Here is a 57,671-nt window from a genome sequence, read left to right on the forward strand (position 1 = left end):
CCATCTAAGTATTGCTTAGCAATGATACATTTTAGCTCTCGGCTATATTTGGACATAAAAAGACCCCCAATAATTGGTGTCCAACTATTGGGGGTCAGTTCATTGCTGCCTGAGCGTCGGGGCTTTTTATTGGATAACGTAATTGCGCTATTTATGAATTTACGTTCTTCAGAAGTAAGTTCTCGCCTGACTTGGTTGGTCTTCTACGAATCAACATAATAAACAGCACACCACTGACGAAGCCCATTAATACCATACCGATCATGTAGCGATCACTTTTGCGGTAGTGGTGATCCGATATCGCTGTCATTTTACCTGTCTCAAAGGTGACGCGGATAAAACCGATGATGGTGTTTTCTTTCGAGTAAATGGGTTCAACGAGTTGTTGCCTACCGATACTCGCGGTTGAAAGTGGCGTATCTAAGCCGAGTACCTCACGTACTGACAGCGCCTTTTCGCTCGAAGCCAGTCGAATGCCTTCTGCATCATAGATGGTGGTATCGAACACCAGTCGATCTTGAGATAGCTGATTGGTCAGATCAAGCAGTCGCTCTTGGTCTTGTTGTGCGATCATTTTGCTGGCTGAAAGGGAAGCTTGAGAGATAAGCAGCTTGGTAAGTGTCTCGAGCTGTTTCGCTTGGATCTTCTCGTTACCCTTACTGATCACGACCGTATTTTTAATCGTAACGACGAACATAGTAGCCAACAAAATGAGGGCTAACATTCGCAAAGCGTTACGTATTGAGAACAATGATTCATTCATGTTTCACGGGGCCTGAAATAAACAAATGTTATGATTAAGACATATTGAGACTTGCGTTTTCAAATTGCAATAGGTTAACGTTTAGCATAGTTAATTAGGAATCATACACATGGACGCTCAGAAATATCTGCCGATAAAAAGGCATACTACATTATTAACTCGACTCCCCGAGACTCGTTTCGCTTCTCAACTCGCTAAAGCCAAAGCTAACTGGATTGTATTTGGCGAGTACCTATCACCGCAATCTTTCGATGACATCGACTTTTTCACTGGCATTTACAACACCGTTTTAGATACGTGGAAAGTTGGCCATTACGAAGTGGCATTGATGTCTGGCAACCTAACGCCTGCACATGAAGAAATCCTCCAGGCTTTGAAGCTTGATTATGCTTGCCTTAGCGAAGTTCCAGACTTATCTAAGCCGGGTTTGATCGTAATGGATATGGATTCCACAGCGATTCAAATCGAGTGTATCGATGAAATAGCCAAGCTCGCTGGAGTAGGAGAGTTAGTCTCTGAAATTACAGAGCGTGCTATGCAAGGAGAGTTAGATTTCGAACAGAGCCTGCGTCAACGAGTCGGAGCACTGAAAGGTGCGGATGAGTCGATTCTAGAGCAAGTGCGCCAATCACTGCCTTTCATGCCAGACTTAGTTGGACTGGTGAATACGCTTAACAAACTGGGTTGGAAAACCGCTATCGCATCGGGTGGCTTTACTTACTTCTCTGATTACTTAAAAGACACGCTAGACTTAGATCATGCCCAGTCGAATACTTTAGAAATCGTTAAGGGTAAATTGACAGGGGAAGTGTTGGGTGATGTAGTTTCGGCGCAAACCAAAGCCGATATCTTAGTCGAACTGGCTGAAGAGTATGAGTTGGAGCTACATAACACGGTTGCTGTTGGTGATGGCGCGAATGACTTGGTGATGATGGGCGCTGCTGGTTTAGGTATTGCCTTCCATGCAAAACCAAAAGTCGAGCAACAAGCTCAAACTGCTGTGCGTTATGCTGGCTTAGGTGGGGTATTGTGTATCCTGTCTGGCGCGTTGGCTAAGCAACAAAAAATCAGCTGGCAGGCGAAACCGTAAAGGTTCACAACAGCATGATTATTTAATCGTGTGATATTACAAAGACACAAAAGCAGGCACTGAGCCTGCTTTTCTTTTTTATTGTACCTAGAGATGATGGAGTATTATGACTAACGCGTTAGCTCCAATCGGATCAACACTTCATCGGTAATATCTTCTATCTCACCATAACCGATAAACGCGGTGATCTCGTTTTCTAGCTTCTTCGCTTGGTGCATGCTGATACGAGCAAGCTCTTCTAAATCCGATTGGAATAAGGTGGTCAATGGATTGAAGATTGGCGCGGTCGTAACGCGAAGTACATACACATCACCTAAGTGCTGCGCTTTCTTAATGAATAAGATTCTTTCTTTTGCCGAGGTAAAGTCTTTCACCAACTTTGTATGTACTGATTGGATCTTGTCGCCGAACTTCACCGCAGCGATATAGACGTCGTGGTGTTTAGGCTCTGCACCCTCGATTCTCTTGAGGGGCTCAGCCAGCAGCGAATTGGTGTGGCCTTTAAATATAGGCTCCAGTGAGAACTTTTGGTTGTGTCCAAGTTTCGCCAGTAAAGTCAGGTGTTTATTGAGTGGGAAATTCACACCAATGATCTTACAACGCAGTGTTGAACTTGGTTTATCAATAAAGATAGGGCTACTGACCATCTTGCTTAACAAAATATTGTGCAGCGACTCAAGTAAGGAGTTCGTTGGCAGTATCTCTCTCTTCTTAATTAGCTTGCTTTGGTTTTGATCGATAAGCCCATTCAGGAACGCGATAGTACGCATTGTCTTAGCGTTTTCAGCTATCACTAATTGGACATTTCGGCCATTGGGACTCACACGAATCACGTGATAAGGCACTGTGCTTAATGGCAGATTCTTATCGTAAAGCTGTAGCTCATTAAAGTTCACGATCACCGGATCATTGATCTTGAGGACCATTGGCTGTTCAAGAGTAATGCTCAACCCACGTTTCGAGATATCTAAGGTGTGGCCGTTTGCCGCTGCGCCATCTTGTGAGGTAAGTCGCAACGGTGACTTAAATTGGTATCTCGGTTCTTTACGACGGGTCTGAGAGTCAAAATAGATACTTTGAATGTTACCAACCACAGTGCGTGGGTGACGGAAGCGGTTCAGTTCACTGCTTGGAATGCGTGGCTTTTCACTCAATAAGTAATCCGCAGCACTCTCGTGATCGCCAATCTCTTGCAATATACCGCAATGCGTCAGTTGTGCTGAGCTTTGCGCTAGCGTGTCTGAATGTTTGGCTAAAGCTTGTCGCTCCGTTTCTGATAATTCGAATACAGAGAATTTGAACGCCTTCCAGCTTTTACGCTTACCACCAATGTGCCAGAACAGTTGTCTTTGTTCACGAGTCGCTTCAGGTAACATCATCGAATAGAACAGCGTCTTATTTTGATGTTCATGAGTAAACGAATAGATGACGTTGCTGGTGCCTTTCACACCGGGCTTCGCCAGTAAGTTCATGCGCTGTTCGTTGAACAGAGTTCCTAGTGCCTGTTGGTTTCGCTCGTCGTGCCAGTATTGCCATAGCGGATGGTTGTTATCTGTAAGCAGTGCAAGCTTGAGTTCACTGCCACTAAAGAACAGAGGAAGGTTACAAGTGTGTTTTAGATAGGTGTGCTCGATACCTCGAGTGCGGGTTCGAATAACTCTATCTTGATTTTCGTGGCTGGTTTTCTTGCTTGTGCTATTTAAAGACTCATCAAGTAAACGCGCCACAATATTGTTGTCGCTTACCTTGATGGTTCTTAGGAATTTAACCGCGTCATTTTCATAGGATTCATCAATCCCGAGCACACGAAATTCTACTGCTTGGTTTACATCGGTTTCGAGTGACTTCTCAACCAGCTCGGTAAACTTAACGCTGATGATTTCACCTAGGTTATAGCGAAAGACGCTTGGTACTTTGAATTTTGCGCCTGAAGGAGAGATATCGACCGTGACACCGTGTAGGCTTTGTCCTTTTGAAGTGGTGACCTCAACTTGTGAGCTTATCTTGAGTCGGTTCTCTTGACGCTTTAAGTCATAACCTAGGTTAATGGCTTCAGCTTCATAAGGGCTGTTGGCACTGGTGATGTCTTGGGTGTTTTGAGAAGCACTATTAACAACACTACGCAGAGGTTGAGTTCTTGGAGTCATCACTAACTCCCAAGCGCCTTCGGTGTAGCCTTTGAATTTTTTTGTGCCGCGCTGATAGGCATTTAACGCGATGTCGTCGAGCCAGTGTTTACGGCCATCGAGTGTGAACTGACGACACTCATTATCGATACGTCCGCGTAAATCAATGCTCTTTGTACATGGAGCCATGATACGATTCAGTTCCATTTTAACGAGCAGCTTCAGAGACGGTGATTCGCCTTCTGTCATTTGAGAAAGAAGGAATTCGAAATCTTCGGCATGATAAGCCGGGATAAGACGCTCTGCTATAGATAGAATTTCAGATTGCTGCATACTTTTCTTGTTAGAATGGAAGGTACATTTATGTTATCGACTAGTTTAAATCGATCTTTAAATATAAGTGGTATGACTGCAACGTTTATTTGCACCCGTACGGTCAAATAAGTCACAAATTGACAACATCATTGTGTAACTGGGTAAATTATTGAGGTTTTATGGCTAAGGCAAAGCGAGCTTATGTGTGTAATGACTGTGGGGCTGACTTCCCACGTTGGCAAGGACAGTGCAATGCGTGTGGTGCTTGGAACACAATTACAGAAGTTAGGTTAGCCGCTTCACCTCAGGTAGCGCGCAATGAACGATTGAGTGGCTATGCTGGTAGCGCAACAGAGTCTTCGGTTCAAACACTGTCAGAAATCGACCTGCAGGAAGTGCCTCGTTTTAGTAGTGGCTTTAAAGAGCTCGACCGCGTGCTTGGTGGCGGTGTTGTACCGGGTGCTGCGATCCTTATTGGTGGTAACCCAGGGGCGGGTAAATCGACACTATTGTTACAAACCATGTGTCTGCTCTCTTCGCAACTTCCGACCCTTTATGTCACGGGCGAAGAATCTTTGCAGCAGGTCGCGATGCGTGCATCACGTCTTGGTTTGCCTAAAGAACACCTTAAGATGCTCTCAGAAACGAACGTGGACAAGATTTGTCAGGTTGCTGAAAAAGAACAACCTAAGATCATGGTTATCGACTCGATCCAAGTAATGCATGTCGCTGATGTTCAATCTTCACCAGGCAGTGTGGCTCAGGTTCGTGAGTCAGCCACTGCACTGACTCGTTTTGCTAAGCAGAATAATGTAGCAATCTTTCTCGTTGGACACGTAACTAAAGATGGCACGCTGGCGGGCCCTAAAGTGCTTGAGCATATTATTGACTGTTCAGTGTTGTTAGATGGCGGAACAGATAGCCGTTTCAGAACGCTGCGCAGCCACAAAAACCGTTTTGGTGCGGTGAATGAGCTGGGTGTGTTTGCTATGACTGGTCAAGGCCTAAAAGAAGTCAGCAACCCATCGGCTATATTCTTGTCTCGTGGTGAAGAAGAAACGTCAGGCAGTTCAGTGATGGTGGTATGGGAAGGTACCCGACCACTGCTTGTTGAGATCCAAGCGTTGGTGGATTACTCCCAGTTGGCAAACCCTCGGCGAGTCGCGGTTGGTCTTGAGCAGAACCGTCTTTCCTTGTTACTTGCGGTGCTGCATAAACACGGCGGCTTACAAATGGCTGACCAAGATGTGTTTGTGAATGTCGTCGGTGGTGTTAAAGTAACCGAAACTAGTGCTGATCTTGCATTAGTCATGGCATTACTTTCTAGTTTCAGAGACCGTGCATTACCTAAAGATGTGGTGGTTTTTGGTGAAGTAGGCCTAGCGGGTGAGATTCGTCCTGTACCTAGTGGGCAAGAACGCTTGAATGAAGCATTTAAACACGGCTTTAAGAAAGCAATTGTTCCTGCAGCTAATATGCCGAAAGGTGGTATTCCAGGAATGCAAATCCACGGAGTGAAAAAACTATCAGAGGCAATTAATGCTTTTGATGAGTTGTAATTGAACTCACTTCAGCTAATCTATACAGCAGCAATTCAGTCTAACTTTAACCCCGATTGGGCTTTGGGTTAGCACTATAATTAACAATCATTTAGATTGTTTCTACAGCGTGCCTTTTTCTAAATGTTAGGAAAAGGCAAAGTTTTTTAGTCCCAAATGCATGCAAAGCTATCAGTCTTCACAGATTGTGATATACTCTGCGCGCATTTTATATCCTATTAACAGAGTAAGACAATGGCAGATTTATCGAAATACAGAAACATTGGTATTTTCGCGCACGTTGATGCGGGTAAAACAACTACCACTGAGCGTATCCTTAAGCTAACTGGTCAAATCCACAAGACTGGTGAAGTACATGACGGCGAATCAACGACTGACTTCATGGAACAGGAAGCTGAGCGCGGTATTACTATCCAATCAGCAGCTGTAAGCTGTTTCTGGAATGATCACCGTCTAAACGTTATCGATACTCCTGGACACGTTGACTTCACAGTTGAAGTATACCGTTCTCTTAAAGTACTTGATGGCGGTATCGGTGTATTCTGTGGTTCTGGTGGTGTTGAACCTCAATCAGAAACTAACTGGCGCTACGCTAACGAATCAGAAGTATCTCGTCTGATCTTCGTTAACAAACTAGACCGTATGGGTGCTGACTTCTACCGCGTTGTTGACCAAGTTAAGAACGTTCTAGGCGCTACTCCGCTAGTAATGGTTCTACCAATCGGCCGCGAAGATGAATTCGTTGGTGTTGTAGACCTACTAAGCCGTAAAGCATACGTTTGGGATGACACTGGTCTTCCTGAAAACTACGAAATCAAAGATGTTCCTGCGGACATGGTTGATGACGTTGAGCAATACCGTGAAGAGCTAATCGAAACTGCTGTAGAGCAAGACGATGACCTAATGGAAGCTTACATGGAAGGTGAAGAGCCTTCTATCGAAGACATCAAGCGTTGTATCCGTAAAGGTACTCGTGATATCGCATTCTTCCCTACGTTCTGTGGTTCTGCATTCAAGAACAAAGGTATGCAACTTATCCTTGACGCTGTAGTAGATTACCTACCAGCTCCAACTGAAGTTGATCCTCAGCCTCTAACTGATAAAGAGACTGGCGAACCAACTGGTGAAGTTGCAACAGTATCTGTAGATGAGCCTCTACGTGCTCTAGCATTTAAGATCATGGACGACCGTTTCGGTGCTCTAACGTTCATCCGTATCTACTCTGGTGTAATGAAGAAGGGTGATACAATTCTTAACTCAGCAACAGGTAAAACTGAGCGTATCGGCCGTATGGTTGAGATGCAAGCTGATGAGCGTAACGAACTTACATCTGCACAAGCTGGTGACATCATCGCTGTTGTAGGTATGAAGAACGTTCAAACTGGTCACACTCTATGTGATCAGAAGCACGAATGTACTCTTGAGCCAATGATCTTCCCAACTCCAGTAATCTCTATCGCTGTATCTCCAAAAGATAAAGGCGGTTCTGAGAAAATGGGTATCGCGATCGGTAAAATGGTTGCAGAAGATCCATCTTTCCAAGTTGAGACTGACGAAGAAACTGGCGAAACTATCCTGAAAGGTATGGGTGAACTTCACCTAGACATCAAGGTAGATATCCTTAAGCGTACATACGGCGTTGACCTTGTAGTAGGTGCTCCTCAAGTAGCTTACCGTGAAACAATCACGAAAGCTGTTGAAGATAGCTACACGCACAAGAAGCAATCTGGTGGTTCTGGTCAATTCGGTAAGATCGATTACCGTATCAAACCAGGCGAAGCAGGTTCTGGCTTTACGTTCTCTTCTTCAGTTGTTGGCGGTAACGTTCCTAAGGAATTCTGGCCTGCAGTTGAGAAAGGTTTCGCATCTATGATGGAAAACGGTGTTCTTGCTGGCTTCCCAACTCTAGATGTTGAAGTAGAACTATTCGACGGTGGCTTCCACGCAGTTGACTCATCTGCAATCGCATTTGAAATCGCAGCGAAAGGCGCATTCCGTCAATCTATGCCTAAAGCGGGTGCACAACTTCTTGAGCCAATCATGAACGTTGACGTATTCACTCCAGAAGATCACGTCGGTGATGTAATCGGTGACCTTAACCGTCGTCGTGGCATGATCAAAGATCAACAAGCTGGCGCTACTGGCGTACGTATCAAAGCTGACGTACCACTATCAGAAATGTTTGGTTACATCGGTCACCTACGTACTATTACTTCAGGCCGTGGTCAATTCTCTATGGAATTCCTACAGTACTCTCCATGTCCAACAAACGTGGCAGACGAAGTAATCGCTAAAGTTAAAGCAGACAAAGAAGCTGGTAAGTAATTAGCTCTTTTCTAAATTAACTAGAAAGCCCCGCAAGTGAAAGCTTGCGGGGCTTTTGTTTTATGGGAATCATAATACGAGATACGAGATACGAGATACGAGATACGAGATACGAGATACGAGATACGAGATACGAGATACGATGTGGCCCCTAAAAAGTAGACACAGGGGGAATCCCGTATTCAGCAATACGGGACTGATACAGCGGGGGGAGGCTAACGCTTTAAATCAATGTAGATTTGCTCTACTTTACTTCGTGCCCATTCTGTTTTGCGCAGAAACTTTAAGCTCGATTTGATGCTTGGGTCCTTTTTGAAGCAGTTGATATTTACCATGTAGCTCAACTCTTCCCAACCGTAATGTTCAACCAATTCTGTTAGCAGTTTTTGCAGTGTGATGCCGTGAAGTGGGTTATTTGCTTGTGTCATGAGATTTACTCGTCATTTATTTGCTCTCAGTATATCAGTTTAGCCATCGGAGTTTCCCGACCATTTCAATGAGAAGTCGGTATCGACGATGTTGAGCATTTCCCTTCCTTTGTTACCAAACTCACTGACCTGCGTTTCTATCCATTTGGAGAAGCGTTGAATCTTGTCGCGATGAAAGTATCCAGGCGGCGCACATAAGAAATAGTTGTATTTTGGTCTTAGCGCTGTATTACCAATTCTAACTAGCTTCCCTTCTTGCAGGTATCGATACACTAAGCTGTGTTTGACTAAGGCGACTCCTTGAACAGAGAGTGCACCTTCTAGTACAAAGTGAGAGCCATCAAACTGCAACGTGGTGTGACCGCCTTCAACGCCTACTTCATTAAGCCATATTGACCAATCCATATCGGGCCATCGGTCTTCAATTAGCTCGGCTTTGTGCAGGTCCTCGACACTGTATATTCCATACTTCTCCTGATAGAGCGGATGACAAACAGGATATAACACCTCATCCATTAGCCAGCGCGACTCTAAGTTTGGGTAGTTACCGTGCCCGTAGCGTATACAGATATCAATACTTGAATCCTCAAAGGTGATCAGCTTGTTGGTCGGCTCAATCAACATAGAAAGGTCTGGATGTCGCTCTCTGAAATCCCCAATCCTTGGCACTAACCAATGCTGGGCAAAAGATGGGACGGTCGAAATTGATAACTGATTAGGGTTAGGGTCTTGGTTGATTCTTCTTACGCCATCTTGAAGGTGAGCAAAGCCTTTTTTCGCTTGTAGGTACAGTACTTCGCCTTCATGAGTTAAGACTATTTTTCGGTGTTGGCGAATAAACAGATCTGCGCCTAACCACTCTTCAAGTTGGCGAATTTGTTGGCTGACTGCTGCGGCTGTAACAAACAGGGTTTCTGCAGCGAGCTTAAAGCTACCTTTGTCGGCTGCGATATAGAAGTAGTAGATCCCTTGGAATGGTGGGGTACGCTCTCTCACATTAGTTTTCCTTAACTGAGTGCCAGTATCTATCGTTTGTCGACGTTGCTCTGTTGGTTGATTATTAACTATAACAAAGCAAAAGATCAACAGGAGAAAGGCTATGAATACGATCACAGCAACAGCAAATACCAACCATTCATTTTTGTCATCATTATCAATTAAGAAATTCTATTCTAAATTAAGCCTGTACTTTCAAAATCGTAGAACCAGAAAGCAACTGTCTGAGCTACCCGATTATTTACTGAGAGATATCGGTATTACGTCGGAACAAGTCGAGAAAGAACTGAAGAAGTCATTTTGGGAGTGATTCAAGGCAACGTAGCTTTTAACTCGATGTTGCTTTAACTCAACATAGTTTTGTCGGTGTCGAGAGGTTTACGTTACCGTTCTATGTTGAGTTAGGTTTATGGTTTATTTAAGCCTATTCCTTGTTTAAGTAATTAGTAGGTGAGATCTAATTTTCCAATAGCTCGTTTACTTCTTCATGCAACCAATTGGTGAACGCAGTAATACGCTCTTCTCTCGGGGAGTTAGGATCAAAGCACAGGTTTACTTGAACACCAGGTGTCATGCCAATATCAAAAGGTTTCACTAGCAAGCCGCGTTCGATGAAGTCACCAGCTAAGCTGTCTGTTGCCAAGCAAACCCCATGCCCCGCCATGACCGTGGTTAACCCCATATCAAAGGTACCGACCTCCATCCACTGAATGGCGCTGCTTTGAGTCGATATGTTTGCTTGCCTAAACCATTCCTCCCACGGGAAACAACCGCTATCAAACTGAATCAGCCAACATTTGAGGAGTTGTTCCGGTGATGTGAAGTTCAAAGAGTTTGCGAGTTCAGGAGAACAAAAAGGGTAAACCGGTTCGTTGATTAGCATCTCTAGAGTCAAGCCTTCTTCAACGCATAGATCTTCGCCCTGCAGAATAGCCACATCAATCTCACCATGCTTTAAATTTGGGGTATCAGACCCTGTTAGCACCTTAATTGGGATTTCTGGGTGCTTTACCGAGAACTTCCACAGCCTAGGCAGTAACCAACGAGAAGCAAAAGAAGGGGGAGTTCTAACAACAAGCAGCCCTTGAATAGGTTCTGATTGGATCTTGTTTAACCCCAGCAGAACCTCTTGAAATCCATCAGAGACATGTCTAAAAAGTGTGTGCCCTTCATGCGTCAAAGTCATTGCACGCCCCTTACGAATAAAGAGCTTACATCCAATCTGTTCTTCTAACTGTCGAATCTTCTGGCTGACGGCTGCTTGAGTGACGAACAGCTCTTCAGCAGCTTTGCTGTAATTGCTCAAGCGAGCCGCAACTTCAAAGTAACGGAGACCTGAAAGGTGACGCAGTCTATTGTCCATAATCTCAGCTTATAGTTCTTGTTAATAATGGTTGTTCGATTATCGAACAGGTTGTTTTCATAATAGCGATAAATAAACAGGGAATACAAGAGAGAGAACATGAAAGCAATAACCTGCTGGGTCGGTATATTTGTTACTCAGGTACTTAAAATCAATGATAATACTAAGGTGAGGAAGCCGAATAAATCTAGACAAGTTGTTTGCTTGGAATCGTTAAGTCATCGAATGAGAAAGGATGTCGGCTTAGATTACGAGAGTAGTGATGCTGCGGATTATACTAAGTACTTATAATGTGAGCTTACAAAAAAGGAGCCATAATGGCTCCCTTTCGATTTTAATTATTCTTCCCAAACCACCAATTTATCTTTCGGCCAGTTATGACCGGCTTCATGGTACTTCTGCTCTAGTACATGGCGTTTGATCTTGAGTGTTGGTGTTAACACACCATTTTCAATACTCCATGGTTCTTTAATCATCAGTACGCCCTTGATCTTCTCATGAGACGCGAGCTTCTCATTCATTCTCTCGATCACTCGTTTAGTGGTTCTCTCGTAGCGAGCGCGATCAAAGTTAGGGAAGTCATGTGGGACAACAAGCAGAATTGGACCAGGTAAGCCAAGGCCAATCAGACACATCATCTCTACGCGGCTGTACTCAAAGAGTTTGTTCTCGATTGGCACTGGCGCGACAAACTTACCTTTCGCAGTTTTAAAGGTGTCTTTTTTACGCCCTCGAATGGTGAGGTAGCCTTCGCTATCAATATCACCAATATCACCGGTGTGCAGCCAGCCTTCAGAATTAAATGACTCTTGCGTTGCAATGTCATTTTTGTAGTAACCAGAGAATAGGCCTTTACCACGAACTAAAATCTCTTCATCTTCGGCAATCTTAAGTTCAATGCCAGGACCAGCATTACCAACGGTACCAATCTTATCTGCTCTGAACGGATAATTTAATGTGCTGTAAGCAAAAGACTCAGTCATCCCCCACGCTTCGGTAATGTGTAAACCAACGCTTTCATACCATGCAAGTAGCGCTGGTGATACTGGTGCGGAGCCACAGCCTAGAACGCGAGCTTGATCTAGGCCTAAGCCATCAGCAAGCTTCTTCTTAATGATGTTATTAATGAACGGGATCTTCAGCAGAATGTTCAGTTTTTTCTGCGGCAGCTTATCTTGGATGCGCTGTTGGAACAGGGTCCATAAACGAGGGACAGAAATAAACAGAGTAGGACGCTGCATCTTCACATCATCAATGAAGGTGTCTAAAGATTCTGGGAACGCCGTTACCACCCCGCCCATGACTGAAGAACCAAAGATGTAGACTCGCTCTGTAATATGAGCCAGTGGTAGGTAAGAGAACAGACGGTCATCTTTTTGGATACCGATATGATCGATCAGTCTCTGAACTGACCACGTAAAGGCACCGTATGTGAGCATTGCGCCTTTTGGTAGGCCAGAAGTCCCCGATGTGTAAACAAGAGACATAAGCTTATCATCGTAATGCTGAGGACGTTTGGTGGTTGGTTCATGTGCTTCGATGAGCTGTTCAAATGTATGTTGGCACTTTGGCGCGGTATCGTAGGGTAGCGAGATACTAATCAAACTTGTGTTGTCATCTAGTACTTGTTGTGTTGCCTTAGGGTCATCCAGTTTACCTGCAATCACAATTTTACTTTCACTGTGCTCGATACAGTATTGGATGGTATCTGCACCTGCGGTAGGAAAAATTGGGACGCTGACAAAATCTCCTAACATCATGGCAAGATCACAGATAAACCATTCCGCACAGTTTTTAGAAATAAGCGCGACTCGATCGCCGGGCTCGGCACCGAGTGCCTCTAGTGCAGACGCCAGTTTTAGTGCTTTATCAGCCACTTCTTTGTACGTGAACTCGACAAACTGGCGGTTAATAATTTGTTTTAAATAGACCTCATTTGGACGTTCTTCTGCCCATTTAAGAATCATATCATTAGGTGTAGGGAGAGCTGTTGCTTGTTCTTGGCTAAACTCGTTAGGCTGAATCATTGTCTAACTCCATGTTTTTCGCTAAGTTATTTTTGTTAAAATCATGTTAAATGTACCATGATTTTTTCTTTTAGGGAGTAAAATTAGCGTTTTCTGTTATCCATGCAGGCTCGTCTGTAACTTGCAGGCGTTACGCCAGTTCTTTTCTTGAAGATTCTTGAGAAATATGACACATCCTTGTATCCACATTGATAAGAGATAACCGCTATTTTTGATTCGGTATCGGCCTCGATTAGCTTCTTGGCTAATAAGATTCGTTTATCACACACGAAGTCACGAAAGCTTACCCCAAAGTGTAGATGAAACTTCTTAGAAAAGTAGGTGGTGGAACAGTGACATTTCTCTGCAATCTCCGTTTCTCTTATCTCCTTGTTAATATTATCCATTACAAAGTTTACGACTTCAGACGTGAACAGCTTTGCTGACAGCTGGTTGTTGTTATTCGTTTTTCGGTCAAGATCGAAGTGAGGGTCAAAGATATGCTGTGTTTTACTCTTTAGTTCTTCGAAGGCACTGGTCAGATGATTGTTACTCGTTTCTATAATGAAAAATATATTCTTATGATTTCGAATGATATTAGGTATCTCAAATGGTGAAATTAAAACTATCCGCTTGTTTAGGTTTTCACAAATAGATAATGCCATGGTAAGTAATTGAATTTCACTTTCTCTATTTAAAATGAAAAATACAATTCTTACATCTAAGTTACTGATAACTGATATATCTTGTTGAAAATTTTCCACAGGGAAGTAACGACTAACTTTATTTATAATAATTGAATTAAACTCGCTATCTATATCTGATAGCAGTGGTGTTATTAATTTCATTTCTACTAAACCTGTATCATATATAAATGGCCAGATGTGAAAATTCAGAAATAAGGAAATTATTACAGAGATTAGAAGTACAACAAAAAAGTGCAAGTAAATGGCAAAAAAATCCTAACCGAATGTGTGACTCACCTCTAGATTTACTTTACAGGTAAACGAAGCCTGTTATGAAAATCAAGGAGAGGTTGTCATGGGTAAGTTTTTGAATAATTGCAAAGAATTCATGAAAGATGAAGAAGGGTTGACTGTAATCGAGTATGTAATCGGTGCAGCATTATTGGTTTTAGGCTTAACAACTGTATTTTCTGGCCTAGGTAATACTCTGGCAAATAAATTAAACGCTATTGTTGCCAATGTAGGTTAGTGGTTGAAGCTATGAACAATAATAAACTGAGACGGCAATCGGGGTTAACTACGGTCGAATACGTGATTGGTGCGGCCTCGCTTGTCCTTGCTGTTGGGTTAGTTTTCTCTGGGATGGCAACAGCCTTACTTAGTAAGTTTCAGAGCATTATATCGAGTGTATAAATAGAACATATGATTAATGAGCCTTCTGCTTTTTGGGCACTGCTAATTGCAGTTTCGGTATACGATGTTGAAAAGCATCGTATACCTAATAAAATATTGATACTTCTTTTGTTTGTTTATTTTTTGTCAATGTTTGATAGCAATTATACGTTGGGCTTTTTCTTGTCTTCATTAGCAGGGTTTGCAGTACTTTTTGGGTTTGGTTTGCTTTTGTATTTTATGAGAGCAATGTCTGCAGGTGATGTGAAGTTATTGGGCGTTGTTGGAATGTATCTTGGGTGGGGACAAATACTTGATGCATCGTACTTTATCTTACTTGCTTCTGGGATGATCGGATCCTTTTATTTACTTTATAACTACGCTAACTCAAGTAGTGTCAGCATTAAAGGTTATTTCCAAAATAAACTTATTTTATTGAGTGGTGTTTCACCAGTCAAAGATGAGCGTACTAATTTTCATAATCGATACTTAAATAAAGTGACAATGCCTTTTGCCCCCTCTGTTGTCATAGGATTAGCGATGTATAGCTATTTTAATTAAAGCTGTTGTTGGTAAGCTTTGTGGAGAGGAATAATATAATGGATATTATAGGGCATACGGCTTCAACAACATTAAAACCGCAAATATCAGCTCCTGTTGTCCCAACATCACTTGATACGTTGGGAATTCCTGAAGTCGTGATTGAAAATCTCGTACTTAAGCATTTGTCTGCATACCCTAAATCGGACGTTTTAGAACTTTCCAACCATATATGTGTTGTGACTCATATTGTGGAAAGTGCTTTGGCGGTATTGAGGAAAAAATCTCTAATTGAGGTTTTTCAACCTACCTCAGATCTTTCTCTCTCATCTGCATCACATAGTCACGTTCGTTACTCTCTCTCAGAGAAAGGGCTAGAAGAAGCCGATTTAGCTTTCAAGCGTGATGCTTATTTAGGTCCAGCCCCAGTTTCTCTTGAGCAATATAGTGAGGTGGTCAAGCAGCAAGACCTTAGGGCTGAGCTCGTGACTCGTCCACATGTCGAGGCGGCGTTAAGTGATGTCTATGGCATCGATAAAATGATTTCCGTCCTAGGGCCGGCAATAAACTCAGGGCGAGCCCTTTTGTTATATGGGCATGCTGGTACTGGTAAAACCTTTGTTGCTAGCCGTATTGTCAACGCTTTGCACACTTCGGTGTTTATTCCTTATGCCGTCTATGCGCTTGGCAATATTATCAAGGTTTTCTCTGCACAACACCATAAACCTTTAGATAGAAACGGCAGTACCAAAGCTATCTCGCTAAAAGATCAATACGATAAGCGCTGGCTTAACTGTGAGAGACCGAATATCCAGGTCGGTGGTGAGCTCACCATGGATATGCTTGAGGTGAATCACTCAGAAAACAGTCGAGTCTGGTTAGCCCCGGTACAGATGATGGCAAACAATGGAATTTTCGTGATAGACGATCTTGGCCGTCAACCTATGCCTGTAGACACATTGTTGAATCGATGGATAGTGCCGATGGAGTATGCTTTTGATTATCTATCGCTGCCCAACGGTCAGCAAATTACGATGCCGTTTGTTTTAACTCTTGCCTTCTCTACCAACTTAAATCCAAAGAAAATCAGTGATCCCGCATTTTTGCGTCGTTTAGGTTACAAAATTGAATTTAAGCCTCTTATGCAGCGTGATTACGAAGCGTTGTGGATGAATGTTGCCGCAGAGAAAGAGGTTGAACTTCAAGACGGTTTCTTTGAGCGTTTATCCCAAATGCACACTTTATACAAAGTGCCATTTTTCCCCTGCTTGCCGAAAGATCTGGTAGGTATAAGTAAAGATATTCTTTCGTTCGAGCAACTCCCGCCTGTTATCACATTCGATATTCTTTCCATGGCTTGGGAAGTTTATTTTACCTCTGATGGACATGAGGAATAACACATGAATAAGAGTCAAGTTTTCCTACTATTTTTACTGTCCGTAGTATTTGGTTTAGCTGCTGTTTTTTTCGCTAAACAATGGATGGAAAATCAAGTACAGCCAACAGTCGAAGTTGAAACTGTGGAGCGTCATCCAGTAGTTGTGGCCTCACAAGAGATTGAAGCTGGAACGATAATTGAAGAGCAGTTCCTAACCACGAAGTTAATGGAAGTCGATTGGATTAACGAGAATAACTACTCCGATGTTTCAGAACTCGTTGGCAAGGTGGTTGCAAATACCATTTATGCCGGAGAGGTTCTCCACAAAATGCGTTTTACTGTTCCTGGTGAAGGTTCAACATTAGCGGCATTGATCCCTGAGAATAAGAGAGCGGTAACGATCCGAGTTGATGACGTCATAGGTGTCGCTGGGTTCCTATTACCTGGGAATAAGGTCGATATTCTTAACACCGTTTCTTATAGCCAAAATTCAGCGTCGACTCGAACAGTATTGAAAGACATTAAGGTCTTGGCTGTAGACCAAACAGCTAAAACGAAAGAAAACAGTCCGATTATCGTGAGAGCTGTGACGTTAGAGGTTTCCCCTCAAGATGCTGAAAAATTACTGACGGCAAAGAGTAAGGGGAGTATTCAACTAACTTTGAGAAACCCACACGAAGTCGAGAAAAAAGTGGCTCGTCGATATGTACCTAGACCAAGTGTAACCATCATCAAAGGTACTCAAGCATCTAGTGTTCGCGTCAAGGATTGAGGTGAGATATGAAAATAATATTAACGTGTGTTTTGAGCCTAGTTTGTTTTTCTACATTGAGCTTTGCCGCTCTTCAAACTGGGAAAACCGTCACGGTTCCTCATCACAAATCAACGCATGTCGTTTTATCGGGTAAGGCTAGCAAGGTGTCACTTGGTGACCCTGATGTCCTTGATATTGTGATGCTTAAATCTAACGAGTTATTTTTGATAGGTAATAAATTAGGTGCTACCAACCTAATGGCTTGGGACGCTCGAGGGCAGTTGATTGAGTCTATCAATATTGAGGTTACTCATGATCTTAATAGTTTAAAGGCTAAGTTATATGAGTTCCTTCCTGATGAAACGATTGAGGTACATAGTGCGCAAAACCGTTTGCTGCTGAGCGGTCAGGTGAGCAACCAACAGCAGATGAATGTCGCGATGAGAATTGCAGAAACTTACTCCTCCGGGCAAACCGCAGATGAGTCAAAAGAGAGTGGTAGTGAGCAAGCTGCGGCGACTGGGGTCATCAACTTAATGTCGATTGGTGGTGCTCAGCAAGTCATGCTAGAGGTCACTGTCGCTGAAGTGCAAAGAAGCTTAGTTCGAAAATTCGATGCTAACTTCCATTTCTTCCAAACCAGTGGTTCTGATTTTTCATGGGGAGCGTCTTCTGTGCCTGCTGGTGTATTGGGTGCAACGCCGATTTTTGATATTCCCACCTCAACAGATTATGGGATTTTAGGTTCTTTTATCGATAGCAATACATTGTTTACCTTTGCTCTGGATGTTGCAAAGCAGAATGGTGTAGCCAAAGTTTTGGCTGAGCCGAATCTAACCGCGTTAAGTGGTTCAAAAGCTGAATTTTTAGCGGGCGGTGAGTTCCCAATCCCTGTGCCTGATGAAGACGGCATCACCATTGAATACAAAGAATATGGTGTAGGGCTGAAATTCATCCCAACGGTTCTTAGTGATAAAAAAATCAACCTGAACTTGGCTGTTGATGTGAGTGAAATTGCGAATAGTAGCTCGCTAACGATTGATCCTGGTACTACCAACGCGACTTACTTCATTCCACCTATTACGCGTCGTAGTGCATCTTCAACACTTGAGTTAGCAGATGGCCAGACTATCGGTATTGCAGGTTTACTGAGTGAGAATGTGAGAGATATCAGCAACAAGATGCCAGGCTTTGGTGATGTGCCGATTTTAGGGCAGCTTTTCAACAGCCAAGAGTATGTATCTGGCGAAACCGAACTGGTTATTCTTGTGACTCCAAGGCTTGCCAAGCCAATCGACCGCACGAAAGTGACATTACCAACAGATGCTTTCGTCGACCCTAATGACTTGGAATATTATTTGTTAGGCCGAAGCGCTTACATTGCTGAACCGTCTGAATCCACTTCAGAGCAATCTCAATCAGCACAGGCCGTATCGCCAACCGACGGCGGTAGTGAAGGCTCATTTGGTCATGATTTATAAGGAGATAGATATGATTAGAATAATGATGGTCTTTCTCGTGATGGTGCTAGTTGGCTGTGCTAATGATGCCCGTTTGGGGCATTCAGTAGCACTAGTGAAAACAGAACAAACATATAACCCTAATGCGACCCAAGAGAATCTACTCGAAGTACCGGACGGTACAGGGGAGCGGATGCAGGCTGGTTACGACCGATATGTTGGCAGAGGTGAAAATGATCTGTCCGGAAGCAGTAGTAGCCAGATCCTAGAAGAGTTTAACTAAATCTGGAGGTACTCACATGTTGTATCGAGTATCACAAAGCCCCAAAAAGCAGCAAGGCTTAGTCGTAGTCATGATTACAGCCGCTTTGTTGGTTTTTTTAGCTGTCTCAGCGTTAGCTGTCGATATCAACCATATGGTTGTGAATAAAACGCGGTTACAAAATGCAGTCGATTCTGCTGCGCTAGCTGCCGCAACTATTTTAGACAATAGTAAGGATAAAGATGCCGTAGATGCAGAGGTTGGCACCGCATTAAATGCTATGGCAGCCGCCACAGGTAATCATGAATTTGATTTTAGTACGGCTTCTGTAAACATTGATTATTCAAATGATCCTAAGGATTTTACAGGAACAGCAACGTTCGGTGCAGATGATGATGTCTATGTGCGTGTTCGTGTCGATTCCTTGGATATGGATGAGTTTTTCATTCAAATGTTTGGACTAGAAAAAACCGTTTCGGCGAGTGCGGTTGCTGGCCCTAGTTCTGGTCAGGTCGTTGTTAATAATGTTGTGCCAATTGGTGTGTGTATTGGTGATGGCACGTCGGATAATGATGTCTCACCAGAAGATGGGTACCATGATGTGACTGGTGAGGAAATAACCAGTGTTTTTGGTTATGAAGTTGGCACCGTTCATGCGTTAAAGGTCGGCGACAAGAGCTTATCTGAAATGGGGAATGGTAATTACCACCTTCTTGATTTTGGATCTGGTGGTAAAACGGTGAAAGAAGGTTTAGGCGGCAGTTATGATTATCCGGTTAAAATTGGCGAAGACATTACAACGAAGCCGGGTGGCACGGTAGGTCCGACTGGTGATGGTCTAAATACTCGTTTTGGTGATTATGGCGGCGGTTTATCAGCCTCCGATTACCCTTCAGATTATGTAACAACGGAACCTACAGACGAAATAACAATTGATGCGAGTACAGGTGAGATCGATTTTGATGGCACTTACAGTTACGCACAATATGAAGCTGATACCAATGCATGTATTGCTAGTGGTGGTAGTGGTTGTGCGTCTAATGGTGTCGCATGGCGTCGTATTTTAGCCATACCTATGGTGGATTGTTCAGGTAAAAGCGGTGGTACCACTGACTTTACAGTGAACAAAATTGGTTGCTTCTTTTTGTTGCAAAAAGCACCGACAAATAATTCAGGTACTCCTGCCGTATTTGGTGAATTTATTCACTCCTGCAGTGTGACAGGTGGGGCGGGTAGTACGACCTCTACAACAGAAGGGACTTATAGGATTGTTTTGTATAAGGACCCTGATAGTGGGGAGTCTTGATTATGAAACTGTTGAGAAAACGACAAAGCGGTTTTGCAGCTATCGAGGTGGTACTGGCCACACCCGTATTATTGTTCTTTATGGTATTGGTGCTTGAATTCGGAAATATATTGATTCATTACAATGTCATTTCAAAGTCAGTGCAAAATGGAGCGCGTTATGCGGTTAGTGAAGTGTATGGGACTGTTGGCGGCACAATAGCCCCTACGTCAGAAATTCAGAATGTAGTGGTCTATGGTCAAAATAGTGTGGGCACGGCGGTACTCTCTTCATTGACGACAGCAGATGTCACTGTCACTCAGCCATCTGGTGATAGCTATGTGCGAGTAAGTGTTACCTATGATTATGTTCCACATTTCTTGTCTATTCCCTTTTCGTCGGAGAGCTTTGCCATTCCATTAAGTGTGACTTCGGTTATGAGGGTGCTGTGATGAAAAGGCTAAAAGGGCGTATTAAAGGACTTGCCATCGTTGAATTTACATTAGTGTCATGGCTGATTTTTCTTTTGATTTTTTTAATCTTGGCATTTGGTGCTTATATATTTTCACTACAAATGGTCAGTGAAGCGACAAGGAAGGCGGCTAGACTGGCGACAGTATGCTATGTCTTAGATAGAGATAATATTGGTGCAATGGTGGTGGGTGAGATCCCGCTGGTTGGGTTTTCTGGTGCTAATTTAGAGGTGGCTTACCTTGATGCGAGTGGAGGGGAGATAGCATCAGATTTCGAAGATAACTTCGATGATATTAAGTTTGTACGTGCCAGAGCGACTGGCTACGGCATTCAGTTGATTAGTAACCTAAGTTTCTTAGGTAACAATGGGTTTCTTGCTGCCCCTGCATTCGAAACAATTTTACCGGCTGAAAGTTTAGGGGTTGTTAGGGCAGATTCTGACATTAAGAATCGATGTCCCGAAGTTATCTAGTACAGGAGTTTGATGTATGGGGGAAGCAATTCAAATGACGCCTAATGAGGGTGACATTACGCGTTTGAGAACTAATTTAAAGGTCTGGTTAATATACAATACTGAGGCTTTTCATTCGCATATGAGCCACGAATTGAAGAAATGCCGAAACGTACATGTGACGGCTTTTTCACTCTCGGCAATGAGCGAGGAATACCTAAAAAGTGCTGATGTTCCAGAACTCATTTTTGTCGAGGCCAATGGAAATTGGGCTCAAAAAATGGTTGAACTGCAAGGGTATGATCTGTCGCTTGAGGACGAGAACCTATCTTTGGTTGTGCTGGGAGATGAAAGTGATAATGGGGCGTTAAAGATAGCACTTCGCTTGGGAGCATCAGACTTCTTGTCGCACAATGTCATGCTCTCTGATTTACTCCCTCTGTTAAAAAAAACAGCGGCCGAAAAACTTGAGAACTCGAACTATGGTGAGTTTATTTTGTTTTTGAATACGAAAGGGGGGATGGGGGCGACAACTCTGGCTTTGAATACCGCTATTGAGATGGCCAGTCAGCATCCTAATGAAGTGCTTTTGCTCGATATTGATCTCCAATTTGGAGTAATTCCTGATTACTTAAATATTATTCCTACCTACAGCGTTTCTGATGCAATAAATAGCGCGAATGACCTGGATGAAATCTCCTTAGGTACTTTGGTCAATAAACATGAATCTGGTCTTCATGTTCTAAGCTTTAAGCATGAAAACAATGCTGATGATTTCGAGCAGGCACAAAAAATAGGCAGGCTGCTGCCTATATTGCGCCGTTTTTACCCTTATGTGGTGATCGACCTATCTAGAGGGTTAGATCATGTATTTGCATCTGCTATATCACCAGCAACGAAAGTGCTTCTGGTTTTACAGCAGAGTTTAGTGTCAGTAAAAAACACAAGTAGATTAATTAAGTCTCTGAAGTTTGAGTACGGCTTACAAAGCGACGCAATAGAGGTGATCCTTAACCGTTACGAAAAACGACATTCTATTAAGTTAAAGGACATTGAGCAGGCGGTGGGTAACCACGATATCCACTTGATGCCTAATGACTTTAAAGTGGCACTAGAGAGTGCCAACTTGGGGCAGCCGTTAGTTCAGTCGAGAAAGAAAAGCTCAATTACTCGTTCTATCATCGATTTGTCTCACGTTCTTTCACCACCAGAGCAAGAAGAAAAAGGCTGGTTGAAAAAGTGGTTTTCATAACGGGTAGATGAATAGTGAACACGAGGGATTGTGATGTTCTTTAAACGAAAAAATGTAAATCCAGAGTTTGAAAAAAGAGTAGAACAGATTTCGCATGACTCAGAAGATACCAACCCTGTTGAGCGTTTATCCAGTGTTGATACGTCTAGTCAATCTCGCAGTTCTGAAGCGAATGTAGAAAAGGAAAAAGCGATTGATGAAGCTCGAAAAGTGTTAGAGCAAGAGTTATCAATCAAACACTTTTTTCATAAGCAACTGCTTGAGACCCTAGATTTAGGATTACTTTCAAGTTTGGAAAAAGAGCGGGCTAAGGTTGACTTGCATGAAGCCATTTTACAGTTGATGGCTGACGATGGTAGTCATGCGCTGAGTGCTGAAGGGCGAAAGCGGGTTATAAAGCAGATAGAAGATGAGGTGTTTGGTCTTGGGCCGTTGGAGCCTTTACTCGCTGACCAAACCGTTTCAGATATCTTGGTGAATGGTCCTAAGAGCGTTTATGTCGAGCGAAGAGGTAAGCTTGAAAAGACGCCGTATACTTTTCTTGATGATCGCCATTTAAGAAATATCATTGACCGTATCGTAAGCCAGGTTGGTCGCCGAATCGATGAAGCATCACCTATGGTAGATGCCCGTTTAGTTGATGGATCTCGTGTGAATGCAATTATCCCTCCTCTTGCGCTTGATGGCCCTTCTGTTTCTATTCGTCGCTTTGCGGTTGATCGTTTAACGATGGATAACCTGATTGACTACAACTCAGTTTCGCCGCAAATGGCTAAATTTGTTGAAGCTGCGGTTAAAGGTGAACTCAACATATTGATTTCAGGTGGTACTGGTTCGGGAAAAACGACCACGTTAAATATCTTCTCCGGCTTTATTCCACGTGACCAGCGAATCATTACAATAGAGGACTCTGCGGAGCTTCAACTTCAACAACCTCATGTTATTCGTTTAGAGACTCGCCCTGCAAACCTAGAAGGTAAAGGGGAGATAAGTCAGCGGGAACTCGTGAAAAACACCCTACGTATGCGACCCGATAGAATCGTGGTTGGTGAGGTTCGTGGTAGCGAAGCGGTTGATATGTTAGCTGCGATGAATACTGGCCATGACGGCTCTCTCGCGACAATCCATGCCAACACCCCTCGTGACGCCTTAAGCCGTGTAGAAAACATGTTTTCTATGGCTGGTTGGAATATCTCAACCAAAAACTTAAGAGCTCAAATTGCTTCAGCTATCCACTTAGTCGTTCAAATGGAACGTCAAGAAGATGGTAAACGCCGTATGGTGAGTATTCAGGAAATCAACGGCATGGAAGGTGAGGTAATTACGATGTCGGAAATTTTCCGATTCCAACGTAAAGGTATTGATGAAGAGGGCAATATCCTCGGTTACTACACCGCAACGGGTGTGGTGCCTCAGTATCACGACCAACTAGTTAAACGTGGTCTTGACCTGCCTTTCGAACTCTTTACTGAAACTCACAGTTAAGGAGAGATTATGGATAACGTAAGTGTTTCATTAGCACTATTGTTTATCGCGGTACTTTTTATCTCCCAAGCACTATTGCTACCTGCTGCGGGGAAAAAAGCAAAGCATAAAGAGTTATCTCGTCGCTTAAAAGAGACGCAGCGTAATATTGATGAAGAGAGTTTGTCTTTGTTAAAAGAGCATTATAACAAAGACTTATCCCCCATCGATCGTAAGCTCATTGTGGTTCCTTATTTTGCTAGCTTGAAAAAAATGTTGGAGTTGGCAGGTATTAGAGTCGCGTTAAGTCGCTTTCTGTCGACTGTGACTCTTTGCGGGCTTGCGCTGACATTGATAGCCATCATGACAAATCAAGTGTGGTTTATCTGTGTCGCAGCCTTCATCCTTGTTTGGGTTATCGCTTACCTATATGTGCAGAATCGAGTGACTTATCGAATGGCTCGATTTGAAGAGCAACTCCCAGAAGCTTTAGACATCATTCGCCGAGCATTACAAGCTGGGCAGCCTCTTGTGCAGTCTTTTAATGAAGTGGGTGAAGAGCTACCAGATCCGATAGGCACTGAGTTTAAGAACACGTATAACCTGCTTAACTACGGTTATGACTTGCGCCTGGCTATTTTACAGATGGCTGAACGTGTACCAACGGTTTCTATGTTGGCTTTCTCTAGTGCCGTGATGTTGCAAAAAGAGACTGGGGGTAACTTGTCTGAGAACCTCCAAAAAGTATCTGAAGTACTCAGAGCTCGCTTTAAGTTAGAAAGAAAAGTGAAGACGCTCTCGGCTGAAAGTCGATTATCGGCATGGATATTAACACTATCTCCATTTGGGTTGTTTTTTGCTTTAAGAGTTGCCAGCCCAGAATACATAGAACCGCTTTACCAAGATCCCCGAGGTCTATCAATGGTTAGTGTGGGTATAGTGCTGTTGGCTGTCGGAGCCTTATGGATCAAAAAGATCATTAGCATAGAGATATAAGCCATGGACCTATTAAATATTGATGTGTGGGAGCAGATGTTAGCTGACTTTGGAGTGAGCTCTCAGATGGTTATCTATGCGATGATTCTGCTTACTACTGTTTTGTTAACATTAACGCTAGGGTTCCTATTTTTGGGTGCTCGTTCCCCCTTAGACAAGAAGCTTAGACAGATTTCTGAAGACGGACAGGTGAGAGGTAAAAAACCGTATGACTTCTCTAATACGCTAGAGTCATTAAGCCCTTTTCTTAGTAAAGGGAATAAAAAAGACAATGAAACCTACTCAGAAAAGCTCATGCACGCAGGGTTTCATGAGAAGAATGCTTTGTCCGTTTTCTATGCGTTAAAAGTGCTGTCGAGCTTAGTCGGTGTTATCGCTGCTTTCATGGTTTATTACATCTCATTAGGTGGTAGTTACAACAATTTATTGATTATGACGTGTGTTTTTCTAGGGACTTTTACACCTAATATTGTACTGAGCAAGCTGCAAAAAGAACGTCAGAAAAAAATCAGAAACGGAGTGCCTGATGCACTCGATCTTCTCGTTGTATGTACCGAGTCCGGATTGGGCTTTAATGCGGCCCTTGGGCGTGTCGCGTCTGAGCTATACGTCTCTCAACCTGAGCTTGCAGATGAATTGGATACGGTTTTTGCCAAGATACAAGCTGGGGTAACCATGCCCGATGCGCTTAGACAATTCATCGAACGAACTGGCCTTGTTGAACTAGAAGGCTTGGTATCTTTGCTTTCTCATGCCTCCAGAATGGGGGGAAGTTTAGCGCAAACACTGCGTGATTATACGGAAGATTTTCGAGATAAACGCCAGCAAGCGGCAGAAGAGGTGGCTGCGAAAATACCGACTAAAATGTTATTTCCTATGCTGATTTTTATTTGGCCTTGTTTTTTCATTGTTGCACTTGGCCCAGGACTACTTATCGTAATGGACGCATTGAGTGCGCCGGGAGCAAGTTTATGATGTTATACAATAAGTTCCTTCTACTTTTCCTACCAATACTACTACTCGGTTGTGCATCATCTGATGAACCAACGAATCAATTTGATGCAGAACTGTATTCCGGTAAACCGATAGATACGTTAACGAATGATGACCCTCCTTTGAGTGAGAAGGAAGCGATCATGCGTGGTGACGTAGCATTAAGGGACAACAACATCGATCTAGCCTTGTATGAATACATTCGCTCACTGTCTTTTCCTGAGCAAGAGTTTCACGACAAAACGCTGTTTACTATAGGTAAAATCCATTCATCTCGTGGCAACGCGGCGCTTGCCGAGAAAGCGTATCTGGCGGCCTTAGATTTCAATCCAGCACATACCGAGGTACTGGAGGAATTAGGCGTTTTGTATACGAAGCAGCGACGAACGGATGAAGGTCGAAGTTATTTCTTTAAAGCGATTAATGCCGACCAAGTTCGTTTGAAAAGCAGTGAAACGATTAAAAACCACCAAGCGTTAAGCCAAAGTGAAGTCGCTAGCTTGAAGGTCGACAGTATGTCTCCTGCATCAGCATATATGGGGATTGGTGTGTTGGAAGATGTCGACGGAAAGCATCAGATAGCTCAAGAGTACTTCAAAAAGTCGCTGCAGATAGACAAAAACTCATTCAAAGCTCTGTTGAATATGGGCTACTCCCATTACATGTACGGCAATTACAAGGAAGCGTATCAGTACACGCGTTCAGCTCTAGAGTTAGAGCCAAATAGTGAGAAGGCCCAAAACAATCTAGCCCTCATTTATCTGGCTTCCGGTGATGTTAAGAAAGCCACTAATATGTTTATGCGACATATGGATACGCCTGAAGCGTTGAATAATGTAGGGTATTTCCTAATATTACAAGGTAAGCCGGATGAAGCCGTTCCTTACCTTCAGCAAGCAATAGACAAGAAACCATCGTATTACAGAGTTGCGAACGAAAACTTAAACAGAGCATTAGCGGAAGTGAGAGAGATGGAGCAATAGTCGTTTAAATTTTGGCTCAGTGAAAAGGATATTCATGTCGCCTAAAAGTGAGAGTTTTAATAAAGATATCATTGTTATCTCTGTGATCTGGCTAGTTTGTGCCACAGTGATCTTTATTTACAAGTGGGAGAGTGTTTCAGCTCTTAACCTGAATGACAATGACGACTATATGCGTTTCGTTCAATTTCAGGATTGGATGGCAACTGGACATTGGTACCTAGAGCCAATGAATAATTTTAATGCCGCTGACGGCATTGTTATTCATTGGTCTCGCTTTCCTGATTTAATCTTATCGCTCGTAGCTTTTCCATTGTTGTTTATCGTCGATGATAATCTTGCTTATACAATATCAATTTCGCTTGTCCCTCTGCTTTACTTGCTACTTTTTTCTCTGTCATGCTTTTACCTAGCTGACCACCTCTTCGGTGCCAAGTATCGCTTTATTAGTATGATGTTTGCGATTTCTTCGCCTTCAATTATCCATTTTTTACCCGGTTCTATTGATCATCATAATATTCAGCTGGTCTTCGCGGTCCTATTTCTAGCTTTAACGCCATTGAATCATGAGCAGTTGCGCCATGCGTGGCGTGTTTATGCGCAATCTATCTTGCTGTCTCTATCTTTATGGACGGGGCTTGATAATGTTTTGCTATTCATGTTTTTTTTCGCGATTTACACCGTGTATTGCGGTCTTGTTCGCCATGAGTGGTTTGGCTATATCTCTAAGTTGTATGCGAGTTCCGCTCTGTTTGGGATTTGTGCGGTTTTATTAAATCGGCCTTACGATGAGTTTTTTGTTTTTAAGTACGACGAAATATCATTTGTTCTCATCATCCTTTTCTTCTGTGGTTGGCTTTTCGTTAATGTTTATCATCGGTTTATGAATGAAGATAACAGTCTACTGCAAAAGGTTTTTCTGTTCGTATTTCTAGCTGTTCTATTTTTAATCCCAGTGGCAGTGCTTTATCCATCACTCAGCAGTGCGTTGTTAATTGATTACCCTCCGATACTTAAAGTCTATTGGTTAGACCAAGTGACAGAAGCGAAGTCGGTCGTTAGATATGTCGCAAGTCATGGTTTTTTCTCGATAGAGAATTACGCTTTGCTGGTGATTCCTGCCACTTTGTATCCACTTTTTAAGCGTAAAAATCACCACTGCACAATTTTGTATCTCATCTTTATGTTCAATTTAGCCCTTGCGATCTTTTGGCAGATTAGAGTCATGAGGTTGTGTTTTGTGCTAGCGGCTCCCCTCCAAGCATACGTGATTCTTCAGTTAGCAGATTACATTCGTTCCTCCATCATAAAAGCGACGGTTATTACTTCTGGAGCACCACTAGCGGTCGCCTTTGTCATTCTCGCGTTGTCGCCAACCGAAGAAATTACAACTACTCTTGATCAAAAGGAGCAATCGCTGAAGATTCATAAGGTGTTAAAAGATAACGATATAAATTCGCACACCATACTTTCAGGGATTGAAACGGGGGCTCCAGTGTTGGCAAAAACGGATAATCGAATTATTGCTGCTCCTTACCATCGAAATATTGTTGGGAACCAATTTCTTATTGAAGTGATGCTAGAGGAAGATCTGAGCTTAGCCGAAAGGAAAATCATAGAGAAAAGCATCGATATCATTGTTATTGGCAATGACCCGCATTTGTTGATTTTAAAGGACTCGGCGAGCGAGGAGGCATTTATCAATAAGCTGTACAGCTCAGATACGCCAACTTGGTTAGATGTTGTGTACGACAATATTGAAAATGGGTACCGAGTGTTTCGAGTCAGGGAGAGTTCATGAAGAATCAAACCACAGCGGTGTTACTCCCGTGCTATAACGAAGCCGGAGCGGTTGGAAAAACGGTGGCTGACTTTCAACGTGCACTACCAAGTGCGACGATTTATGTGTACGACAATAACTCCACTGATGGCACGGTCGAAGAGGCGCTGCAAGCTGGTGCTGTTGTTCGCCATGAGTATCGTCAGGGCAAAGGTGAAGTCGTGCGACGGATGTTCTCAGATATTGATGCTGACATTTATATTATGGCTGATGGTGATGATACCTACGACGCCTCCATTAGCCCTACACTGATTGAACAACTGGTTACTGAACAGCTCGATATGATCATTGGCAGTCGAGAGCGCTCTTCCGAGGCTTATCCTGCAGGACATATTTTAGGTAATAAGATGTTTTCGACTCTGATAAATAAAGGGTTCAATGCTCAATTGAATGATGTTTTCTCTGGCTATCGAGTGATGAGTCGCCGGTTTGTAAAAACGGTTCCTATTTTCAGTGATGGCTTTCAAATTGAGACGGAACTAACCGTGCATGCATTGCACCATAATATGTCGATCAAAGAAGTACCCACTCATTATCACTCAAGGCCTGAAGGCACGGCGAGTAAGCTGAATACTTTGAGTGATGGGATCAAAATCCTCAACTTTATTTTGTTCCTGCTACGAGACGTAAAGCCGATGTTTTTTTTCGGTGCTATGTCGGTGTTGCTTTGCTTTATCTCATTGGGATTAGGGGTTCCCGTTATTATCGATTTTATTGATACCGGGCTCGTTGAAAGAGTCCCAACAGCTATTCTGTCTAGTTCAATTGCACTTATCGCGGTGATGTCTTTCTTTTGCGGCTTGATACTCGACAACGTGTCGCGCGGCAGACGAGAGATGAGGATCCTTTCAATATTAAGAAGTCACGATCACAAGCCATCTCAATAGGATTCAGGAATGAGAATAAACAAGGATGAAGACAAGGAGTGGCTCGATTATTTGTCCCGTTTCAGTGATGAATATGACGAGCGAGTCTACGAAAGCAGTACAACAGGCTATGTGATGAGGGCGGGTCATATAGCGTGTGAGAAGCCTTTCAGTAACAGAGAGCATTTCTCGAAGGTGCTAGAAGTGGGTTCAGGAACGGGTGAACACTTGAGACATGTTCAGCATAGTTTTGACGAGTATACGGTCAGTGATGGCGATTCTGCCGCACTTGAAGTGGCAAAAAGGCAACTCAGTAACACCAGTACTTATGACAAGCTCGTTTTTAATGTAACGAATGCACGAGCGTTAGACTTTGAAAGTAACTGCTTTGATCGTGTTATTGCGACACATATATTGGAACACCTTTATGAGCCTCACCTTGTGATTAAAGAATGGCTTAGGGTATTAAAGCCGGGCGGCACTTTGTCCATTTTGATTCCCACAGACCCAGGTATTGCATGGAAAGTTGGTCGCTATATGACGACAAGAAAACTTGGAGTGAAAAAGGGGTGGAACTACGATTACATTATGGCGAGAGAACATGTTAATCCCTGCAATAATTTGATCGCCTTTTTAAAGTACTATCTCCCTGATAATAAACACTCTTTTTGGCCATTAAGCCCAATTCCGCTCATTGATTGCAATTTGTTTTTTAACTTCCATGGAATCAAGCCTGCTAGTTAAAGGTTCGATGGCTCCTATCGTTCAGTCGTAAGCAAGAAGTTAAGTATTCACTAACTTCTTGCTTCGGTTAGATCTTTAGTTAACAAAGCCAGTAAGAGCGCCGAATAGCATAAACATGCCGACAAGCCCTACGATTGGCATCTTGACCGTTTTCAATAGCCACACACCTATGATGATCAGAGCGAAGTCTAAACCGCCACTCACCGCACTTGTGAAGATTGGCTGATACAGAGCCGCAAGTAGTAACCCGACTACCGCTGCATTCACACCGGTAAGTGCACCAGCAACCAATGGTTTACTTGCGATTGCCTGCCAGTTTTTCAATACCCCCAGTAGTAATAAGAAGCCCGGTAAGAACACGGCGATTGTCGCTAACAAAGCGCCAGTAATTGGTGCCGATGGCATTAATACATAGCCTAGGTATGTCGCTAAGGTAAACATAGGACCAGGTACAGCCTGTGCTGCAGCATAGCCCGTTAGGAACGCATCTTGGGATAGTTGGTCACCAATACCATTCTGCAACAATGGAAGTACCACATGACCGCCACCGAATACTAAGCTGCCAGCTTGATAGAACAGACCAAATACCTCAATACCTTGAGAGTATGCACTGAATAGAGGAAGGCCAACCAACAGCGCAACAAAAATAACGAGCGGTGTTATGGAGATCTTGTGTGTTGATGGAACCGTTTTGATGTCTTGTGAGGTCAAAAACTTGCTGCCAATGATTGCGGCAAATAGAAGTACCAAGATTTGTGGCCAGATCCCAGGAAGCAACAGGAGAACCACGGCAGTCATGACACATAAAGCGGTCGCGACTTTCGATTGGCAAAAGTTTTTGTACATGCCAAATGTGGCATCAGCAACCACCACCACTGCGAGTAGCTTCAAACCGTGAATAATTGAATTAAACAGAGGTGCTTCCAATAGCTGATTGCTCACCAAAGCTAATATCAACATTAAGATGACAGATGGGGAAGTAAAGCCGATAAACGCAGCAATCGCACCCGTTAAGCCACCTCTTTTGTAGCCAACCGCAAAGCCAACTTGGCTTGAACCTGGGCCGGGTAGAAATTGACTAAGCGCGACAATTTGCCCGTATTCTTCATCAGATAGCCAGTTAAGTTTCTCAACAAAGGTTTTACGGAAGTAGCCAATGTGCGCAGCTGGTCCACCAAAGCTAATCCAGCCAAGCCAGAAAAAGGTTTTAAAAATTGAAAGCATGATCGATTCCAGATAAATGTTTAGCGTAATTTATGGTGACTTGCACTATGATTCAAATTAATTGTTTTAATTGTAACTATTAATGAAATAGGTTCTGCTGGATGGCTGATTTTAACTGGAAAGGTATCGATCTTAACTTATTGATAGCTCTGCAAGCGTTATACAAAACGAACAGTGTAAGTAAAGCGGCTGAGCGCTGTTATGTCAGTCAGTCTGCAATGAGTCATAGCCTTCAACGACTTCGAAAGTTGTTTGATGACCCTCTGTTTGAGCGAGTAGGTAGCAAAATGGAAGCAACGGATAGAGCGATTGAATTATCCAGTACTGTCGATGCCTTGCTCAATACCATTCAATCTGAAGTACTACTCTCTAAATCATTTGATGCAACAACTTACCAAGGCAGTTGGAAGATTGGTCTTACCGATTATGCCGAGCAGATGTTTGCTCCAGTGTTGTTTGATCTCATTAAACAGTCCTCTCCTGATTCTCAAATTGCGTTGTTCAACGTAAATCGAGCTAACTATCAGCAAGTATTTGAAGATTCTAAGCTTGATATGGCGATCGGTAGCTTCGGTGAAGTGTCTAAGCTATACAGAACCAAGCACTTGTACACAGAACAGCACGTCTGCTTGCTCGACAATTCAGTGTTGTCGATCGAAGAGCCCATGTCTTTAGTACAATTTGCATCTGTTGGGCATGCTTTGGTTTCTCCTGCAGGAGTGATAAAAACGGGAGTCGACAGTCGCCTAGCTGAACTTGGCTTAAGTCGAAAAGTGGTTATTGCTTCGAGTAACTTTTTAACGGTAAAGCGCTTAATTCGTGGCAGAGAACTGCTCTGTATAGTGCCTAAGCTGGTGGCTCGTAATGACATTGAGGGTGAAGAAGCACTGTTGGCTGTCAAGCCACCGATAGATGTACCGGATTTCGATATACAGCTTGTCTATCGGAAAGCGAAGCATTTAGATGATAAAAATAAGTTACTTAGAAGGTTGATTACTGAAGCTGTGTCGTCTGTGATTACTGAGTAATTTTTTGTATTGGGGGATAACCACACTTTTTCTAATTATTTAAGGAAAAATCAGGTTAATAATAAGAATCCGACTATACTTAATTTACGACTCAAAGCAGTCGGAAAGAATAGGCTTTTTGATTTACCTAAGTAAAAAAATTGGTTATATCCTCATGATATAGCTCAAAAACCTACCAGGCTAAACGGATTTAGTTGGTCTAAAAAGCGCTAGCTCCCCCTAGCGCTTTTTCTTTTGCATCAGTCAGATTTACCAATGTATCTTCAATCACTTAAAGTGAGAAACGAGTCCATTTTTTTGCTCTCCAGCGATACGCCATGATGATGCCTCGGAACCATTCATCCATCGCGATCGCCATCCAAGCACCAAATACGCCATAACCCCAATGCACGCCAAGTAGATAGCTCATCGCGACGCCAATGCCCCACATGCTAACAATGCCCATTTTCACTGGGAACTTGATGTCACCAGCGGCTTTCAAACAAGAGATGAAGATCAGGTTAAACACGCGGCCTGCTTCTAAAATAATAGAGCCAGCAATCAGAGAGGCCGTCAGTGCGAGAATTTCAGGGTCTTGTGTGAACACATCCAATATCTCGAAACGGAACAGATAGATCACGCAGGTAATGGTGGTCGAGGCAATAAAGCCAACCACGAAATAACGTTGTACTCGGCTGGCTATTTCATCAATCCAACCTTTGCCGATGTAATAACCGGTTTGAATTTGGCTGCCCTGACCAATCGCCAGTGCAAACGCAAAAGAGAGGCGAGCGATGTTTTGTGCATAGGTGAATGCTGCCAACGAAGCCGTGCCCATTTGCACGACAAAGAACATGATGGTGATCTGCGCCATGTTGTAAGACAGCACTTCTCCGGCGTTCATCGAGCCGATCTTCATTATCTTCTGATAGATAGATTTCGGTACCGATTTAAATTGTTTTACGGGTAGGTCTATGCCTTTATTTCTGACCACACCAATCAAGATAAACATGCCAATCACTTGGCTAGTCACGGTTGCAATGGCTACCCCTTGAACGCCGTATACCGGTAAGCCAAAAGGTTGGTAGAGCGCGCAGTAGTTACCGAAAATATTAATCACACCAGCAATCATGTTGATGACCATTGGAGATTTAGAGTAACCATGGCTGCGGAGGATAGTGGTGAGTACCACACCTATCGTGACGTTGAAAGTGAGTGCGCCACTGATGAACAAGTACTCCTGTGCGTACTGTTCAACCTGAGCTTCAAGCTGATAGAGCGGAATAAAGTACTCTGCCCCCAGCACGGCGAAAATACTCAGCAATACACCCGTAATTATCGCCAATATGATGCTGGCAACGCCGACTTGCGCGCTTTCTTGATCGCGTGAGGCGCCATTGTATTGGGCAATGAGAATACCAGTACCACTGCTGACCATGGTCGATACGATGATTAGGAAAAAGGATATCTGAGAGATAACACCAACGGCAGACACGGCTTTGTCTGAGTATCCCGATAACATGAATACATCGCTGGTGTTGAGTGCAGTTCGAAGCAGCACTTCGATAAAAATTGGCCAAGTGAGCGCAACGATTCCCATGCGTTTGTTTAGGGTGGAATCAGCATTAGGCATTTAGTTTTTCTCAAAAAAAAAGGAAGGCGAGACTATAGTTTAGTGGTTATTGGGTAAACGACTATCAAATTAATGTCCGGATTACGAATAAGGGTAAAGATATTTTGAATAAACCAGTGTTGTCCACACTCTTGCTCTTTGTGGTGAAACTTATTCGCGTGTTTCATGGTGTGATTCGATCGGATTTTAGCCACTGAAAAATAACAACAAGAGCTCAATGGGCAGGAATGAGAGTAAAAGGATCATGGTAGGCCAAATACTCCTATATCTTCCTTTTTCATGCTGAGTGAGAAGTAAAAAAGGCACTCAGCGAGATACTAAGTGCCAAAGCCTGAAATTTATGAGGTTATCTTTTCATTGAATTCCAGAAGACAGGTATAGGTTTTAATTTACTCTGCGTCAGTGAAGAAATCGTTGTATAGCATGTACAAGTGAGCTGCACTCCAAGAGAAGTTTGGCGCACCTTGCTGGTCACCATTCAATGGGTTGTAGTTCTCACGGATTGGGCCGTCTTGCACCAAGCCATCGGCGTGGTCGAAGAAAGCACCTGCCATTTCAATCGCATCATCACGATAGCCGTAGCTGTCCATACCTTTAAGACCGAAGTAGAACTGGTCTACCCATACACGTCCACGCCAGTAAATATCTGGGCCAAATGCTGGGCTAGAAAGCGCTGCTGTGCCCAGTGGAACGTAGGTGTTGAACTCTCCCGTATCTTTCATCACAGAAACAACCGCATCAGCATGAGCTTGCGTTGCTGCGCCATTGAACAGTGGTGACCAACCCTCAGGGCCTTTGCCACGTTCTACAATCGGTTTACCTGCACAGCCATTGGCTAAAGGCTTGTCTTCAATACGAATGTCATAGTAGAAGTTCGTGCCTTCATCGAACATACAGGTGTTGATGTAGTTCGATAGGTGCTCCGCTTTTTCACGGAACTCTTTCGCTTCTGCGTCTTTACCTAGAATGTCAGCCATTTCTGCTAGGTACTTGTTATCGCTGTACATGTAGCTTGCTTGGTCAACCGACTCTTGCAGCAATGAGTAGCCTAACAGGGTGCCGTCTTCCGCGCGGTTTTGGGCAAATTCAACATCCCAATCACTGCGTTTGCCGCCGTTGGCAACGTAGGCGTCTAGCTGGTCTTTATCGATGAAACCAAAGGCTGCCGCATCATCACGACCTGATTCCCAAGACGCAGCGGTTTGAGCTGGGCTCTCGATGTAGTCATAGTTGCCTTCTGCAATCACTTTATCCAGTGCCGCTTGACCAACGACGGTTTCGTGTTTGTCACCACGAACCACAGTGAAGTACATTTCACCTTCAGGTGTGTTGTGTGCTTTATCACGCGCTGCTCCGTACTCTGGAACGCCATTGCCATTGTTGTCACGGTTACGTAGCCACCAGTCGTGGTATGCCACTAGTTTTGGGTACATCTCTTCTAGCCAAGCTTCATCGCTGGTGGTCTTGTAAACTTCCATTACCGCCCATGCCGCTAGGCTTGGCTTGGTGTTACGTTCGTTCCAGTTACCGCCGTCACCGCCACGCTCTGGGCTTAGGTTGTAAGCCAATAGATCTGGCACGTAACCTTCATCCCAAGGGCGAACCGGATCGTCAGCTTGAATTTGGTAGGCAAACATTGCGCGGATGTTGTCTTTCGCTACGTCTGGGTTGAAGTGCGCCATCGCGTAAGCTTGTTTCCATGTATCCCATGGCCATGTTTGGTTGCCTGAGAACCAGCGCGCTGTTACCGAAGGTGTCACAGAGTCAAACTCCATCGCACCGGCTGCACCACGCCAGTTACCGTTTAGGGTTTCCATCGCTTTTACCGCAACACGCTCTTGCTCAGGCGTCGCATTCGGGTTGGTTAAGCCCATCTCTAGGTAACCTTCCCAGCGAGCTTCAGATGCGGCTAAGAAGTCGGTAGGGTTTGCCATGATCTTTTTGATCTCTGGCTGTTCCGCTTTCGCTTCTTCTGCCGTTAGCACGTGCGAGTATGTGGTGTAGATGATGGTTGATTCTTCAATGCTTGCCGTTGAAGTAAACGTTAGGCCATCGACCTTGATTTGGGTTGGGATCGATTTATGAACTTGGTACTCAGACTCGCCTGAAGTCAGTAGATCCCAGGTTGAACGCACTTTACCGAAAGTGACCTTTAGACCGTCTTCGGTTGCAACGATTTGGCGGTTGTAGTCAGGGTAAGTCTCGGCGATGGTTTTATCGGTTTGCGCGACGCCTTCTTTCGCGTGTGTTTTTTCAAGCAGTTCACCGTCCCACACTAACTCAACTGGCGAGTCAGTGGTGATTTTAGTCTCTAGTAGAGAGGTACGGTTAGAAGCAAAACGCAGCGTCATCTCGACTGTTACATCGTCAGACTTTAGCGTCTGAATCAACGCGCCCGGTAGGCTGTAAGCTTCCATCGTGAATTTGACTTTTTTGCCATCTTTGAACACGCTTAGGCGGTCAAAGTTATCAGCCATGAAGTTGATGTACTCTTCAGTAAGTAGCGCCGTTCCCGGGAAGCCACCCATGCCTTCAGCCGTGTCTGGTAAAAGGTGACCGTGCCATGCACCTAGGTCGAAGAACGGGTTAAAGCGTTGATGGTCATCGAAGTCGTAGTCACGCATGTATTCTGGCGAGCCAGTGCGGTCGATAACGTTTTTAAATTGGTTTGCTTGAAGCTCTTCAGAGCCTGTATTTGATGCGCAACCAGTAACAACAAGTGCTGCGCCAATAGCGATAGCTGCGAATGATTTGTTCAGTTTCATAGTGAGTTCCTGTTATTACCAGTAGAAGTATTGCATTGCGAACACTTGTGCGTCGCCAATTTCAGTGTCGCTACCTACGCCAAAGCGGCTATCGAAAGCGGTCGCAAATGCACCGTTTCCGTATTCGTACCAAACACCGGCGTTGATGTAAGAGGTGATCTCTTTTTCACCGTTATCGCCATCAAAGTTGGCGTAGTTGTAGGCTGCTGACAGGTAAACGCCTTGTGCGGCTTCGTACCAAGCGCTAGTTTGAATACCAGACTCACTGCCGAAAGACTCTTGGTTACCTTTATCGGTGTCGTGCCACACACGCGTAGCGAAGTTCTTGTATTCAGCACCTAGTAGTACAAGTTCGCCACCGTCGTTATTACGAACTTCACCGCCACCCATTAGGGTTAGGTCGTCAGTCAGGTCATATTGGACATAACCGTTGACCATGGCGTTTTTGTCTTTCCATTGATCTGCGAAGTTGTCGTATTTACCAAAGTGAATCAGCGCATCGTCTTCAGAGAAATCAGATTCAGGAGCGAAGGAAACGCTGTAGCGCAGCTTGCCTTCTAGGTTTTGGATCTTCACACCAACGTGTACGTCGCGAGTGTTTGAGATCGCGTAGCCGTACTCTACCGTTGGGTCACCCCACCATTGAACGTCATCCAGAGACGAGTCCATACGACCGACAATAAATTCTGTTTTTGCATCAGTGCGGTAACCAGCGTAGAAGCGGTTAAAACCACCTTCGAAGCCGCCCCAACCGTGGCCAGTAGCCCATGCATTGCCTTCGTCATCGGCTTGAACTGTCCAGCCTTCCATGTAAGCAAGACCAAACCAATTACCATGCTCGATAGCCAAGCCAGCTTCAATGTAAGTGCCGTCGGCGTAGCGGCCTTTGTCGTCACCTTCTAGAGCAACATGACCACCAAGGCCAAGCTCACCATAGAAGTTAAAAAGCGTTTCGGATTCTGTTTTAGGGGGCTGAGTGTCGCTGTGGTTAGCAGCGGTTTCATTAGCGTGGGCATTCGCCGTTAGAGCAGCAAGAATACAACTTGTAATAAGAGTGGTTTTAGTAAAACTACGTTTCATTTTATTCACTTCTGTTTCGGGTTGATAAATGAAGCTTCGTAGGTTGTTCTGACTTCTAATATGGGGTGCTCTTCAAGGCGTATACGGTCAGCTCACTTACGATCGCAAAACCGATATTAATGATTATTTTCGTGTTTAAAATTAAATCACTCTAAAAGTGTGATCTGTTTTTAGTAAATATTTACCTTGGCGTAAATTTGGTTTTTAGTTGAATTTGTACGCTGATGGCTGGTGATGGATATATTTGGTTTGTGAATTGAAATCTGATGGAAGAATTGGATGGGTAAATAAAAAGGCACTCACCAAATGGGGGAGTGCCTTAGGGCTTTAACGAGAGTGCCTGAGGGGTTTAACGAGAGTGCAAGGCTAACTTAAGCGTTCGCAGGCTCTGGTTTTGCTTCTAGTTTTTTCTCTTCTGGAGACAAGCTTTTTTCGTATTGACCGTACTTCCACCATGCGTAACCCAAGAAGATCACGATGCCGCCGACGTTATAGAAGATGATAGTCATGATGTCAGCACCTGTTGGGAAGGTCGATGCGAAGAAACCCACGGTAAATATGCTGATAAGAATCGATACCGCAGCGATACCAACAGGGCGAGAGCCCATGCGGAAATCACGTGGTAGGTGATCGAGTTTCAGGCGCAAGTGTAGGTACGCGATCATGATGAACAGTGGCGGTAGCATTGAAGCTGCTGCAGTCATGTTGATGATGGTGCTCATCAAATCTTGCACCGTGTCAGACGCTAGCGTCGGGATGAACATCAACGGAATCACGATGAAGAACTGAACCCAGGCTGCACGCTCCGGTACGCCTTGTTTGTTCAGGGCGACTGTCTTCTCACCAAAGATACCTTTAGGGATTTCAGAGAAGAAAATCTTAACCGGTGTTGCTGTCCACATCAGTAGAGAGCCTAACATCGCAGTGAAAGAAACGATGCCCACAAAGCGATTCATAAGAATTTCAGGTAAGCCGAAGTAGAGTGCTAAGCCTTCAAAAACCTGTACTGAACCACCAGTGAATTTAAGCTCTTCGCGAGATACGAATACGTTAGCCAGGATTGAACCCACCGAGTACAGCGCACCAATGAAGATACCCGCAATGATGATCACTTTAACGAAAGACTTGTGACCGCCTTTGATGTCGTTTACGTAAACTGCGACCGACTCTGCGCCGCCAGCGGCCATGAAGATCCAAGTGATGACGCCTAGGAATGCCCAGTTAAAGCTTGGAGTCATTGCTTCAATGGTGATTGGGTCCGCCGGTTCGATACCACCGATCAAGGCACCGCCTGACAGCAGAATGTAAGACATGGTCAGAAGCAGCATCAATGACGAAGTTAATGAAGTGATAGGGCCTAATAGTTTCGCGCCGTTGTTAGAAATATGCGTCGCGACCGCAAACAAAATGGTACTCAATATCGCGGTGGTCATTGGCGTGAAGATGTACTCGAAACCTAAGAACGCATAAGACGCGTAAGCGATAATTCTAGGCAGTAGAGACGTGAAGAAGAATAGGTTAACAAACCAGTATGTGTAAGCTGAAATAAACGCCCAGCGACCGCCTAGAGAGCTTTTAACCCATGAATAAACACCCGCTTCTGAGTCTTTATTCAGGGATACGAACTCAGCAACAATCAGACAGAAAGGAACAAAATAAAAGATGGTTGCTAAAAAGAACATCGGAGCCGAGGAGAGGCCGATTTCGATGTTGTTATTAATGATGTTATTGAAGCTATATACCGCCGCGAAGGTCATAGACAGTAGGGCAAACTTGCCTATCGTACTGCGTTTATTATCGGACATGATGTTCTCCGGTGAATCACGTTGATGATCGTTATAACTTGGTCCTAGACAGGGTGAATCTAGGCCGCACTTTTATTGTTATGTTGGTTTGGCAAACACCTGCTTTGTTTTGTCAGGGTTGGCTCGTTGTTATTTTTATTCGATGTACGATCGGACACATAAGCATTGGTTTTTATTGATTTCAGTAAATTTATTACCGACATCAAGAGGCAGATACTAATGTGTTCTACAAAGAGATTACTTGTTTCATAGGCGACGTTTTTATGGAGCTTGTAGGGGCTATATGTCACTTTCTTTATATGAATCAGTTTGTCTCTTCAGCAAGAAGATTAAAGATTAAGCGGCGGGAAGTTAATCGAAATTGATCAAATATGTGACCTTGAGTAAATATATTTAGTTAATATTTTACCTTGGTTTTTGTAGCTGTTTTATTTGGCGATTTATCGGTGTTTATGAGAGGTTTACACTTGACGGAATGGCGTTTTTATTATTGTTTTTTCTATTTTAATTTATTGATTTAAATAGAAAAAGCGCCATTTTAGGCGCTTTTTATAAATACTGAAGGTTAACTCAGGTTACGACTGCTTAGCCGTTTCTAGCTTAGCTTCTTTACCTGCTTGCTTCTTTTCAAAGCGAGAGATCCACCACCATGCAATGCCAGAGAATACCGCTGTCATAAATACGTTGATGAAGAAGGCTTGAACTAGGTCTACACCTGTTGGGAAGGCTGAAGCTGTCATGCTCACAACGAAGATACCAATAAGTACTGATACTACTGCCATACCTTGAACTCGAGTACCCATACGGAAATCACGCGGTGTATCGTCATGCTTCAAGCGGAACACAAAGTACGCCACCATGATAAAGATAGGCGGTAGCATTGCGGTACCAGCTGTTAGGTTGATTGCTGTGTTCATCATGTCTTGTACTGATTCAGAGCCGAAGCCGTTAACCACAAGCATCACGAATACGAACGCAAACTGCCACCATGCTGCACGAACTGGCACACCATGTTCGTTTAGCTCTGTTGTTTTTTCACCGTAAACGCCTTTCGGAATTTCAGAGAAGTGGATTTTCACAGGTGCTGCTGTCCACATCATCATTGAGCCAAACATAGCAACGAACAGAACGATACCAACGAAGCGACCCGTCATAGATTCAGAGATGTTGAAGAACTGAGCCATACCAGTGAAGATTTCAACCATACCACCTGCATACGTTAGGTCTTCACGAGCAACGAACACGTTTACCAGTAGTGAGCCAATGGCGTACATTGAACCGATAGCAATACCTGCACCGATGATTACTTTAATGAAAGACTTGTGGCCACCCTTTACATCGTTTAGATAAGCTGCTGCTGTTTCAGCACCGCCAGCAGCTTGGAAGATCCAACACATAATGCCTAGCGTTGCCCAGTTAATGGTCGGAGACATAGCTTGAAGCGTGATTGGCTCAGCTGGTACGTGGTCGCCGCCTAGCGCCATTAGTGCACCGATAACGTAGATAGCGAATAGTGCGAATACACCGTAAGCCACGATTTCAGAGATCTTGCCTAGCCAGCTCGCACCCTTAGTTGAAATGTGCGTTGCAGCAGCAAACAGAACAATTGAGATCACCGAAGTCACTAGCGGAGAGAAAGCGTATTCGTAGCCCAGCATTGCGTAAGAGGCGTAAGCAATGACGTTTGGTAGCAGAGATACAAACCAGAACAGGTTTACGAACCAGTATAAAAATGAGCCTAAATAAGCAGCTTTAGAGCCGAGTGGTTTTTTGAGCCAGTCGTACATGCCTGACTCAGAATTTTTATTTGCTGATACGAATTCAGCAATAATGAATACGAACGGAATGAAGTAAATAAGGGTCGCAAGCAAAAAGATAGGAGCAGAACTTAATCCCAATTCGATGTTGTTGTTTACGATGTTGCGAACGTTAAATACCGCTGCAAATGTCATGGAAAGCAGGGCAAATTTGCCTAACTTACCGCGTACAGATTCAGACATAGTGTCCTCCGAGGAATCACGTAATTATAGTCGTTATTTCTCAATGCTTCCTTGTAGGGAGGAAGCATTGAGGCTTTGTTCAGCATGTTGGAGCCTTGAACGGCAAGGCTCGATACATACTGTGAATAGATAGCGTTATTGTTTATTTATTGAGGAAGTAACCGTCTTCAATGGTCACTTTCAGTACCACTTTTCGAACTCGGTTATCACCGTGGAAACGGTAAGCCTGATTGTTGTCAAAGATCGCCACTTGGCCTTCAGCTAGCTCACGAGTTTCACCGTTCCCCATTAGGTGTTCGCGGTCGGTTTCATCGCTATAAGCTTGGATCTGCTCTAGCTCTGATTTCGCTGCGAATTCAACCTTTTCACGGCCTTCTAGGTAGTAGTGCACGTCGAAGTAACGACGATTACCTGTGAAGTTTTCTGTGTTCCGAGCCACACCGTCTTCAATCATGTAAGCCAGTGAATCACCAATGGAATACATCACGCCATCTTTGATGTTGCCGATGTTTTCAATCGCTTCTACACAGCGTTGCCATTTACGACCATCGCGGTAGACGACTTTAAATTGTTCTAAGTTCTCTAAAACGATCATCGCTTATGCCTCGTTCAGTTGTGGTTGAGCTTTTGGTGCATCCACCGTAAAAAACTCATCGCCAAAGTTGTGATTGATTAGGTGCTGCGCATCGCAATCGCCTGCTTGGAATGGAATCAGAGTTAAACCGTAGCGGAACTCGTCCATGTAAACGCGGTAAGAATCGAGCACTTCGCTGCCCCAAGAGTTAGAGCCTAAGCCCATCACTTGGTGATCTAGGTTTAACGTGATGTAACCGCTTTTCTCTAGCTCAATGGTGTGTTGTGCTTGGTGCAGGTTTTGGTTGGTGTAGAACCACGCGCTGAAGTTGATTTCTTGCTGTGGTTTTACTGCAATACCATTACCCGCGCGGCTTGAAAGCGCAGCCCAACGAACGTGTTGGCGGTTGCCGTTGTTCTGTGGGAACGGGTAGTTCTCGAACATGTCTGCAACGGTTGATTGGTACACATCAATCATGTTGGCTTGCTTGCTGTCTTGGTAGTTCTCTTCAGGGCCGCGACCGTAGTATTGAACTTGGTCGAAGTCGCCATTAATGCCCATATCAAAACCAATCACAGGAATTACATGAGGGTACTCACCGTAACGTTCGCCGCTTAGCTCAACGTTCAATTGGCCTTCAGCATTAACTTGGTAGCGATATTCACAACGCATGCCGAAATCGAATACTGGTGGAGCAATGATGCTGGTGGTGGTGATCTCTACCTTGCCGTTTACCTGTTCAACGTTAACGCATTCAAGGTCAATGCTACGGAAGTGCTCCTGCATAATTTGCAAGTGTGCAGGCTCCCAGTAACCATCGTGCTCTTGTTTATGGTTATCGATCATTGGCTTGAAGAAGTTGATTCGTGGTTCTGACTTAATCATCTCTTCGCCATTGACCAACCATGACGTCAGCTTGCCGTTCACTTTCGAGAAGTTCAGTGCGAAGTTGTGGCCTTTGATTAGGTAAGCTAAACGAGACTCTTCCACATTCAGTGCTGTCGCATTGTTGTTAGTGAAGGCTTCTAGCTGTGCTGTGTTCTCTTTCACTTGGAATTGATACACCGCGATGTCGTGGTTCGCTTCGCTGTAAGGCGTACGAGAATCCTTGCGCACGGTAAAGTTCACAAACACTTCGCGCTCATCAAGTTGTGGCAAGTTAAGTGTCAGTTCACGGCTCGAGTTTTCTGCCAGTTCTTCAATCTTGATGTGTTGCACAGCGATGGTTTCACCTTCAGCACGGATTTCCGCAGTGATGGTGTAGTCATCGATGTTTGAGAACCAAAGTTTGTTATCAACGGTGAAGGTGCCGTCTTCAGTATTGAAGTCACGGATCTTCACTGGGGCGATAACCTGCTTGTACTCTTTTAAGCCTGGGCCTGGTGTTTGGTCTGGGTAGATCAAACCGTCCATGCAGAAGTTGTAGTTGTTCGGGTAGTCACCGTAGTCACCGCCGTACTTATAGAACTCAGTACCCGCTTCATCACGCGCTAGAATGCCATGATCACACCATTCCCAAACATAGTGGCCTTGAATTGCATCGTGCTTGTAGAACACGTTTTGGTATTCGGTCAAGCCACCTGGGCCGTTACCCATTGCGTGTGCGTATTCACAGATAATGCGTGGTTTTTCGTGTGGGAATTCACCGAAGGCATTCATCAGTTGAGCGCGTGAGTACATGGTTGAAATGATGTCGACCACTTCAGCATCGCGGTCTTCTTCATAGTGAACCAAGCGGGTGTCATCAATTGCTTTTGCCGCATCGTACATAGAGCGGATGTTGCAGCCGTAGCCTGATTCGTTACCTAAAGACCACATGATGATAGAAGGGTGGTTCTTTTGAGCGTGGATATGACGTTCGATACGTTCAACAAACACCGCTTCCCATGCTGGATCGTTAGTGATGCGGCTTAGGTCGCCAACGTTAGCAAAGCCGTGAGTTTCGACATCGGTTTCACCCATCACGAACAGGCCGTAGATGTCACACAGTTCGTAGAAACGTGGGTCATTCGGGTAGTGCGCAGTACGTACTGAGTTGATGTTGTGTTGCTTCATCAACACCAAGTCTTTCTCAACGCGATCCATGCCGACAGCGCGACCTTTCAGGTGGTCGTTGTCGTGACGGTTTACACCATGCAGCATCACGTATTTGTTGTTGATGTAGAACAGACCATCGCGAACTTTAATGTCTCGGAAACCAACGCGCTGTGGAATCACTTCTAGCACTTTGCCGTCTGTGTCTTTTAGCGTCAGCAACAGTTGGTAAAGGTATGGGTTTTCAGCATTCCATTGAACAGGGTTCACGACATCGATAGAGAATTGAGTGTTCGCATTGCCGCCAGTCTGTTGGTTAGGAACAGTTAAGTTATCTACTGAGCCTTGGGAGATAACTTGGCTGCCATCAAGCAATGCGTACTCAATAGTTGCGTTAGTCGCTGCTGCTAGGTTTTCTAGAGCAACGTTGCACGAAAGGGTCGCGCTTTGGTAAGCGTCGTCAAAATCAGTACGAACCGTTAGGTCTTGAACGTGAAGTTGTTCTTTACCAACAAGGTAAACATCACGGAAGATGCCGCCTGTCCACCACATGTCTTGGTCTTCAATGTAGGTGGAGTCTGCCCATTGCATCACGCGAATAGAAAGTAGGTTGTTGCCCGCTTTTACGTGGCTAGAGATATCGAATTCAGCGGTGAGGCGGCTGCCCTTGCTGAAACCAACGTACTCACCATTTACGTAAACTTCGAAGTAGGTCTCTACGCCATCGAATTTAATAATGGTTTGTTTCTCGTTCCAGCTGTCGCCAAGGAAGAACGAACGTTGGTATGCACCTGTCGGGTTATCTGACGGTACGAAAGGTACATCAATCGGGAATGGGAAACCTTCATCTGTGTATTGAAGATCGCCGTGGCCTTCCATTTGCCACATGTTTGGCACCGTAATGTGGCCCCAATCGCTCATCTCTTGAGAGTAAAACTCTTCAGGAACCAAGAGCGGGTTAGTGAAGTAGCTGAAATTCCATTGACCACTTAGTAGTTGGAAGTGGCTGCTTAGTTCACGTTGAAATGTTTTAGCGGTTTTTTCTGATGCGTATGAGAAGAAGTAAGCACGTGGTGCCATACGGTTCTCATGTAAGTTCAGGAAGTTTTCCCAGTTGTTCACGTTGCCTCTCTCTCGGCCTATTTGAATGCTAGCCGACGTTCTTATGCGTAATTGGGTCGTAGTGAATACGAGTATTTTTTGGACTGAGGTAATTATTGGTAAAAGTTTTACTAAATGAAATTGGTGAAAACGTTTTACTTTAACTCCATCACGTTTTTTAGGGGCTTTTTACAGTGCTGTGTGATCCACTTAAAATAATGCTATTGGGTGCTTTAGGCGGCGGATTTTACAAGGGAGAATGCGAATGAAAAGTGATGTGGTATGCATAAAAAAGGCCACCCGACATATTGGTGGCCTTTAGTTATCTAATTGAAAGTTATAGTTATTTTGTTGTGTCTCTTAGTTTGAGTTTGCTCGGTACATACACTCGTAATGGGATGGTTCTGCCGTCACGAGATTTCTCAATCAATAAGTTAACACCTTGAATTCCCATCAGTTCAGAGTGAATACGAACGGTTGATAAAGATGGGAAGGTAAATTTAGCTGTTGGGATGTCGTTTACACTGATGAGCGCAATATCATCAGGAATGCTTAATCCATGCTCATGAACTGCACGTAAAACACCGATTGCAATTGAATCTGATGCAATAAACATCGCTTTTGGGTAGTCGCCACTTTCTAACATCTTCTTCGCTAGTTTGTAGCCCGAAGAGCTAGAGAAGTCGCCTCGGTAGATGTCTTGTTCGCTCACAACGTTCTTTAAACCGCCGTATTCTGCGAAGGCGATCTCACGAATATCAGAGGTGTTGATATCGTCCTGGCCGCCGATGAAACCAATGCGCTCATAACCTTGGTTGATGAAGAAATTGGTGATTTCTTTGCTGATACGAGCGAGATCGATATCAACAGAATCATAAGGTTCTGAGTGATCAGTGAAGTCAACGTAACAGATGTTATCCGTAAGCTTTTTCGCTTGCTCGATAACTTCTTGAGTCATTCTTCCTACGAGCAAAATGCCAGTAACTTGGCTTGAGTTGGTCTGTATTTTACTTTCATAACAGTTGGTTAGGTCGACATCCATCTTTTCGCACTGGGTTTCAATACCGTGACGAATTGATAGGTAGTAAGGGTCGTTAACTTCCGCTTCTTGCTTGTAGTTATACAGTGCAAGGAAGTGGTGGTGCTGCTTTTTGCTGCTAACCGTTTTACGTGAGCTGCTCGTTTTGTACTCCAGCTTCTCTGCAATTTCAAAGATACGCCTTTTGGTCTCTTCCTTGACGCTTAATGTAGGATCTTCATTGAGAACCCGAGAAACGGTAGCTAATGAAACATTAGCTTCAGTCGCGATATCTTTTAACGTTGCCATACTCACTTCCTGTTCTTGGAACATTGCGCTGCTTTGAAATTTGTCTTTAGTAAAAAAAGCAATGCACCTCTTTATTGTACAGACCTATTGTAATCAAACTGAAAGTCATTGCATTAACTTTTAGTAAAATAAATGCTCAACTCCTCTGTGATGTCTCAAATCTAACTATCTACAAATATCTCATTTAAATTCAATGAATTAGATGTCTATATCGATTTGTTTTTTCTATAACTTAATCGACGAGCTGTGTGTAACTTTGTGTAAACGTTTACACTTCGTGGTTCTGATCACAGAAATATTGCCAAATTGGCTGCTACTATTTCCGCAACAACGAACCAATACGCAGCGTATTGGGGCAGATTAAATCGTGAATGACAGCGAAGAGAGGTTGATTGTGAAAGTACTGGTTACAGGCGGTATGGGTTACATCGGGAGCCATACATGCATCCAAATGATGCAGGCAGGTATGGAGCCAATCATTGTAGACAACCTTTGCAATAGCAAAGAGCTAGTACTGGAGCGAATCAATGCGCTAACCGGTCAAACACCAACATTTTATTTAGGTGATATCCGTGATGAGTCGTTTTTAGATGGCGTGTTTGCCAAGCATGATATCCAAGCTGTGATTCATTTTGCAGGCCTAAAAGCGGTGGGTGAATCGGTCGCTAAGCCTTTGGAATACTACGATAACAACGTTAATGGCTCATTGGTTCTTGCTCGCTGTATGAAAAAAGCGGGCGTGAAAAGTATCGTGTTTAGTTCTTCAGCGACTGTCTACGGTGACCCTGAGATTGTGCCAATCACCGAAAGCTCTCCAACAAGTGCAACGACTAATCCTTATGGTCGAAGTAAGTACATGGTTGAAGAGTGTTTGAGTGATTTATTCAACGCTGAAAATGATTGGAGCGTGACGTTACTGCGTTATTTCAACCCGGTTGGCGCGCACCCCTCAGGCACTATGGGCGAAGACCCACAAGGTATTCCAAACAACTTAATGCCATTCATTGCGCAGGTTGCTGTCGGTCGTAGAGAGAAGCTTTCTATTTTTGGAAACGATTACCCAACACCGGATGGAACTGGCGTTCGTGACTACATCCACGTGATGGATTTGGCCGATGGCCATGTCGCAGCACTAAAAGCGGTCGGCGAAAAGGCAGGTTTGCACATTTACAACCTAGGGACAGGTAAGGGATCGAGTGTTCTAGAAATGCTGCAAGCTTTTGCTGAAGCATCAGGTAAGCCGGTTCCTTATGAAATCTGTCCACGCCGTGCTGGTGATATTGCGGAATGTTGGGCAAGCACGGAAAAGGCGGAACGTGAACTTGGCTGGAAGGCGACTCGCAGCGTGATGGAGATGACGGCGGATACGTGGAATTGGCAGTCGAATAACCCTAATGGCTATTAACTTGATGTAATTGAAAGCTGTAACTCCAACTTCTTTGGGGAATGCAGCGGTAAGAGATTAGAAAAGAGAGATTCCAGATATCTCGTACCTCGATTCTGGAATGACGGGTGAGTTAAAGGTTCTTGAGCGCTATAGGCTATTAGCTGATGCACCGAGCTATAGAGCTCTGGAAAAACGTCTAAACATAGAGGTTTAGACACTGAGTTTTATCAAACGTCATTCCAGATTCGAGGGACGAGCGTGATAGGGAATCTCCTCGCAGAAGAATTACTTATCTTGGTGAAAGTGCCAAGACACAAAAATTAAGAGCAATGTAAGTATGTCAAAAGTTGAATTTAACCCAGTAGACCACCCACACCGTCGTTATAACCCACTAACGGGTCAGTGGATCTTAGTCTCGCCGCATCGTGCGAAACGCCCGTGGAGTGGCCAAGATGAAAAGCCATCCACTGAGCAACTGCCAGCGTACGACAAAGAGTGCTTCCTTTGTCCAACTAACACGCGTATCTCGGGTGATGAGAACCCAGACTACGACGGAACTTACGTGTTCAGTAACGATTTCGCGGCGTTGATGCCTGATTCGCCTGACGCTCCAGAGTCTGACAATCCTCTATTTAAGACTCAAGGTGTTCGAGGGCTGAGCCGCGTTATCTGCTTCTCGCCAGATCACAGCAAAACATTGCCGGAACTACCGGTGAACAAAATTCGTTGTGTGATTGATACCTGGAATGAGCAGATAGAAGAGCTAGGAAAAGATTACCTATGGGTTCAAGCGTTTGAAAATAAGGGCGAGACCATGGGCTGCTCTCAGCCACACCCGCACGGTCAAATCTGGGCGAACAGCTTTCTGCCAAATGAGATTGAGCGTAAAGAGAAGCTGTTAAAAGAGTACTTCAAACAACAAGGCTCAAACCTATTAGTGGATTACGTTGAAGCAGAAATGAAAGACGGCTCCCGCACAGTGGTTGAAACCGAGCATTGGATTGCTGTGGTTCCTTACTGGGCTGCATGGCCGTTTGAAACTATGTTGCTACCTAAAACGCATATTCGCCGCATGAGTGAACTGACTGACGAGCAGCGTGATGACTTGGCACTTGCGATTAAGAAGCTGACCAGTCGCTACGACAACCTATTCCAATGTTCATTCCCTTACTCAATGGGCTGGCACTACGCGCCGTTCTTTGAAGAGGGCACCGACATCGACCATTGGCAACTGCATGCGCTTTTCTACCCGCCGCTACTGCGCAGCGCATCAGTTCGTAAGTTTATGGTGGGCTACGAAATGTTGGCAGAATCTCAGCGTGATTTAACCGCAGAGCAAGCGGCGCAGCGTCTTCGTGATTTGAGTGAGGTTCACTATAAAGAGCAGTAATAGGCTGCTTAGTAAATAACAAGCGAGATTCCAGATATCTCGTCCCTCGATTCTGGAATGACGGCAGATGAGAAGCCCAGAAGTTCGAGCTTTGGGCCTTCGAGTTTAGAAGCTTAGCAGCCGATGTTGTCATTCCCTACCGTGAGAGACGAACGAGATAGGGAATCTAAAAGAATTAAAGTGGTGCCGAGAAGGAGCCATTACCAATTGAACAAAGAGTTTAAGCAGAGAGTTTACTTATGTCTGATCTAATCCAAAACGTGAAAACATCTTTTGAGCAAGTCCTTGGTTACCAAGCGACTCATATTATTCAAGCACCAGGTCGTGTGAACCTGATCGGTGAACACACAGACTACAATGATGGCTTTGTCCTACCGTGTGCCATTAACTACCAAACCGTAGTCGCGGCGGCTAAGCGTGGCGACAACATGGTACGCGTAGTATCAGTGGACTACGGTAATGCAGTCGATGAGTTCGATTTAACTCAAGAGATCACCTTCCAACAAGACAAAATGTGGGCGAACTACATTCGTGGTGTGGTGAAGTGCTTAAAAGGTCGCGGCTTTGAATTTACAGGTGCAGACATCTCTGTAACGGGTAACGTACCTCAAGGTGCAGGTTTAAGTTCTTCTGCGGCACTTGAAGTGGTGATTGGTCAGACATTTAAGGTGCTTTACAACTTAGAGCTCACTCAAGCGGAAGTAGCATTGAACGGCCAGCAAGCAGAGAACGAGTTCGTTGGCTGTAACTGCGGCATTATGGATCAAATGATCTCGGCGGAAGGTCAAGCGAATCACGCGATGCTTTTGGATTGCCGTAGCCTAGAAACTCAAGCGGTTTCAATGCCTGAAGATATGGCGGTGGTGATCATCAATTCAAACAAGAAACGTGGTTTGGTCGACAGTGAATACAACACGCGCCGTGAGCAGTGTGAAGAAGCGGCTCGCTTGTTCGGTGTTCCAGCTTTGCGTGATGTAACGATTGAGCAGTTCAAAGCGAAAGAGTCTGAGCTGGATGAGATGGTCGCTAAGCGTGCTCGCCATGTGATTACCGAGAATGACCGAACGGTGGAAGCGGCTCAAGCTCTACGTACTCATGACATGAAACGTATGGGTGAGTTGATGGCGGAATCACATGCATCAATGCGTGATGATTTTGAAATCACAGTCAAAGAGATCGATACGCTAGTGGATATGGTTAAAGAAGTGATTGGCGACCAAGGTGGCGTACGTATGACTGGCGGTGGCTTTGGTGGTTGTATCGTGGCGTTGGTTCCGCCAACTTTAGTTGATGAAATTAAAACAACGGTAGAACAAAAATACCAAGCAGCGACCGGACTAAAAGAATCCATTTATGTGTGCCAAGCGAAAGACGGCGCTGGTCTAGTTGAAGTAATCTAACCGACAGACAAAAGGCTTATCACACAAAAAGATCATGGTAGGCCAAATGCTAATGCCTTTACCTTAAGGTAGGGGCTTTATTACTGGCAGTAGAAGGAATTTAGAATGACACAAGCGCAGAACCTGCATCAATCCATGACAGAAACTGCAGCCTATGATGGCCAACCTGCTCAGCTTGTCACACTGTCCAATGCACGCGGTATGGAAGTGACATTCATGGATATTGGCGCAACGTGGTTGAGCTGTATCTTGCCAGTAAAAGGAAATAGACGAGAAGTACTATTGGGTGTGAATTCACTGGATAACTTCGAGAAGCAAGCCAGTTATATGGGGGCGACAGTTGGTCGTTATGCTAACCGCATTGCCAATGGTCGTTTCAAGATTGATGGCAAGACTTATAAGCTGGCAACCAACCAAGCAGGGAACACCTTACATGGTGGTCCGAATGGTTTTGATAAACGTCGTTGGAATATTACTGAACAGACTGAAACATCGGTTGTGTTTAGCTTAGTTTCAGCCGATGGCGACCAAGGTTTTCCGGGGAATTTGAACGTGTCGGTTCGTTACGAAATCACCGAAGATAATCGAGTCTCTATCGATTACACAGCCAACACTGATAAACCAACCGTAGTGAACCTAACCAATCATGCCTACTTTAATCTGCTCGGTGCAGAAGCAGGGCACGATTGCTTGTCTCACATTGTGAGTATCAACGCGTCTCAGTTCTTGCCAACCAACTCTGTCGGCATTCCATTAGGCAACTTGAAATCGGTGAAATCGACCAGCTTCGACTTTACTCAGCCTATGATGATCTCAGAGCGTTTATTGGGTGATGAACAACAGAAAGCCGCTAAGGGTTACGATCACTCTTTCTTATTGGCTGACGGCTGTAAACGCACTCAATGTGCCGCGACTGTGACCTCGCCAGATGCGCTCGTCACTTTAAAAGTATTTTCAACCAAACCTGCGATGCAGTTGTACACCGGAAACTGGCTTGGTGGCACACCAAACCGAAGTGGTGGCAGCTATGAAGATTACGCAGGTTTGGCATTAGAAACCCAGTTCTTACCTGACTCTCCTAACCACCCAGAGTGGAAGCAGGACAGTTGTATTCTCCAGCCTGAACAAGAATACCACTATCGTACCTGCTACCAGTTTGAATTTTCGGGGGATTCTTCAAACTAGTACGCTCTAGCTCAAAGCGGTGATGCCATTGCTTTTGTTTATTGATGAATAGAGGGGTGTGACTTGTCATGTGTCTCTGGGGGAGATGAACCAAAGCGGCACCTAGCAATCATTTTGTCTAAATAGGAAGTGAGTGTTGGGTACTTGAGTAAGGTAAGAAAGCCCTAGCAGAAGTGATTCTGTTAGGGCTTTTTTGTTTCTTAGTGCGTTTTTTAAACGGTCGCTTAGGCTTTTTCTACCGAGTTACGGCGCACCAAAGTAGGAGAGAACATCATAGGCTCTGCCGAAGTTGTTTCCTCTTTTGCCAAGCTCAAGGCGAGTCGTGTTGCTTTCTCAGCCATCATTTGAATAGGGTAACGAATGGTCGTCAGTTTCGGGTGAACATAGCGGGCAATTAATCCATCATCAAAGCCGATGATCGACATGTTATCCGGTGCTTGAATGCCGTTCTCGTCGAGCACAGACAAGGCACCCGCGGCCATGTAGTCGTTGTAGGCCACAATACCGGTGATCGGTAGGGATTTAGTCAGCAGATTGGTCATCGCATACTCGCCGCCATCGCTGGTTGGCTGGGCGTGTTCAATATAACTTTCAGATAGCTCAATGCCGTACTCTTTCAGAGCGGCTTGGTAGCCCTCAACACGTTCATTTGCATCTTCAATGCTTGAAGAAGAGGCGATACAGGCAATGTTTTTATGGCCATGACGAATCAAATATTCAGTCGCGAGAAATGCGCCTTTCTTGTTATCAAGGAAGATGCAGCGTTCGGCAATCTCTTCGATATAGCGGTTGATCAACACTAAGCCTTTCACTTCTTTGGCGTAGCCGATCAGCTCTTCATCGGTTAGACCTTTTGAGTGAATCACAAGTGAATCGCAGCGGTTATTGATCAGCAGTTCAATGGCTTGCTTCTCTTCTTCACGGTCATGAGAGCCGTTGCCCACTAAGATGTGTTTGCCGTTTTCTCTTGCCACGTTGTCGACCGATTTAACGAGCGTGCCAAAGAAAGGATCCGAAATATCACCCACGAGTACGCCAATGGTATTGGTGCTTTGGCTTACCAGCGCGCGAGCATTGGCGTTGGGACGGTAGCCAAGCTTAGACATCGCTTTAGTTACTGACTCAATAGAGCTAGCACTCGCCTTAGGGGATTTATTGATCACTCGAGATACGGTTGCAACAGAAACACCAGCTTCCTTTGCTACATCTTTGATTGTCGCCATTTTTAACCTCATTTGATTGCTGTGCTTATTTAACACCGACAATGAGAGCAAGGCAATGAAACTCTTATTTTACTTCTATTATTGAGATCTTTACCGCTTGTAATTATTGAACTTAGTGCTAGTGTAAACATTTACATTTTACTTAATTTTAGTAAATTCTTGGTGGGTAAAAAATCAATCAATATAGGAAGTGAGAAATGGATACTATCTCTTATGGTGACTTTGCTAAGTTAGAAATGCGAGTGGGTAAGATCATCGAGGTTGTACGTCATGAAAATGCGGACAAGCTTTACATCGTGCAAGTCGATGTGGGTGAAAAGACGCTGCAAACAGTGACTAGCCTAGTGCCTTACTACACAGAAGAGGAGTTAATGGGTAAACAGGTCGTGGTGCTATGTAACTTAGCGAAAGCCAAAATGAGAGGCCACACTTCTGAATGCATGCTGCTGTGTGCAGAAACCGATGATGAATCTGAAAGTGTCTTGCTGACACCAGAGCGTGCAATGCCAGCGGGTATTCGAGTGGTTTAAGCGGTCTACTTAGTCGGTGAGCTCATTTGTTATAAGCTCATCGACCTCTATGTTCTCAAAGCTCCAAAATGACCAAAGATCCAAATTATTGCAGCTTCAACATCACCTAAGTCTTTAAAGGTTAGCCGCGCGCACTCAATATCAAACCATCAATTACACTGTGGTGGTGATCTGAAACACCTGCAAGGTTGCCATATTTAGGCTGGTGGCGGTCATTTTCTAATGGGTGGTGCCAACCTTGTGTGTGTTTGACAAAGTGCGCCGCAAAGCTTTCAGACACCTCTAAACACCCAGCTATAACGGTATCGACATAGGTTTGAACGATAGGGCTGTTCTCACAAGGCGCTTCAATCTCGTCTTTGATGTATACCCAGATCGATTGATCCGTTTTAAAGTCAGTTTGGCTCTCTATCTGCTCGGGTTTGAGTTCGATTCGGCGATAGCCACGTTCACGATGATCAAACTCAGCAAGCGCTACCTCGTCGACTTCAAGCAAAACACCATTCACTTGCCCTTCACCAAGGTTGACGATCAAAGGGGATAACACGTAACTGTCATCGATCTTACTCCAATGGCGCACTAAGCCATGAACAATCGCTGGGATTGCTTGACCTGTTTGACCTGTGAGTTGACGTGAAGATGAGTTGATCAAGCTGCCATAACCAAAAATATACATCGCGTTCCTTGTCTGTTCTTTTGTATTTGAGACTAGTCTTACTATATGTGGCGAGATGGCAAAAGTCAGTAAGTTTCTATTTACACATCTATATGTCTTTATGACTCTTTGGGTTGTGTTTTTTTGACTTGTTTATTGGCTATTGAATCTCGTGAGTGGCTGTTTTTTCTGGCTTTATCTAGTTGGCGCGTTTCATGCAACGTAATTTGCATATTGCATCGAATTTGATGCACACCAAATTTGGTTTAGGTAATACCTTGGCCGCTTATCTGAGAATCAGGAGCGAGTTTGTTAAATATCACAGATAAAAGTGTAGAAGACGCGATTCCAGCCTACCTGCGTTTAGGCTTTCGACCTTTCTTCTTTCTAGGCAGTCTCTATGCCGTGATTGCGATTGTGGCTTGGGTCATCATGTTTCAAAACGGTCAGCCTGAGGTTTTAAACGTTCCCGCACTGTGGTGGCACGTGCATGAGATGCTGTTTGGTTTTTCGATGGCGATTGTTGTCGGCTTTGTGCTCACTGCCGTGCAAACCTGGACAGGCGTCAATGGCACCAAGCATTATCGATTAGCCGCGCTAGTCGGTTTATGGTTAGCACCTCGTATTCTGTTTTGGACGCCGGCTCCGCTGTGGCTGATCTCTTCGATTGAAGCGCTGTTCTTAATCTTCGCGGCTTACGAGATCGGTTTTCGTGTAGTGCAGTCGAAAGGTTGGAAGAACTTGTTCTTCGTTCCGCTGTTTGTACTGGCGATTGTGGCGAATTTTGCGAGCTACGCGACCATTAAGGGAATGCCTCCGTTCCCATCATCAGCGGTATGGCAAGCCATGCTGTGGTGGTTTACCTTGCTGCTGTCTGTCATGGGCGGACGAGTGATCCCATTCTTCACTGCACGTCGCTTTAACTTTGAAAAAGCGCAGCCATTGGTGTGGTTGGAATGGCTTGCAAACCTGCCTTTGGTAGGACTGTTTGTGCTGAGCTTCTTCCCTCTGGCCTTTGCTCAAATGGGCAGCGGATTAATGGTTTTTGCCGGTGTTGCTCAACTGGTACGCTTCATCCGTTGGAAACCCTGGACAACCCTATCTGAACCTTTGGTGTGGTCACTGCATGCGGCTTACTTGTGTATTCCTCTAAGCTTGTTGTTACGTGGCCTGTTAGAGAACCCATTTGCCAGTCATAACATGCTGCACTTGTTCGCAATTGGTGGCTTGAGCGGTTTGATTCTGGCGATGATAACCCGAGTGACAATGGGACACACTGGTCGTGCGATTTACAAAGGACCAAGCATGGCGCTCGCATTCTCTGCAATTTTTGTGGCAGCGCTAGTACGTAGCTTAGGTGTCACCTTCTTCCCTGGTTATTTGTTTGAGATGGTGAACCTAAGCGCAGGCTTATGGACGTTGGCGTTTGGTCTGTTTATTTGGAAATTCGGCATGATGTTACTTACCCCACGAGTGGATGGTCATCCGGGGTAAACTGATTTTGGTATATTGATAAAAAGGGAAGCGTTGAGCTTCCCTTTTTTGATTGAACTACACACTTATGAACTTATTGAGTGTTCGCTATCAAGTATTGGCGTACCTGCGTAATCAGGTCTTCTTTGGCATGAGGGGAGATGAAACTCGCTTCCACCGCATTAATACTGAACTGCGCTAACTCTTGATGAGTGACAGGGTGGGCGTTGGCAACCGCTAGGAAATTATCATTCATGTAGCCACCAAAGTAAGCCGGGTCGTCGGAATTGATGGTGACACAGAGTCCTTTTCTCAGTAGTTCGACAATGTTGTGCTGCTCCATGGTATCGAAGACTTTTAGCTTGGTATTCGATAGTGGACAAACCGTCAGTGGAGTACGTTTGGCTATTAGTTGCTCCATCAGTTCTTTATCTTCAACACAGCGAACGCCATGATCAATTCGTGTAATACCTAACAAACTCAATGCATCGATAATGTTTTGCGCAGGGCCTTCTTCTCCGGCGTGTGCGACAGTCAGGAAGCCTTGGTTGAGCGCTTCTTGGAATACATGCTTAAACTTCTCGGGTGGGTTACCTTGTTCTGATGAATCTAAACCAACCGCAATGATTTTATCTTTGTAAGGCAAAGCCTGTTTGAGTGTCTCGAACGCGCTGTTTTCATCAAGGTGACGCAGAAAGCACATGATCAGTTGGCTGCTTATCCCAAGTTCATGTGCAGCTTGGTCGAGTGCTCGAGTAATGCCTGTGATAATAGTGTCGAAGGCGATACCGCGCTCAGTGTGGGTTTGCGGGTCGAAGAAAATCTCAGTGTGGACCACATTGTCTTGTTGGCACTTTAATAGGTAGGCCCAAGTGAGGTCGTAAAAGTCTTGTTCATGAATCAGTACATTGGCGCCTTGATAATAGATGTCGAGAAAAGACTGCAGGTTGTGGAATTGATAGGCATCTCGCACTTGCTCTGGGTTCTCAAAGGGGATCGATACGTTATTGCGCTTGGCCAGTTCGAACATCAGCTCTGGTTCCAATGTGCCCTCAATGTGTAAGTGCAGCTCAACCTTCGGTAAATTTTTGATGAAGCTATCCATAGCAACTCCTTAGCTATTTTAATTATGGGCGGAGTAGGGGAAGATAATTAACGCCTACCAAGCTAACGGGTTAGACGACTCATTTATCTCTGTTTGAGCATAGTTCATTTGATGGTTGCCGATGAAATGAGACTGAAATTGTTAGGGATTAGAGGCTGTTGAGTGCTTAAAAATGAGCCGCAAACGATTTGCAGCACTAGAGTGTGATCCGCTGCAAATATTTGCAGCAATATTCGTTGATTTGTGCTCTAATACCGCGCTTACCAAGGGATGGTGTTAAAAGATGCTCACTTAGATGGAGTTATCAAAGTTGACCGATCCCATAATGATCTCCCTTAGGAAAAAATAGAACATGTCTAAGAACAAAAAATTTGATATCCGCCTTACAGAAAAACGCAACGGCTGGTGTGCAGAGATTACTCGTCAAGTAACGTCTCGCAGCACAACAGTATCTAAGCGTGAGTCTGGTTTCGAAACAGAAGCGCTTGCACAAGAGTGGGCTGAGAAAGAGCTAGCATCTTTCATCGCAAACCAAGCTGAACGTAACGAGCGTAAAGCGGAGCAACGTAAAGAGCGCGATGAACTACGTCACGCTAAAGAGCTTAAAGCTGAGCAAGCACGTGAAGCACGCGCTAAAGCTCGTGCAGAAGAGCAAGAAGACGCTGAGTAATTCGGTGCACGATTAATTTATAGGTCCCTTAATTT

Annotated in this window: 48 protein-coding genes; 29 read left to right on the top strand and 19 right to left on the bottom strand. The window is 44.4% G+C overall.

The window, feature by feature from the left end; translation table 11 throughout:
• Nucleotides 1–151: 151 nt before the first annotated feature.
• Nucleotides 152–763, bottom strand: coding sequence for a YtjB family periplasmic protein (locus F0251_RS14855; RefSeq protein ID WP_080566560.1), 612 nt, complete (start codon nt 761–763; stop codon nt 152–154).
• A gap of 109 nt (nt 764–872) precedes the next feature.
• Between F0251_RS14855 and serB the strand changes: the two genes are divergently transcribed.
• A complete protein-coding gene (gene serB, locus F0251_RS14860) occupies nt 873–1,853 on the top strand; it encodes a phosphoserine phosphatase (protein ID WP_105057548.1) in 981 nt (326 codons plus the stop codon).
• Between the two features lie 110 nt (nt 1,854–1,963).
• Here serB and F0251_RS14865 read toward each other — a convergent pair whose 3' ends face one another.
• Complete coding sequence (locus F0251_RS14865) at nt 1,964–4,312, bottom strand: PilZ domain-containing protein (RefSeq protein WP_171731256.1); 2,349 nt, start codon at nt 4,310–4,312, stop codon at nt 1,964–1,966.
• A gap of 161 nt (nt 4,313–4,473) precedes the next feature.
• Here F0251_RS14865 and radA point away from each other — a divergent pair, with 161 nt between their 5' ends.
• A complete protein-coding gene (gene radA / locus F0251_RS14870; protein ID WP_171731257.1) occupies nt 4,474–5,853 on the top strand; it encodes a DNA repair protein RadA in 1,380 nt (459 codons plus the stop codon).
• Nucleotides 5,854–6,087: 234 nt separating this feature from the next.
• Nucleotides 6,088–8,178, top strand: a complete 2,091-nt coding sequence (fusA, locus tag F0251_RS14875; protein WP_008218763.1) for an elongation factor G — start codon at nt 6,088–6,090, stop codon at nt 8,176–8,178.
• 215 nt (nt 8,179–8,393) lie between these two features.
• Here the strand turns inward: fusA and F0251_RS14880 are convergent, their stop codons facing one another.
• Together F0251_RS14880 and F0251_RS14885 are read right to left on the bottom strand one after the other, a co-directional pair.
• Entirely contained in the window at nt 8,394–8,606 is a 213-nt protein-coding gene (locus F0251_RS14880; protein WP_171731258.1) for a VF530 family DNA-binding protein, read from the bottom strand.
• Between the two features lie 39 nt (nt 8,607–8,645).
• Nucleotides 8,646–9,602 carry a LysR substrate-binding domain-containing protein gene (locus tag F0251_RS14885; protein ID WP_061032528.1) on the bottom strand — a complete coding sequence of 319 codons (957 nt, stop codon included), beginning with the start codon at nt 9,600–9,602 and terminating at the stop codon, nt 8,646–8,648.
• A 103-nt stretch (nt 9,603–9,705) separates the two neighbouring features.
• Here F0251_RS14885 and F0251_RS14890 point away from each other — a divergent pair, with 103 nt between their 5' ends.
• The gene (locus F0251_RS14890) at nt 9,706–9,912 is read left to right on the top strand and encodes a DUF1127 domain-containing protein (protein WP_017063291.1); all 207 of its coding nucleotides are present in this window, start codon (nt 9,706–9,708) and stop codon (nt 9,910–9,912) included.
• Nucleotides 9,913–10,059: 147 nt separating this feature from the next.
• Here the strand turns inward: F0251_RS14890 and F0251_RS14895 are convergent, their stop codons facing one another.
• The 3 genes from F0251_RS14895 to F0251_RS14905 all read right to left on the bottom strand — a co-directional run bounded on the left by F0251_RS14895 (nt 10,060) and on the right by F0251_RS14905 (nt 13,819).
• Complete coding sequence (locus F0251_RS14895; RefSeq protein WP_061032529.1) at nt 10,060–10,965, bottom strand: LysR substrate-binding domain-containing protein; 906 nt, start codon at nt 10,963–10,965, stop codon at nt 10,060–10,062.
• 338 nt (nt 10,966–11,303) lie between these two features.
• Nucleotides 11,304–12,992, bottom strand: coding sequence for an AMP-binding protein (locus tag F0251_RS14900; RefSeq protein WP_061032531.1), 1,689 nt, complete (start codon nt 12,990–12,992; stop codon nt 11,304–11,306).
• A gap of 83 nt (nt 12,993–13,075) precedes the next feature.
• Nucleotides 13,076–13,819, bottom strand: coding sequence for an AraC family transcriptional regulator (locus F0251_RS14905; protein ID WP_105057542.1), 744 nt, complete (start codon nt 13,817–13,819; stop codon nt 13,076–13,078).
• A gap of 193 nt (nt 13,820–14,012) precedes the next feature.
• On the opposite strand from F0251_RS14905, the gene F0251_RS14910 reads away from it, so the two are divergent.
• The 17 genes from F0251_RS14910 (at nt 14,013) to F0251_RS14990 (ending at nt 30,068) form a co-directional block, all read left to right on the top strand.
• Nucleotides 14,013–14,186, top strand: a complete 174-nt coding sequence (locus tag F0251_RS14910; protein ID WP_061032533.1) for a Flp family type IVb pilin — start codon at nt 14,013–14,015, stop codon at nt 14,184–14,186.
• 173 nt (nt 14,187–14,359) lie between these two features.
• Nucleotides 14,360–14,890 carry a prepilin peptidase gene (locus F0251_RS14915; RefSeq protein WP_061032534.1) on the top strand — a complete coding sequence of 177 codons (531 nt, stop codon included), beginning with the start codon at nt 14,360–14,362 and terminating at the stop codon, nt 14,888–14,890.
• A gap of 38 nt (nt 14,891–14,928) precedes the next feature.
• Nucleotides 14,929–16,266 carry a hypothetical protein gene (locus tag F0251_RS14920; RefSeq protein WP_061032535.1) on the top strand — a complete coding sequence of 446 codons (1,338 nt, stop codon included), beginning with the start codon at nt 14,929–14,931 and terminating at the stop codon, nt 16,264–16,266.
• 3 nt (nt 16,267–16,269) lie between these two features.
• Nucleotides 16,270–17,019: a Flp pilus assembly protein CpaB gene (gene cpaB, locus F0251_RS14925; protein WP_061032536.1), complete on the top strand. Its 750-nt coding sequence runs from the start codon at nt 16,270–16,272 to the stop codon at nt 17,017–17,019.
• 8 nt (nt 17,020–17,027) lie between these two features.
• The gene (locus F0251_RS14930; protein WP_061032537.1) at nt 17,028–18,482 is read left to right on the top strand and encodes a type II and III secretion system protein family protein; all 1,455 of its coding nucleotides are present in this window, start codon (nt 17,028–17,030) and stop codon (nt 18,480–18,482) included.
• Nucleotides 18,472–18,744 (top strand): hypothetical protein, encoded by a 273-nt coding sequence (locus F0251_RS14935; protein WP_061032538.1) that lies wholly within the window; start codon nt 18,472–18,474, stop codon nt 18,742–18,744. Before F0251_RS14930 ends, F0251_RS14935 begins: the two co-directional genes overlap by 11 nt.
• Before the next feature lie 16 nt (nt 18,745–18,760).
• Nucleotides 18,761–20,029: a Tad domain-containing protein gene (locus F0251_RS14940; RefSeq protein ID WP_061032539.1), complete on the top strand. Its 1,269-nt coding sequence runs from the start codon at nt 18,761–18,763 to the stop codon at nt 20,027–20,029.
• Between the two features lie 2 nt (nt 20,030–20,031).
• Nucleotides 20,032–20,460, top strand: a complete 429-nt coding sequence (locus F0251_RS14945) for a TadE/TadG family type IV pilus assembly protein (RefSeq protein ID WP_061032540.1) — start codon at nt 20,032–20,034, stop codon at nt 20,458–20,460.
• Nucleotides 20,460–20,954 carry a TadE/TadG family type IV pilus assembly protein gene (locus F0251_RS14950; protein ID WP_171731259.1) on the top strand — a complete coding sequence of 165 codons (495 nt, stop codon included), beginning with the start codon at nt 20,460–20,462 and terminating at the stop codon, nt 20,952–20,954. The genes F0251_RS14945 and F0251_RS14950 overlap by 1 nt, the downstream gene beginning before the upstream one ends.
• A gap of 16 nt (nt 20,955–20,970) precedes the next feature.
• A complete protein-coding gene (locus F0251_RS14955; protein ID WP_061032542.1) occupies nt 20,971–22,185 on the top strand; it encodes an AAA family ATPase in 1,215 nt (404 codons plus the stop codon).
• Between the two features lie 33 nt (nt 22,186–22,218).
• On the top strand, nt 22,219–23,670 hold the full coding sequence (locus F0251_RS14960; protein ID WP_061032543.1) for a CpaF family protein: 1,452 nt from the start codon (nt 22,219–22,221) through the stop codon (nt 23,668–23,670).
• A gap of 9 nt (nt 23,671–23,679) precedes the next feature.
• Nucleotides 23,680–24,645, top strand: a complete 966-nt coding sequence (locus F0251_RS14965) for a type II secretion system F family protein (protein WP_061032544.1) — start codon at nt 23,680–23,682, stop codon at nt 24,643–24,645.
• 3 nt (nt 24,646–24,648) lie between these two features.
• On the top strand, nt 24,649–25,620 hold the full coding sequence (locus F0251_RS14970) for a type II secretion system F family protein (RefSeq protein WP_061032545.1): 972 nt from the start codon (nt 24,649–24,651) through the stop codon (nt 25,618–25,620).
• On the top strand, nt 25,617–26,621 hold the full coding sequence (locus tag F0251_RS14975) for a lipopolysaccharide assembly protein LapB (RefSeq protein WP_061032546.1): 1,005 nt from the start codon (nt 25,617–25,619) through the stop codon (nt 26,619–26,621). Before F0251_RS14970 ends, F0251_RS14975 begins: the two co-directional genes overlap by 4 nt.
• 34 nt (nt 26,622–26,655) lie before the next feature.
• Entirely contained in the window at nt 26,656–28,419 is a 1,764-nt protein-coding gene (locus tag F0251_RS14980) for a hypothetical protein (protein ID WP_061032547.1), read from the top strand.
• Nucleotides 28,416–29,345 (top strand): glycosyltransferase family 2 protein, encoded by a 930-nt coding sequence (locus tag F0251_RS14985; RefSeq protein WP_061032548.1) that lies wholly within the window; start codon nt 28,416–28,418, stop codon nt 29,343–29,345. Before F0251_RS14980 ends, F0251_RS14985 begins: the two co-directional genes overlap by 4 nt.
• Nucleotides 29,346–29,354: 9 nt before the next feature.
• A complete protein-coding gene (locus F0251_RS14990) occupies nt 29,355–30,068 on the top strand; it encodes a class I SAM-dependent methyltransferase (RefSeq protein ID WP_017065822.1) in 714 nt (237 codons plus the stop codon).
• Between the two features lie 75 nt (nt 30,069–30,143).
• On the opposite strand, the gene chrA is transcribed toward F0251_RS14990, so the two are convergent.
• Nucleotides 30,144–31,292 (bottom strand): chromate efflux transporter, encoded by a 1,149-nt coding sequence (gene chrA / locus F0251_RS14995; RefSeq protein WP_061032549.1) that lies wholly within the window; start codon nt 31,290–31,292, stop codon nt 30,144–30,146.
• A 101-nt stretch (nt 31,293–31,393) separates the two neighbouring features.
• Between chrA and F0251_RS15000 the strand changes: the two genes are divergently transcribed.
• On the top strand, nt 31,394–32,320 hold the full coding sequence (locus F0251_RS15000; RefSeq protein ID WP_061032550.1) for a LysR family transcriptional regulator: 927 nt from the start codon (nt 31,394–31,396) through the stop codon (nt 32,318–32,320).
• Nucleotides 32,321–32,591: 271 nt separating this feature from the next.
• Here F0251_RS15000 and F0251_RS15005 read toward each other — a convergent pair whose 3' ends face one another.
• The 8 genes from F0251_RS15005 to ebgR all read right to left on the bottom strand — a co-directional run bounded on the left by F0251_RS15005 (nt 32,592) and on the right by ebgR (nt 46,618).
• Nucleotides 32,592–33,932, bottom strand: coding sequence for an MATE family efflux transporter (locus F0251_RS15005; RefSeq protein ID WP_105057532.1), 1,341 nt, complete (start codon nt 33,930–33,932; stop codon nt 32,592–32,594).
• A 389-nt stretch (nt 33,933–34,321) separates the two neighbouring features.
• The gene (gene ygjK / locus F0251_RS15010; protein WP_171731260.1) at nt 34,322–36,697 is read right to left on the bottom strand and encodes an alpha-glucosidase; all 2,376 of its coding nucleotides are present in this window, start codon (nt 36,695–36,697) and stop codon (nt 34,322–34,324) included.
• A gap of 15 nt (nt 36,698–36,712) precedes the next feature.
• Nucleotides 36,713–37,777 carry a protein YgjJ gene (gene ygjJ / locus F0251_RS15015; protein WP_061032553.1) on the bottom strand — a complete coding sequence of 355 codons (1,065 nt, stop codon included), beginning with the start codon at nt 37,775–37,777 and terminating at the stop codon, nt 36,713–36,715.
• A 371-nt stretch (nt 37,778–38,148) separates the two neighbouring features.
• Nucleotides 38,149–39,582 (bottom strand): amino acid permease, encoded by a 1,434-nt coding sequence (locus F0251_RS15020; RefSeq protein WP_061032554.1) that lies wholly within the window; start codon nt 39,580–39,582, stop codon nt 38,149–38,151.
• A 575-nt stretch (nt 39,583–40,157) separates the two neighbouring features.
• A complete protein-coding gene (locus tag F0251_RS15025) occupies nt 40,158–41,582 on the bottom strand; it encodes an amino acid permease (protein ID WP_061032555.1) in 1,425 nt (474 codons plus the stop codon).
• Nucleotides 41,583–41,724: 142 nt separating this feature from the next.
• Entirely contained in the window at nt 41,725–42,177 is a 453-nt protein-coding gene (locus F0251_RS15030) for a beta-galactosidase subunit beta (RefSeq protein WP_019824884.1), read from the bottom strand.
• A gap of 3 nt (nt 42,178–42,180) precedes the next feature.
• On the bottom strand, nt 42,181–45,312 hold the full coding sequence (gene ebgA, locus F0251_RS15035) for a beta-galactosidase subunit alpha (RefSeq protein WP_019824885.1): 3,132 nt from the start codon (nt 45,310–45,312) through the stop codon (nt 42,181–42,183).
• A gap of 322 nt (nt 45,313–45,634) precedes the next feature.
• Nucleotides 45,635–46,618, bottom strand: a complete 984-nt coding sequence (ebgR, locus tag F0251_RS15040) for a transcriptional regulator EbgR (protein ID WP_019824887.1) — start codon at nt 46,616–46,618, stop codon at nt 45,635–45,637.
• A gap of 394 nt (nt 46,619–47,012) precedes the next feature.
• Here ebgR and galE point away from each other — a divergent pair, with 394 nt between their 5' ends.
• From galE to galM, 4 genes are all read left to right on the top strand, one after another.
• Nucleotides 47,013–48,023, top strand: a complete 1,011-nt coding sequence (gene galE / locus F0251_RS15045) for a UDP-glucose 4-epimerase GalE (protein WP_019824889.1) — start codon at nt 47,013–47,015, stop codon at nt 48,021–48,023.
• Nucleotides 48,024–48,342: 319 nt separating this feature from the next.
• Nucleotides 48,343–49,395, top strand: coding sequence for a UDP-glucose--hexose-1-phosphate uridylyltransferase (locus F0251_RS15050; RefSeq protein WP_019824891.1), 1,053 nt, complete (start codon nt 48,343–48,345; stop codon nt 49,393–49,395).
• A gap of 239 nt (nt 49,396–49,634) precedes the next feature.
• The gene (gene galK / locus F0251_RS15055; protein ID WP_019824893.1) at nt 49,635–50,795 is read left to right on the top strand and encodes a galactokinase; all 1,161 of its coding nucleotides are present in this window, start codon (nt 49,635–49,637) and stop codon (nt 50,793–50,795) included.
• 105 nt (nt 50,796–50,900) lie between these two features.
• Nucleotides 50,901–51,980 carry a galactose-1-epimerase gene (gene galM / locus F0251_RS15060; protein WP_019824895.1) on the top strand — a complete coding sequence of 360 codons (1,080 nt, stop codon included), beginning with the start codon at nt 50,901–50,903 and terminating at the stop codon, nt 51,978–51,980.
• Between the two features lie 224 nt (nt 51,981–52,204).
• Here galM and F0251_RS15065 read toward each other — a convergent pair whose 3' ends face one another.
• Nucleotides 52,205–53,203, bottom strand: coding sequence for a substrate-binding domain-containing protein (locus F0251_RS15065; protein ID WP_019824897.1), 999 nt, complete (start codon nt 53,201–53,203; stop codon nt 52,205–52,207).
• Between the two features lie 197 nt (nt 53,204–53,400).
• Here F0251_RS15065 and F0251_RS15070 point away from each other — a divergent pair, with 197 nt between their 5' ends.
• A complete protein-coding gene (locus F0251_RS15070) occupies nt 53,401–53,733 on the top strand; it encodes a tRNA-binding protein (RefSeq protein ID WP_008218676.1) in 333 nt (110 codons plus the stop codon).
• 121 nt (nt 53,734–53,854) lie between these two features.
• Here the strand turns inward: F0251_RS15070 and F0251_RS15075 are convergent, their stop codons facing one another.
• The gene (locus F0251_RS15075; RefSeq protein WP_019824899.1) at nt 53,855–54,409 is read right to left on the bottom strand and encodes a gamma-glutamylcyclotransferase family protein; all 555 of its coding nucleotides are present in this window, start codon (nt 54,407–54,409) and stop codon (nt 53,855–53,857) included.
• Between the two features lie 288 nt (nt 54,410–54,697).
• Here F0251_RS15075 and F0251_RS15080 point away from each other — a divergent pair, with 288 nt between their 5' ends.
• Nucleotides 54,698–55,882: an NnrS family protein gene (locus F0251_RS15080; RefSeq protein ID WP_019824901.1), complete on the top strand. Its 1,185-nt coding sequence runs from the start codon at nt 54,698–54,700 to the stop codon at nt 55,880–55,882.
• Nucleotides 55,883–55,955: 73 nt separating this feature from the next.
• On the opposite strand, the gene F0251_RS15085 is transcribed toward F0251_RS15080, so the two are convergent.
• Nucleotides 55,956–56,966: an adenosine deaminase gene (locus F0251_RS15085; protein WP_019824903.1), complete on the bottom strand. Its 1,011-nt coding sequence runs from the start codon at nt 56,964–56,966 to the stop codon at nt 55,956–55,958.
• A 352-nt stretch (nt 56,967–57,318) separates the two neighbouring features.
• Between F0251_RS15085 and F0251_RS15090 the strand changes: the two genes are divergently transcribed.
• Nucleotides 57,319–57,636: a DUF3622 domain-containing protein gene (locus F0251_RS15090; protein WP_004741494.1), complete on the top strand. Its 318-nt coding sequence runs from the start codon at nt 57,319–57,321 to the stop codon at nt 57,634–57,636.
• Nucleotides 57,637–57,671 lie beyond the last annotated feature (35 nt).

The organism is Vibrio sp. 070316B (genome assembly GCF_013114115.1).
GTDB classification, from domain to species: Bacteria; Pseudomonadota; Gammaproteobacteria; order Enterobacterales; family Vibrionaceae; genus Vibrio; species Vibrio chagasii_B.

What these genes read in the sequence shown, in the direction of transcription:
- F0251_RS15050 (WP_019824891.1), top strand. Translation starts at nt 48,343, where the DNA reads ATGTCAAAAGTTGAATTTAACCCAGTAGACCACCCACACCGTCGTTAT.
- F0251_RS14905 (WP_105057542.1), bottom strand. Translation starts at nt 13,819, where the DNA reads ATGAAATTAATAACACCACTGCTATCAGATATAGATAGCGAGTTTAAT.
- F0251_RS14990 (WP_017065822.1), top strand. Translation starts at nt 29,355, where the DNA reads ATGAGAATAAACAAGGATGAAGACAAGGAGTGGCTCGATTATTTGTCC.
- chrA (WP_061032549.1), bottom strand. Translation starts at nt 31,292, where the DNA reads ATGCTTTCAATTTTTAAAACCTTTTTCTGGCTTGGCTGGATTAGCTTT.
- F0251_RS15000 (WP_061032550.1), top strand. Translation starts at nt 31,394, where the DNA reads ATGGCTGATTTTAACTGGAAAGGTATCGATCTTAACTTATTGATAGCT.
- F0251_RS14960 (WP_061032543.1), top strand. Translation starts at nt 22,219, where the DNA reads ATGTTCTTTAAACGAAAAAATGTAAATCCAGAGTTTGAAAAAAGAGTA.
- F0251_RS15070 (WP_008218676.1), top strand. Translation starts at nt 53,401, where the DNA reads ATGGATACTATCTCTTATGGTGACTTTGCTAAGTTAGAAATGCGAGTG.
- F0251_RS15090 (WP_004741494.1), top strand. Translation starts at nt 57,319, where the DNA reads ATGTCTAAGAACAAAAAATTTGATATCCGCCTTACAGAAAAACGCAAC.
- F0251_RS15020 (WP_061032554.1), bottom strand. Translation starts at nt 39,582, where the DNA reads ATGTCCGATAATAAACGCAGTACGATAGGCAAGTTTGCCCTACTGTCT.
- F0251_RS14955 (WP_061032542.1), top strand. Translation starts at nt 20,971, where the DNA reads ATGGGGGAAGCAATTCAAATGACGCCTAATGAGGGTGACATTACGCGT.
- F0251_RS14985 (WP_061032548.1), top strand. Translation starts at nt 28,416, where the DNA reads ATGAAGAATCAAACCACAGCGGTGTTACTCCCGTGCTATAACGAAGCC.
- F0251_RS14935 (WP_061032538.1), top strand. Translation starts at nt 18,472, where the DNA reads ATGATTTATAAGGAGATAGATATGATTAGAATAATGATGGTCTTTCTC.
- F0251_RS15030 (WP_019824884.1), bottom strand. Translation starts at nt 42,177, where the DNA reads ATGATCGTTTTAGAGAACTTAGAACAATTTAAAGTCGTCTACCGCGAT.
- F0251_RS14915 (WP_061032534.1), top strand. Translation starts at nt 14,360, where the DNA reads ATGATTAATGAGCCTTCTGCTTTTTGGGCACTGCTAATTGCAGTTTCG.
- F0251_RS14920 (WP_061032535.1), top strand. Translation starts at nt 14,929, where the DNA reads ATGGATATTATAGGGCATACGGCTTCAACAACATTAAAACCGCAAATA.
- radA (WP_171731257.1), top strand. Translation starts at nt 4,474, where the DNA reads ATGGCTAAGGCAAAGCGAGCTTATGTGTGTAATGACTGTGGGGCTGAC.
- serB (WP_105057548.1), top strand. Translation starts at nt 873, where the DNA reads ATGGACGCTCAGAAATATCTGCCGATAAAAAGGCATACTACATTATTA.
- F0251_RS15005 (WP_105057532.1), bottom strand. Translation starts at nt 33,932, where the DNA reads ATGCCTAATGCTGATTCCACCCTAAACAAACGCATGGGAATCGTTGCG.
- ygjK (WP_171731260.1), bottom strand. Translation starts at nt 36,697, where the DNA reads ATGAAACTGAACAAATCATTCGCAGCTATCGCTATTGGCGCAGCACTT.
- F0251_RS14965 (WP_061032544.1), top strand. Translation starts at nt 23,680, where the DNA reads ATGGATAACGTAAGTGTTTCATTAGCACTATTGTTTATCGCGGTACTT.
- fusA (WP_008218763.1), top strand. Translation starts at nt 6,088, where the DNA reads ATGGCAGATTTATCGAAATACAGAAACATTGGTATTTTCGCGCACGTT.
- F0251_RS14945 (WP_061032540.1), top strand. Translation starts at nt 20,032, where the DNA reads ATGAAACTGTTGAGAAAACGACAAAGCGGTTTTGCAGCTATCGAGGTG.
- F0251_RS14890 (WP_017063291.1), top strand. Translation starts at nt 9,706, where the DNA reads ATGAATACGATCACAGCAACAGCAAATACCAACCATTCATTTTTGTCA.
- F0251_RS14970 (WP_061032545.1), top strand. Translation starts at nt 24,649, where the DNA reads ATGGACCTATTAAATATTGATGTGTGGGAGCAGATGTTAGCTGACTTT.
- galK (WP_019824893.1), top strand. Translation starts at nt 49,635, where the DNA reads ATGTCTGATCTAATCCAAAACGTGAAAACATCTTTTGAGCAAGTCCTT.
- ygjJ (WP_061032553.1), bottom strand. Translation starts at nt 37,777, where the DNA reads ATGAAACGTAGTTTTACTAAAACCACTCTTATTACAAGTTGTATTCTT.
- F0251_RS14950 (WP_171731259.1), top strand. Translation starts at nt 20,460, where the DNA reads ATGAAAAGGCTAAAAGGGCGTATTAAAGGACTTGCCATCGTTGAATTT.
- F0251_RS15025 (WP_061032555.1), bottom strand. Translation starts at nt 41,582, where the DNA reads ATGTCTGAATCTGTACGCGGTAAGTTAGGCAAATTTGCCCTGCTTTCC.
- F0251_RS14980 (WP_061032547.1), top strand. Translation starts at nt 26,656, where the DNA reads ATGTCGCCTAAAAGTGAGAGTTTTAATAAAGATATCATTGTTATCTCT.
- F0251_RS14855 (WP_080566560.1), bottom strand. Translation starts at nt 763, where the DNA reads ATGAATGAATCATTGTTCTCAATACGTAACGCTTTGCGAATGTTAGCC.
- F0251_RS14930 (WP_061032537.1), top strand. Translation starts at nt 17,028, where the DNA reads ATGAAAATAATATTAACGTGTGTTTTGAGCCTAGTTTGTTTTTCTACA.
- F0251_RS14975 (WP_061032546.1), top strand. Translation starts at nt 25,617, where the DNA reads ATGATGTTATACAATAAGTTCCTTCTACTTTTCCTACCAATACTACTA.
- F0251_RS14940 (WP_061032539.1), top strand. Translation starts at nt 18,761, where the DNA reads ATGTTGTATCGAGTATCACAAAGCCCCAAAAAGCAGCAAGGCTTAGTC.
- F0251_RS14865 (WP_171731256.1), bottom strand. Translation starts at nt 4,312, where the DNA reads ATGCAGCAATCTGAAATTCTATCTATAGCAGAGCGTCTTATCCCGGCT.
- F0251_RS15065 (WP_019824897.1), bottom strand. Translation starts at nt 53,203, where the DNA reads ATGGCGACAATCAAAGATGTAGCAAAGGAAGCTGGTGTTTCTGTTGCA.
- F0251_RS15085 (WP_019824903.1), bottom strand. Translation starts at nt 56,966, where the DNA reads ATGGATAGCTTCATCAAAAATTTACCGAAGGTTGAGCTGCACTTACAC.
- F0251_RS15075 (WP_019824899.1), bottom strand. Translation starts at nt 54,409, where the DNA reads ATGTATATTTTTGGTTATGGCAGCTTGATCAACTCATCTTCACGTCAA.
- F0251_RS14880 (WP_171731258.1), bottom strand. Translation starts at nt 8,606, where the DNA reads ATGACACAAGCAAATAACCCACTTCACGGCATCACACTGCAAAAACTG.
- ebgR (WP_019824887.1), bottom strand. Translation starts at nt 46,618, where the DNA reads ATGGCAACGTTAAAAGATATCGCGACTGAAGCTAATGTTTCATTAGCT.
- galM (WP_019824895.1), top strand. Translation starts at nt 50,901, where the DNA reads ATGACACAAGCGCAGAACCTGCATCAATCCATGACAGAAACTGCAGCC.
- F0251_RS14900 (WP_061032531.1), bottom strand. Translation starts at nt 12,992, where the DNA reads ATGATTCAGCCTAACGAGTTTAGCCAAGAACAAGCAACAGCTCTCCCT.
- F0251_RS14895 (WP_061032529.1), bottom strand. Translation starts at nt 10,965, where the DNA reads ATGGACAATAGACTGCGTCACCTTTCAGGTCTCCGTTACTTTGAAGTT.
- F0251_RS14910 (WP_061032533.1), top strand. Translation starts at nt 14,013, where the DNA reads ATGGGTAAGTTTTTGAATAATTGCAAAGAATTCATGAAAGATGAAGAA.
- cpaB (WP_061032536.1), top strand. Translation starts at nt 16,270, where the DNA reads ATGAATAAGAGTCAAGTTTTCCTACTATTTTTACTGTCCGTAGTATTT.